This is a genomic window from Streptomyces phaeolivaceus (assembly GCF_009184865.1).
GTDB classification, from domain to species: domain Bacteria; phylum Actinomycetota; class Actinomycetes; order Streptomycetales; family Streptomycetaceae; genus Streptomyces; species Streptomyces phaeolivaceus.
Genome location: NZ_CP045096.1, coordinates 3,499,715 through 3,557,385, shown reverse-complemented (window position 1 = coordinate 3,557,385; position 57,671 = coordinate 3,499,715). Strand labels below are relative to the sequence as shown.

Annotated in this window: 48 protein-coding genes and 1 pseudogene (2 of these 49 running past the window's edge); 30 read left to right on the top strand and 19 right to left on the bottom strand. The window is 72.0% G+C overall.

Annotated features, from left to right (window positions below; all coding sequences use genetic code 11):
* Nucleotides 1-38, bottom strand: the 5' end (the start) of a protein-coding gene (tgmB, locus tag F9278_RS16670) for an ATP-grasp ribosomal peptide maturase (RefSeq protein ID WP_152169059.1). It extends 928 nt beyond the left edge of the window; the window shows 38 of its 966 coding nt (coding positions 1-38); it begins with the start codon at nt 36-38; its stop codon lies off the left edge, out of view.
* Complete coding sequence (gene tgmA, locus F9278_RS16665) at nt 38-301, bottom strand: putative ATP-grasp-modified RiPP (protein WP_152169058.1); 264 nt, start codon at nt 299-301, stop codon at nt 38-40. The genes tgmB and tgmA overlap by 1 nt, the downstream gene beginning before the upstream one ends.
* Nucleotides 302-483: 182 nt before the next feature.
* Between tgmA and F9278_RS16660 the strand changes: the two genes are divergently transcribed.
* The 4 genes from F9278_RS16660 to F9278_RS16645 all read left to right on the top strand — a co-directional run bounded on the left by F9278_RS16660 (nt 484) and on the right by F9278_RS16645 (nt 4,571).
* A complete protein-coding gene (locus tag F9278_RS16660; protein ID WP_152169057.1) occupies nt 484-1,749 on the top strand; it encodes a helix-turn-helix domain-containing protein in 1,266 nt (421 codons plus the stop codon).
* On the top strand, nt 1,746-2,267 hold the full coding sequence (locus F9278_RS16655; protein WP_152169056.1) for an NUDIX domain-containing protein: 522 nt from the start codon (nt 1,746-1,748) through the stop codon (nt 2,265-2,267). The genes F9278_RS16660 and F9278_RS16655 overlap by 4 nt, the downstream gene beginning before the upstream one ends.
* Nucleotides 2,268-2,459: 192 nt before the next feature.
* On the top strand, nt 2,460-3,617 hold the full coding sequence (locus tag F9278_RS16650) for an acyl-CoA dehydrogenase family protein (protein ID WP_152169055.1): 1,158 nt from the start codon (nt 2,460-2,462) through the stop codon (nt 3,615-3,617).
* A 72-nt stretch (nt 3,618-3,689) separates the two neighbouring features.
* Nucleotides 3,690-4,571, top strand: a complete 882-nt coding sequence (locus tag F9278_RS16645; protein ID WP_152169054.1) for an acyl-CoA thioesterase — start codon at nt 3,690-3,692, stop codon at nt 4,569-4,571.
* 12 nt (nt 4,572-4,583) lie between these two features.
* Here F9278_RS16645 and F9278_RS16640 read toward each other — a convergent pair whose 3' ends face one another.
* Together F9278_RS16640 and F9278_RS16635 are read right to left on the bottom strand one after the other, a co-directional pair.
* Complete coding sequence (locus F9278_RS16640) at nt 4,584-5,378, bottom strand: phosphatase (RefSeq protein WP_152169053.1); 795 nt, start codon at nt 5,376-5,378, stop codon at nt 4,584-4,586.
* Nucleotides 5,379-5,487: 109 nt separating this feature from the next.
* Nucleotides 5,488-7,083: a PucR family transcriptional regulator gene (locus F9278_RS16635; protein WP_152169052.1), complete on the bottom strand. Its 1,596-nt coding sequence runs from the start codon at nt 7,081-7,083 to the stop codon at nt 5,488-5,490.
* 108 nt (nt 7,084-7,191) lie between these two features.
* Between F9278_RS16635 and F9278_RS16630 the strand changes: the two genes are divergently transcribed.
* Genes F9278_RS16630 through F9278_RS16620 form a run of 3 tightly spaced genes read left to right on the top strand, consistent with a single transcriptional unit; the run spans nt 7,192 to nt 11,468 of the window.
* The gene (locus tag F9278_RS16630; RefSeq protein ID WP_152169051.1) at nt 7,192-8,655 is read left to right on the top strand and encodes a sodium:solute symporter; all 1,464 of its coding nucleotides are present in this window, start codon (nt 7,192-7,194) and stop codon (nt 8,653-8,655) included.
* 54 nt (nt 8,656-8,709) lie between these two features.
* Nucleotides 8,710-9,762 carry an agmatinase gene (gene speB, locus F9278_RS16625; RefSeq protein ID WP_152169050.1) on the top strand — a complete coding sequence of 351 codons (1,053 nt, stop codon included), beginning with the start codon at nt 8,710-8,712 and terminating at the stop codon, nt 9,760-9,762.
* Nucleotides 9,759-11,468 carry a thiamine pyrophosphate-binding protein gene (locus F9278_RS16620; RefSeq protein ID WP_152169049.1) on the top strand — a complete coding sequence of 570 codons (1,710 nt, stop codon included), beginning with the start codon at nt 9,759-9,761 and terminating at the stop codon, nt 11,466-11,468. Before speB ends, F9278_RS16620 begins: the two co-directional genes overlap by 4 nt.
* Nucleotides 11,469-11,480: 12 nt before the next feature.
* Here the strand turns inward: F9278_RS16620 and F9278_RS16615 are convergent, their stop codons facing one another.
* A complete protein-coding gene (locus tag F9278_RS16615; RefSeq protein WP_152169048.1) occupies nt 11,481-12,095 on the bottom strand; it encodes a TetR/AcrR family transcriptional regulator in 615 nt (204 codons plus the stop codon).
* A gap of 107 nt (nt 12,096-12,202) precedes the next feature.
* Here F9278_RS16615 and F9278_RS16610 point away from each other — a divergent pair, with 107 nt between their 5' ends.
* From F9278_RS16610 to F9278_RS16590, 5 genes are all read left to right on the top strand, one after another.
* Nucleotides 12,203-13,129, top strand: coding sequence for an alpha/beta fold hydrolase (locus F9278_RS16610; protein WP_319023109.1), 927 nt, complete (start codon nt 12,203-12,205; stop codon nt 13,127-13,129).
* Between the two features lie 185 nt (nt 13,130-13,314).
* Complete coding sequence (locus tag F9278_RS48185; protein ID WP_152169046.1) at nt 13,315-14,742, top strand: hypothetical protein; 1,428 nt, start codon at nt 13,315-13,317, stop codon at nt 14,740-14,742.
* Entirely contained in the window at nt 14,739-16,217 is a 1,479-nt protein-coding gene (locus F9278_RS16600) for a radical SAM/SPASM domain-containing protein (protein WP_152169045.1), read from the top strand. Before F9278_RS48185 ends, F9278_RS16600 begins: the two co-directional genes overlap by 4 nt.
* Nucleotides 16,218-16,227: 10 nt before the next feature.
* Entirely contained in the window at nt 16,228-18,147 is a 1,920-nt protein-coding gene (locus F9278_RS16595) for a ferritin-like domain-containing protein (protein WP_152169044.1), read from the top strand.
* Nucleotides 18,144-19,214 (top strand): hypothetical protein, encoded by a 1,071-nt coding sequence (locus tag F9278_RS16590; RefSeq protein ID WP_152169043.1) that lies wholly within the window; start codon nt 18,144-18,146, stop codon nt 19,212-19,214. The genes F9278_RS16595 and F9278_RS16590 overlap by 4 nt, the downstream gene beginning before the upstream one ends.
* Here F9278_RS16590 and F9278_RS16585 read toward each other — a convergent pair.
* The gene (locus tag F9278_RS16585; protein ID WP_193241524.1) at nt 19,166-20,065 is read right to left on the bottom strand and encodes a YncE family protein; all 900 of its coding nucleotides are present in this window, start codon (nt 20,063-20,065) and stop codon (nt 19,166-19,168) included. The genes F9278_RS16590 and F9278_RS16585 overlap by 49 nt on opposite strands.
* Nucleotides 20,066-20,423: 358 nt before the next feature.
* Here F9278_RS16585 and F9278_RS16580 point away from each other — a divergent pair, with 358 nt between their 5' ends.
* From F9278_RS16580 to F9278_RS16570, 3 genes are all read left to right on the top strand, one after another.
* Nucleotides 20,424-23,516 carry a LodA/GoxA family CTQ-dependent oxidase gene (locus F9278_RS16580; RefSeq protein WP_152169041.1) on the top strand — a complete coding sequence of 1,031 codons (3,093 nt, stop codon included), beginning with the start codon at nt 20,424-20,426 and terminating at the stop codon, nt 23,514-23,516.
* 32 nt (nt 23,517-23,548) lie between these two features.
* Complete coding sequence (locus tag F9278_RS16575; protein WP_152169040.1) at nt 23,549-24,709, top strand: tryptophan 7-halogenase; 1,161 nt, start codon at nt 23,549-23,551, stop codon at nt 24,707-24,709.
* An 83-nt stretch (nt 24,710-24,792) separates the two neighbouring features.
* Nucleotides 24,793-26,817, top strand: a complete 2,025-nt coding sequence (locus F9278_RS16570) for a hypothetical protein (RefSeq protein ID WP_152169039.1) — start codon at nt 24,793-24,795, stop codon at nt 26,815-26,817.
* Between the two features lie 128 nt (nt 26,818-26,945).
* Here F9278_RS16570 and F9278_RS16565 read toward each other — a convergent pair whose 3' ends face one another.
* The 4 genes and pseudogenes from F9278_RS16565 to F9278_RS16555 form a co-directional block, all read right to left on the bottom strand.
* Nucleotides 26,946-28,457 (bottom strand): FG-GAP-like repeat-containing protein, encoded by a 1,512-nt coding sequence (locus F9278_RS16565; RefSeq protein ID WP_193241523.1) that lies wholly within the window; start codon nt 28,455-28,457, stop codon nt 26,946-26,948.
* 168 nt (nt 28,458-28,625) lie between these two features.
* Nucleotides 28,626-28,772: a hypothetical protein gene (locus tag F9278_RS46225; RefSeq protein WP_193241522.1), complete on the bottom strand. Its 147-nt coding sequence runs from the start codon at nt 28,770-28,772 to the stop codon at nt 28,626-28,628.
* A 65-nt stretch (nt 28,773-28,837) separates the two neighbouring features.
* A pseudogene (locus F9278_RS16560) lies at nt 28,838-29,155 on the bottom strand (hypothetical protein); the annotation flags it as partial.
* 178 nt (nt 29,156-29,333) lie between these two features.
* Nucleotides 29,334-30,137 (bottom strand): endonuclease I family protein, encoded by an 804-nt coding sequence (locus tag F9278_RS16555; protein WP_152169038.1) that lies wholly within the window; start codon nt 30,135-30,137, stop codon nt 29,334-29,336.
* A gap of 517 nt (nt 30,138-30,654) precedes the next feature.
* Here F9278_RS16555 and F9278_RS16550 point away from each other — a divergent pair.
* Nucleotides 30,655-32,043, top strand: a complete 1,389-nt coding sequence (locus F9278_RS16550; protein ID WP_152173904.1) for a phosphatase PAP2 family protein — start codon at nt 30,655-30,657, stop codon at nt 32,041-32,043.
* Here F9278_RS16550 and F9278_RS16545 read toward each other — a convergent pair.
* Nucleotides 31,948-32,313 carry a DUF4180 domain-containing protein gene (locus F9278_RS16545; protein ID WP_152169037.1) on the bottom strand — a complete coding sequence of 122 codons (366 nt, stop codon included), beginning with the start codon at nt 32,311-32,313 and terminating at the stop codon, nt 31,948-31,950. The genes F9278_RS16550 and F9278_RS16545 overlap by 96 nt on opposite strands.
* A gap of 233 nt (nt 32,314-32,546) precedes the next feature.
* Here F9278_RS16545 and F9278_RS16540 point away from each other — a divergent pair, with 233 nt between their 5' ends.
* From F9278_RS16540 to F9278_RS16520, 5 genes are all read left to right on the top strand, one after another.
* On the top strand, nt 32,547-33,440 hold the full coding sequence (locus tag F9278_RS16540) for a serine hydrolase (RefSeq protein WP_226967296.1): 894 nt from the start codon (nt 32,547-32,549) through the stop codon (nt 33,438-33,440).
* 72 nt (nt 33,441-33,512) lie between these two features.
* On the top strand, nt 33,513-34,601 hold the full coding sequence (locus F9278_RS16535) for an esterase-like activity of phytase family protein (protein ID WP_152169035.1): 1,089 nt from the start codon (nt 33,513-33,515) through the stop codon (nt 34,599-34,601).
* Between the two features lie 333 nt (nt 34,602-34,934).
* On the top strand, nt 34,935-38,693 hold the full coding sequence (locus tag F9278_RS16530) for an ABC transporter ATP-binding protein (RefSeq protein WP_152169034.1): 3,759 nt from the start codon (nt 34,935-34,937) through the stop codon (nt 38,691-38,693).
* A 111-nt stretch (nt 38,694-38,804) separates the two neighbouring features.
* Nucleotides 38,805-39,032 carry a hypothetical protein gene (locus F9278_RS16525; RefSeq protein WP_152169033.1) on the top strand — a complete coding sequence of 76 codons (228 nt, stop codon included), beginning with the start codon at nt 38,805-38,807 and terminating at the stop codon, nt 39,030-39,032.
* A 230-nt stretch (nt 39,033-39,262) separates the two neighbouring features.
* Nucleotides 39,263-40,717 carry a S28 family serine protease gene (locus F9278_RS16520; RefSeq protein ID WP_152169032.1) on the top strand — a complete coding sequence of 485 codons (1,455 nt, stop codon included), beginning with the start codon at nt 39,263-39,265 and terminating at the stop codon, nt 40,715-40,717.
* 66 nt (nt 40,718-40,783) lie between these two features.
* Here the strand turns inward: F9278_RS16520 and F9278_RS16515 are convergent, their stop codons facing one another.
* Together F9278_RS16515 and F9278_RS16510 are read right to left on the bottom strand one after the other, a co-directional pair.
* Entirely contained in the window at nt 40,784-41,464 is a 681-nt protein-coding gene (locus F9278_RS16515) for a hypothetical protein (RefSeq protein ID WP_404818898.1), read from the bottom strand.
* 135 nt (nt 41,465-41,599) lie between these two features.
* On the bottom strand, nt 41,600-43,435 hold the full coding sequence (locus tag F9278_RS16510; protein WP_152169030.1) for a glycoside hydrolase family 3 protein: 1,836 nt from the start codon (nt 43,433-43,435) through the stop codon (nt 41,600-41,602).
* A 587-nt stretch (nt 43,436-44,022) separates the two neighbouring features.
* On the opposite strand from F9278_RS16510, the gene aroA reads away from it, so the two are divergent.
* A complete protein-coding gene (gene aroA, locus F9278_RS16505; protein ID WP_152169029.1) occupies nt 44,023-45,264 on the top strand; it encodes a 3-phosphoshikimate 1-carboxyvinyltransferase in 1,242 nt (413 codons plus the stop codon).
* Entirely contained in the window at nt 45,261-46,007 is a 747-nt protein-coding gene (locus F9278_RS16500; RefSeq protein WP_152169028.1) for a Type 1 glutamine amidotransferase-like domain-containing protein, read from the top strand. Before aroA ends, F9278_RS16500 begins: the two co-directional genes overlap by 4 nt.
* A 192-nt stretch (nt 46,008-46,199) precedes the next feature.
* Here F9278_RS16500 and F9278_RS16490 read toward each other — a convergent pair whose 3' ends face one another.
* From F9278_RS16490 to F9278_RS16470, 5 genes are all read right to left on the bottom strand, one after another.
* Nucleotides 46,200-47,150, bottom strand: a complete 951-nt coding sequence (locus F9278_RS16490) for an MHYT domain-containing protein (RefSeq protein ID WP_152169026.1) — start codon at nt 47,148-47,150, stop codon at nt 46,200-46,202.
* Nucleotides 47,151-47,373: 223 nt separating this feature from the next.
* Nucleotides 47,374-48,180 (bottom strand): sugar phosphate isomerase/epimerase family protein, encoded by an 807-nt coding sequence (locus tag F9278_RS16485; RefSeq protein WP_152169025.1) that lies wholly within the window; start codon nt 48,178-48,180, stop codon nt 47,374-47,376.
* A 25-nt stretch (nt 48,181-48,205) separates the two neighbouring features.
* A complete protein-coding gene (locus F9278_RS16480; RefSeq protein WP_152169024.1) occupies nt 48,206-49,180 on the bottom strand; it encodes a bifunctional helix-turn-helix transcriptional regulator/GNAT family N-acetyltransferase in 975 nt (324 codons plus the stop codon).
* A 164-nt stretch (nt 49,181-49,344) separates the two neighbouring features.
* Nucleotides 49,345-49,542: a CsbD family protein gene (locus F9278_RS16475; RefSeq protein ID WP_152169023.1), complete on the bottom strand. Its 198-nt coding sequence runs from the start codon at nt 49,540-49,542 to the stop codon at nt 49,345-49,347.
* A gap of 145 nt (nt 49,543-49,687) precedes the next feature.
* The gene (locus F9278_RS16470; protein WP_152169022.1) at nt 49,688-50,731 is read right to left on the bottom strand and encodes a LacI family DNA-binding transcriptional regulator; all 1,044 of its coding nucleotides are present in this window, start codon (nt 50,729-50,731) and stop codon (nt 49,688-49,690) included.
* Between the two features lie 272 nt (nt 50,732-51,003).
* Here F9278_RS16470 and F9278_RS16465 point away from each other — a divergent pair, with 272 nt between their 5' ends.
* The 7 genes from F9278_RS16465 to F9278_RS16435 all read left to right on the top strand — a co-directional run bounded on the left by F9278_RS16465 (nt 51,004) and on the right by F9278_RS16435 (nt 57,049).
* Entirely contained in the window at nt 51,004-52,161 is a 1,158-nt protein-coding gene (locus tag F9278_RS16465) for a Gfo/Idh/MocA family protein (RefSeq protein ID WP_152169021.1), read from the top strand.
* Nucleotides 52,158-53,327 (top strand): dihydrodipicolinate synthase family protein, encoded by a 1,170-nt coding sequence (locus tag F9278_RS16460; RefSeq protein ID WP_226966772.1) that lies wholly within the window; start codon nt 52,158-52,160, stop codon nt 53,325-53,327. The genes F9278_RS16465 and F9278_RS16460 overlap by 4 nt, the downstream gene beginning before the upstream one ends.
* A 38-nt stretch (nt 53,328-53,365) precedes the next feature.
* Nucleotides 53,366-54,163: a sugar phosphate isomerase/epimerase family protein gene (locus tag F9278_RS16455; protein ID WP_193242000.1), complete on the top strand. Its 798-nt coding sequence runs from the start codon at nt 53,366-53,368 to the stop codon at nt 54,161-54,163.
* Nucleotides 54,164-54,268: 105 nt separating this feature from the next.
* Entirely contained in the window at nt 54,269-54,550 is a 282-nt protein-coding gene (locus F9278_RS16450; protein ID WP_152169019.1) for an Arc family DNA-binding protein, read from the top strand.
* Nucleotides 54,547-54,939, top strand: coding sequence for a PIN domain-containing protein (locus F9278_RS16445; protein WP_152169018.1), 393 nt, complete (start codon nt 54,547-54,549; stop codon nt 54,937-54,939). Before F9278_RS16450 ends, F9278_RS16445 begins: the two co-directional genes overlap by 4 nt.
* 367 nt (nt 54,940-55,306) lie before the next feature.
* Nucleotides 55,307-56,431 (top strand): S1 family peptidase, encoded by a 1,125-nt coding sequence (locus F9278_RS16440; protein ID WP_193241520.1) that lies wholly within the window; start codon nt 55,307-55,309, stop codon nt 56,429-56,431.
* Nucleotides 56,432-56,512: 81 nt separating this feature from the next.
* Entirely contained in the window at nt 56,513-57,049 is a 537-nt protein-coding gene (locus tag F9278_RS16435; protein ID WP_152169016.1) for an RICIN domain-containing protein, read from the top strand.
* A 21-nt stretch (nt 57,050-57,070) separates the two neighbouring features.
* Here F9278_RS16435 and F9278_RS16430 read toward each other — a convergent pair whose 3' ends face one another.
* Nucleotides 57,071-57,671 carry the 3' portion of a helix-turn-helix domain-containing protein gene (locus tag F9278_RS16430; protein WP_152169015.1) on the bottom strand. Its footprint extends 395 nt past the window's final position, so 601 of the gene's 996 nt are visible here — the last part of the coding sequence; its start codon lies beyond the right edge, outside the window; its stop codon occupies nt 57,071-57,073.

The window sequence follows — 57,671 nt, the reverse complement described above, 5'->3', positions numbered from 1 at the left end:
CGCGTGACGACGAGGACAGGAGGCCCACCTGTGGCCATCAGTCGCTGTCTCCCTGCTGATCGCTGCCCTGGTCCGAAGCGCCGTCGAGACTGGTCTTCGTCGTTGTCTCCTTCGACGTCTCCGACCGCTTGTGCTTGTCCAGTGTCGGCAACAGTGTGCCGCCGGGGTCCACCCACGCTGCGGTCTGCGTCTCGGCGTCGAGGACCGCGCGCGCAGCGGGCAGAACTTCAGCGGGAGGAAACGGGTTCATACGGCTGACTCCCCAGGGGGTGACCTGGTCGTCGGACGCTGTGGCCTGCATGGGTCTCCTCGGCTCTCGGTACCGCTGATGGGGAGGCATTCACGGATACGCCTCCCTCGTGGTCGACAGCCAGTCAACGACGCTGAGTCCGGATGGGGAGACTCCAGAAGGGGACTCCAACACGGAGTCACCGCAAGGTCGTTGGACGTAGCATCAGGTCACCGTTGCTCGGGGAGTCGCAGATGAGCCGTCATTCGCCGGACCCGCGTGTGATCGTTTCCGGGCTGCTCGGGGATGAGCGCCTGCTGCGCGCGCTGGCCGAGCGGGACATGGGCACCGTGTTCCGCATGCTCAACCACCGAGGTGTGAGTACGCGGAGGCTCGCCGCTGCGGTCGACATCACGCAGGGGCGGCTCTACGACTACATGAACGGCAAGAGCCGTGTGGAGAAGCTGGCCCTGTTCGAGCAGATCGCCGACGCCTTCCACATCCCGGGGCACTTACTGGGTCTGGCCCGCCGAGCATGGGAGCCCACCGCAGGCGTGCCGGAGCATCAGCGGGCGGACCGTTCGCCGCCGGACGGTGACGACCTCGTGGCGATGGACCACTTCCGCGACGCGGACCGCCAGACCGGCGGCGGCCGTCTGTACGGGGCCGTGGTGCGGCATCTGTCGGACCGCGTGGCACCCCGGCTCGTCGACATGGCGAGCGGGCCGCAGATGTTCGCCGCGGCGGCGGCCCTGACGGAGATGGCCGGCTGGATGGCCCACGACTCCGGACAGGACGACCTCGCCGAACGGCACTTCGCTCGGGCTCTGCCTCTGGCCCGCGCATCCGGTGACCTCCCATTGGCCGCCCATGTCGCCGCGAGCAGCAGCCATCTCGTGCTTCAGACGGGTGACCCCGCGGCGGCCGTGGAGTGGGCTCGAACCGGGCTTGAACTCGCTGCCCAGGGGCCACGGATTCCGGCGTTGATCGCCCGGTTGCGCACGATGCGGGCACGCGCCCTGGCCGCCGCCGAGCAGTACACTCCGGCCGCTCACGCACTCGAAGCGGCACGGCGGGATCTGGACAGCGGCGTGGACGCCGAGCACCCGTGGCTCAGCCCGTTCGACGCTGCCGCCCTGGCCAGCGAATCCGCTCTGATCCTCCGCGACCTGAAACGGCTCGGTGAGGCCTTGCACCATGCCGAACAGGCCGTCGCCCTGCGAGAGACCGGACGGGCGCGGTCACTGGCGCTGAGTCGGATCAGCCTTGTGGACATCCAAGTGCGCCGCAGAGAGCTGGACGCTGCTGTGCACGCGGCACACGCGCTTCTGAGTACGACCCCGACCCTGGGCTCTGTCCGCGTCGTACAGCAACTCGACGCGCTGCGCGGGCTACTGGAGCAGCACAAGGCGTACCGGCCGGTGAGTGAGTACCTGGTGCGCTTCGACGACGCGCGCAGGGCCAGAATGCTTCTTCTGGCCGATCTGATCCCTCCGTCACCGGGAGGCACCCCCGCATGAGGCGCACCTCACCCGACCCCGCCGACACGGCAGCCTGGAACGCCTACTTGGCCGAAGGCAACGCCAAACAGGCCCGCAAGCGCGTTGCGGCTGATGTGCTGTTGCGTGATCTCGCGGGGCGCGTACTCCTGGTGAACCCCACCTACAAACCGGGCTGGGACCTGCCGGGGGGCATGGCGGAGGCGAACGAGCCGCCCGAGGAGACGGTGGTCCGCGAACTCCTCGAAGAGCTTGGATTGAAGATCACGCTCTGCGGGCTGCTGGTGGTGGACTGGGTGGCCCCGCACGGCCCATGGGATGACCAGATCGCGTTCGTGTTCGACGGCGGCACGTTGTCCCAGGACCAGACGGACCGGCTGCGCCCACGGGACGAAGAGCTTGCCGAGGCCGTGTTCGTCGAGCCGGACGAGGCCTGTGCCCTGCTCGGCGAGCGCATCCGGCGCCGCTACACGGCTGCGATGACCGCCCTCACCAACGGACGGCCGCTCTACCTCCGCGACGGCGTGCCGACGCCTTGACCTGATCGCCGTCAATGGCGCGGGGCCTTCGGGGCCGCTGCCGCGAAGGAGTGACGAGCGTTACGCAGGGGTGGGTCTGGACGGGCTTGTCTACTCGCCGGTACGGTTGCCTGAGCAAGCGCTTAGCCTGGGTCGGGTCGGTCCGGTGGGGCGCTGGGCACATCCGAAGGTACTCAGGTGGAGGTGGCGGCGGTGCGCCGTACGGTGTTCAACGAGGATCACGAGGCGTTCCGGGAGACCCTGCGTGCCTTCATCGAGGCCGAGGTCGTGCCCGTGTACGACGAGTGGTTCGCCGCCGGCCAGGCGCCGCGCGAGTTCTACTACAAGCTCGCCGAGCTGGGTGTCTTCGGCATCCGCGTGGACGAGGAGTACGGCGGCGCCGGTATCGACTCGTACAAGTTCGAGGCCGTCCTGTACGAGGAGACCGCCCGCGCGGGCGTCACCTTCGGCGGCTCCGGTGTGCATGTGCTGCTCGGTCTGCCCTACATCAAGATGCTCGCCGACGACGAGCAGAAGAAGCGCTTCCTGCCGAAGTTCGTCTCCGGCGAGGAGATGTGGGCGATCGCGATGACCGAGCCGGGCACCGGCTCCGACCTCGCGGGCATGAAGACCACCGCCAAGCTCAGCGAGGACGGCACGCACTACGTCCTCAACGGCTCCAAGACCTTCATCACCGGCGGTGTCCACGCCGACCGCATGATCGTCTGCGCCCGCACCGACGCGCCCTCCGCCGAGGACCGCCGCCACGGCATCTCCCTCTTCGTCGTGGACACCAAGGCCGAGGGCTACTCGGTCGGGCGGAAGCTCGACAAGCTCGGGCTCAAGACCTCCGACACCGCCGAGCTGGCGTTCGTCGACGTCAAGGTGCCCGTCGAGGACCTCCTCGGCGAGGAGAACAAGGGCTTCTCCTACCTCGGCCACAACCTCGCCTCCGAGCGCTGGGGCATCGCCTACGGCGCCTACGCGCAGGCCAAGGCCGCCGTCCGGTTCGCCAAGCAGTACGTGCAGGACCGGGTCGTCTTCGGCAAGCCCGTCGCGCACTTCCAGAACACCAAGTTCGAACTGGCCGCCTGCCAGGCCGAGGTGGACGCCGCCGAGGCCGTCGCCGACCGCGCCACCGAGGCCCTGGACGCCGGTGAGCTGACGCCCGCCGAGGCCGCCAGCGCCAAGCTGTTCTGCACCGAGGTCGCCCACCGCGTCATCGACCGCTGCCTCCAGCTGCACGGCGGCTACGGCTTCATGAACGAGTACCCGATCGCCCGCCTGTACGCGGACAACCGCGTCAACCGCATCTACGGCGGCACCAGCGAGATCATGAAGTCGATCATCGCCAAGGACATGGGGCTGTGACACCCGTCGCGGCGGGGACTGTGACACGGGGCCGCAAGGTTCCGGAAATTACTGTCCAGTACAACTGAACCCATGAGTCAGGTTCCACTTCAGTCGCTCCTCGATCTGCTCGACCTCGAGCAGATCGAGGAGAACATCTTCCGCGGCCAGTCCCGGCCCGCCATCGTCCCCCGGGTCTTCGGCGGGCAGGTCGCGGCCCAGGCGCTCGTCGCCGCCGGGCGCACGGTCCCCGCGGACCGGCTGCCGCACTCGCTGCACGCGTACTTCCTGCGCATCGGCGACGCCGGCGCCCCCATCGTCTACACCGTGGAGCGGATGAACGACGGCCGCTCCTTCACCGCGCGCCGCGTCGTCGCCGTCCAGCACGGCCAGCCGATCTTCGCGCTCTCCGCCTCCTTCCAGCGGTACGAGGACGGCCTCGACCACCAGGCCCCGATGCCCGCCGCGCCGGACCCGGAGTCCCTGCCCACCGCCGAGCAGCGGCTCCCGGCGTACGGCCTCGACCCGGCCGTCGTGGAGAAGATGCGCGAAGCGCGGGCCGCCGTCGATCTACGGTACGTCGACGACCCGCCGTACGGCCGCTACGGCGAGCCCCGCGAACCGCACTCCCAGGTCTGGTTCCGCGCCAACGGCAAGCTCGACGACGACCCGCTGCTGCACGTCGTCCTCGCCACGTATGTCTCCGACATGACGCTCCTCGACTCCATCCTGCTCGCGCACGGGCGCGGCGGCTGGGCCGTCGGGGATGTCGTCGGGGCCTCGCTGGACCACGCCATGTGGTTCCACCGGCCGTTCCGCGCCGACGAGTGGCTGCTGTACGACCAGGAGTCGCCGTCCGCGTCGGCCGGCCGGGGCCTCGGCCAGGGCCGGATCTACACCCAGGACGGCCGGCTCGCGATCTCCGTGATCCAGGAGGGCGTCGTCCGGGTGCCGAGGCCGACGAAGACTGCCTGAGGTCCGGCCCGGTCAGTCGTCCTCCAGTCCTGCCTGCGCCAGCAGATACGCCGACATCGGGTCGTAGTGGCGCGGGCTGACCACATGGTCGTCGAGCGGCACCACGGCCTGGAGGGTGCCCTCGGACTCGCCGAGGAAGAGGGCGGGGTCGTTGGAGTCCGCGTAACCGACGGAGTCCACACCGAGCTGGCCCGCGCAGCCCGCCCAGCCGTGGTCGGCGACGACCAGGTCGGGCAGCGGGCGGCCGGCGCCCTCCAGACCCCGCAGGATCGCCCGCATCGGCTCGGGGGAGTGGGTGTGCCAGAGCGTGGCGCCGTGTTCGAGGACGGCCACGTCCGCGAACTGCATCACATACCCCTCCTCCGTCTGGAGGCCGTCCGGGATGACGACGATCTCGCAGCCGGCCGCGCGCAGCGCCCGCGCGGTCTCGTTGTGCACCTGGAGCAGCCCGCCGGGGTGCCCGGTGGCGAACAGGACCCGCTGCCCGCCGTCGGCCGCCTTGCGCAGCCGGGCCGCCATGCGCTCCAGCGCGTCGACCGTCAGATCCGGGTCGATGGTGTCCTGGCCGTAGCGGTGCCCCGGGTCGTCGTTCACGCCGACGCGCTCCGCCATCACGGCCAGCACGTCCTGCTCGTCGGTCCAGCGGTCCCCGAGCTCCAGGCCGAGCCAGTAGTGGCGGTTGCCGTTGGCCAGTTCGCGGTAGTGGGAGAGGTTGTTCTCGCGCGGTGTGGCGACATCGCCCGCGATACGCGTCTTCACGAGGTGTTCGACGAGCTCGGCGCGGCTGGGGGTCCCGGGTATCGGCATGCGTCCATTGTGAGGCAGAGGAGTGTGGGCGTCGCGGGCGTACCGTCCGCTGCGACCTGCGTCACTCCGCGAGGGGTCCGCTCCTGCCCGTCGGTTCCCGGCCGCCCGTTCAGTCCCGCCGCAGCGCGAACCACAACTCCATCCGTACGTCCGGGTCGTCGAGGTCCGCGCCGAGCAACGCGGCGCAGCGGCCGATCCGTTGGCGGACCGTGTTGCGGTGCACGGCCAGCGCGACCGCCGTACGGTCCCAACTGCCGTGCAGGGACAGCCAGGTGCGCAGGGTCTCGGTGAGCGCGGCGGCGCCGGGGGCGGTGGTCAGCGGGGCCAGCAGGGCGTGCGCGTGGGCGGTCGCGTCGTCCTCCGGCACCAACTGGGCGAGTGTCGTACGGGACCCGTGCCGGACCAGTGCGGTACGGGTCGCCCTGGCCCGTGCCAGCGCGCGGGCGGCCTGGACGTCGGCGGCGGGCCAGGCGTGCGGTTCGGCGGGGGCGCTCACGCCGCAGGTCCAGCCGGGCTGCTCGGTGACCTCGCGGTCGGCGGGGAGGAGGACGCGGACGGTTTCGCCGCAGGCGTCCACCAGGGTTGAGCCCAAGGCGGTTCCGAGGGCGGCGATGGTCAACGAGCCGGGGTGAGGGTCGCCGTCGGAGGGCCGGGCGTGGACGACCCGCCAGTGGGTGGCCCTGCCCAGGAGAGAAGCGACCTCCTGCGGCTCCGCGCCGAGTAGGAGCTGCACCAACGCCGATGCGCGGGCCGCGCCCGTGCCGCTCTGGCGTTCGTCGGTGAGGAGGGAGAGGAGGACGGCGGCTACGGAGGTGATCGTGTGGTCACCGGGGGTGCGGTGGGGGGTGGCTACGCCGAGGGTGAAGCCGTGGGAGGTGCCCAGTGTGTAGGCGGCGAGGTGGGTGCCGTTGACTGTGTCGGTCGCGGAGGTGGGGGTGGGGGTGCGCGGGGAGGGGGTGGGGGGTTTCGGTGCGTTGGCGGGTGCGGGTTCGTCGGGGCCGTTCGCGCAGTTCCCCGCGCCCCTTGAAGGGCGGACCCTGGTTGCAAGGGCCGCCAATGCTTGTGTGACCGTTGTTGCCGTCTCCCGGCCCGCCGATGCCAGTTCCGTGCCCTCCGGGCCGTACAGGACCGCTCGGCCCCTCACCCGCTGGGCGAGCCGGCGGAGGACCGCGCGGGCCGGGTCCGGGCGGGAGGCGGCTGCGGCGAGGGCCTGCTGGGCCTCGGTGACGCGGCGGAGTTCGGCGTGGCGGGCGCGGGCCATCAGCTGCCAGACCGCGCGGGCGACGCCCGAGAACGTGGTGCGGGGCGGGACCTCGATCAGGGGCAGGCCGTAGGAGTCGCAGGACGCGACCAGGGCCCTCGGGACACTGTCGTGGACGGGGGCGACGCCGAAGCCGAGGGCCGCGCCGCCCGCCGCGACGATCCGGGAGACGTAGTCGTCGAAGTAGGTGCCCGAACCGGCCGCCTCCGGGATGTGGACGCCGGCCGTCAGCAGCAGCTCGCCGCCGAGCAGATACGGATACGGGTCCGACATCTCCGAGGTGTGCGCCCAGTGGACCGCCGTCCCCGCGTCCTCGGGCCCGGCGATCTGCCGCAGGCCGAGGCCGTCCACGGCCAGCAGTGCCGAGAGGAGGACGGGTGGGGTGGGAGGGACCGCCGGGGCGGGTGGAGCGGCCGGGTCCGGCATGGTGTGCGTTCCTTCCATCCGGCGCGGCTCGAATGGATGAAACGTACACTTCGCAGTCGCTTTCCGGCCACCTAGTGTCAGTGCCCATCACCCGCCACCGAGTGTGCGCGAAGGAGGCCTTTCACCATGGCCGTCGACTACACCGTCATCGTCGTCTATCTGGCCGCAATGCTGGCCATGGGCTGGTGGGGCATGCGCCGCGCCAGGTCGAAGAGCGAGTTCCTGGTCGCCGGGCGCCGCCTCGGCCCGACGATGTACTCCGGCACCATGGCGGCCATCGTCCTCGGCGGCGCCTCGACCATCGGCGGGGTGGGGCTCGGCTACCGGTACGGCCTCTCCGGCGCCTGGATGGTCTTCACCATCGGCCTGGGCCTGCTCGCCCTCTCCGTGTTCTTCTCCGCCCGCATCGCCCGGCTGAAGGTCTACACCGTCTCCGAGATGCTCGACCTGCGCTACGGCGGCCGGTCGGGCGTCATCTCCGGCGTCGTCATGTGGGCGTACACGCTGATGCTCGCGGTCACCTCGACCATCGCCTACGCCACGATCTTCGACGTCCTGTTCGACATGAACCGCACGCTCGCGATCGTCCTCGGCGGCTCCATCGTCGTCGCGTACTCCACGCTCGGCGGCATGTGGTCGATCACGCTGACGGACATGGTCCAGTTCGTGGTGAAGACCATCGGCGTGCTGCTTCTGCTCCTGCCGATCGCCGTCGTCAAGGCCGGCGGGTTCAGTGAGATGAGGGACGAACTCCCCACCTCGTACTTCGATCCGCTGGGCATCGGCGGCGAGACGATCTTCACCTATGTGCTGATCTACACCTTCGGCATGCTCATCGGGCAGGACATCTGGCAGCGCGTCTTCACCGCCCGCGGCGACCGCACGGCCAAGTGGGGCGGCACGGTCGCGGGCACCTACTGCCTCGCCTACGCCCTCGCCGGCGCCGTCATCGGTACGGCGGCCAAGGTGCTCTTCCCGAACCTGGCCAACGCCGACGACGCCTTCGCGACCATCGTGAAGGAGGAACTCCCCATCGGCGTAAGGGGGTTGGTGCTCGCCGCCGCCCTGGCCGCCGTGATGTCGACCTCCTCGGGCGCGCTCATCGCCTGCGCGACCGTCGCCAACAACGACATCTGGTCCCGGCTGCGGGGAGCGGTCGGCCGGTCCGCCGGTGACGACCACGACGAGGTCCGGGGCAACCGGATCCTCATCCTGGTCATGGGGGTCGCGGTGATCTGTACGGCGATCGCGCTCGACAACGTCGTCGAGGCGCTGACCGTCGCGTACAACCTCCTCGTCGGCGGCCTCCTCGTGCCCATCCTCGGCGGACTGCTGTGGAAGCGGGGCACCGCGCAGGGCGCGCTCGCCGGCGTCGCGGTCGGCGGCCTCGCGGTGATCGTCCTGATGGCCACGCACGGGATCCTCGCCAACGAGCCCGTCTACTACGGCCTGCTGCTGTCGCTCGCCGCGTATCTGATCGTCTCCCTCGCCACCCCGCCCACCGACGCGGCCGTCCTCGCCGCCTGGCGGGAGCGGCTGGCCGGGCGGTCACCCGAACCCGTGTCCGAGCCGGCGCCGGCGCACCAGTAGAGTCGTACCGAGTGGTACATACGCGACGAAGCGTAGGAAAGAAGGCAGAACATCATGAGCGGCACCGAGACGCCCCGAGGCCCCGTCGACTCTCCCCGCGGCCCGGTCGATTCGCCCCGTGGCCCCGTCGACTCCTCCCGGATCCCGCGCTACGCCGGTCCCGCGACCTACGCCCGGCTGCCGCGTCTCGACGAGGTGGGCCGCGCGGACATCGCGGTCGTGGGTGTGCCGTTCGACTCGGGTGTCTCCTACCGGCCGGGCGCCCGCTTCGGCGGCAACGCGATCCGTGAGGCGTCCCGGCTGCTGCGCCCCTACAACCCGGCCCAGGACGCCTCCCCGTTCGCCCTCGCCCAGGTCGCGGACGCCGGTGACATCGCCGCCAACCCGTTCGACATCCACGAGGCGGTGGAGACGGTCGAGGCGGCGGCGGACGAGCTGCTCGGCACGGGCGCCCGGCTGATGACCCTCGGCGGCGACCACACCATCGCGCTGCCGCTGCTGCGCTCGGTCGCCAAGAAGCACGGCCCGGTCGCCCTCCTCCACTTCGACGCCCATCTCGACACCTGGGACACGTACTTCGGCGCCGAGTACACGCACGGCACCCCGTTCCGGCGGGCCGTGGAGGAAGGCATCCTGGACACGGAGGCGCTGTCCCACGTGGGCACGCGCGGGCCCCTGTACGGCAAGCAGGACCTCACCGACGACGAGAAGATGGGCTTCGGCATCGTCACCTCCGCCGACATCTACCGGCGGGGCGCGGACGAGGTCGCCGACCAGCTGCGCCAGCGCATCGGCGACCGCCCGCTGTACATCTCCATCGACATCGACTGCCTCGACCCGGCCCACGCGCCGGGCACGGGGACGCCGGAGGCCGGTGGTATGACCTCCCGCGAACTGCTGGAGATCCTGCGCGGCCTCGCCTCCCGCAACCTGGTCTCCGCCGACGTCGTCGAGGTGGCGCCCGCGTACGATCACGCCGAGATCACCGCCGTGGCCGCCTCGCACACGGCGTACGAACTGACCACGATCATGTCCCGCCAGATCGCGCAGGAAAAGATCACGCAGGCAGAGATCACGCAGGCGGAGAAGGACAAGGCAGCGCAGTGACCCACGACCACGACCTGGTACTCCGCCCGACGGCCGCCCAGACGGAGGCGGCGCTGAACCCTCCCCCCGGCCGCAACGGCGGAGACCTGGTCGTCGAGACCCTGGCCGGGCTCGGCGCGACGACCGTCTTCGGGCTCCCCGGCCAGCACGCGCTGGGCATGTTCGACGCGCTGCGCCGCTCCGACCTGCGGTACATCGGGCTCCGGGTGGAGAACAACGCGGGGTTCGCGGCGGACGCGTACGGCCGGATCACGGGCGAGGCGGCCCCGCTGCTGCTCTCCACCGGCCCGGGGGCGCTGACCTCCCTGGCCGCGCTCCAGGAGGCGGCGGCGGCCTCGGCCCCCGTCCTCGCCATCAGCAGCCAGATCCCGACGGCGGGCCTCGGCGGGGGCCGGCACGGCTACCTCCATGAACTCCCGGACCAGGCGGCCTCGTTCCGGGGTGTCGTGAAGTCCGTCCACACCGTCCGTACGCAGTCCCAGATCCCGTCCGCGATCGAGGCGGCCTGGAAGTCGGCGCTGTCGGCCCCGCACGGCCCCGTGTGGGTGGAGATCCCGCAGGACGTGCTGCTCGCCGAGACCCTGATCCCGGTGGTGACCGGCGGCGACGCCTTCCCCGAGGAACTGCCCCCGCGCCCCGAACTGACGGCGCTGGCCGCCCACTTGCTGTCCGGCGCCGCGCGCCCGGCGATCATCGCGGGCGGGGGAGTCGTCCGCGCGGACGCGTCCCGGAAGCTGCGGCAGCTGGCGGAGACGCTCCGGGCGCCGGTGGTCACCACGCCCGGCGGCAAGGGCGCGTTCCCCTGGACGCACCCGCTGTCGCTCCAGTCCTGGATCGAGGACCGGCACACCACGGACTTCCTGGAGGACGCGGACGTCCTGCTGGTCGTCGGCTCCGGACTCGGTGAACTCTCCTCGAACTACCACACGTTCAAGCCGCGCGGCCGGGTGATCCAGATCGAGGCGGACCTCGGCAAACTGGAGTCCAACCACCCGGCGCTCGGCATCCACGCGGACGCCCGGCTCGCTCTCCAGGCGCTGCTGGAGACGGTGTCGGAGCGCCCGGACACCGGGGCCGCCGAGCGCGTCCGCGAGGTCCTGGCGAAGGTCGCCGACCGGATCGCCGCCCAGGAACTCACCCTGGAACAGGAGCTGTTGGCGTCCATCCGCAAGGCCCTGCCCGCCGACTCCCCGTCCTTCTGGGACATGACGATCCTCGCCTACTGGGCCTGGTCGGCCTTCGACGCCAAGGGCCCCAACCACATGCACTCCGCCCAGGGCGCCGGCGGCCTCGGCTACGGCTTCCCCGCGGCCCTCGGCGCCGCGGCGGCCGACCCCACCCGCCCGGTCCTGGCGGTCTCCGGCGACGGCGGCGCGCTCTACTCCATCGCCGAACTCGCCACGGCCCGCCAGTACGACCTGAACGTCACCTGGCTCATCGTCGACGACGGCGGCTACGGCATCCTCCGCGAGTACATGACCGACGCGTTCGGCGAGGCGACCGCCACGGAACTGACCCGGCCGGACTATGTGGCCCTGGCGGAGTCGTTCGGCGTCCCGGGCACCCGCACCACCCCCGAGACCCTCGCCGAGGACCTCACCAGGTCCCTTGCCACGCCCGGCCCTTCGGTGCTCGTGCTGCCGGCGGTGCTGCGGATGTTCGCTGCGACGCATCTGGAGGGCCAGGGCCCTTCCGATGGATCCTAGGCCCGGCGTGGGTCACGGGCGGAGTCGGGCGGTCAGGCCCTCGAAGTAGCCGCGGCACACGGCGGTCAGGTCCACCTCTTCGGGGTCCAGGAGCCAGATGAGGTGCGCGCCTTCGAGGAAGGCGGTCACCTCGGCGGCCAGGAGGCCCGGTCTCAGGTCCGGGCGGATCGAGCCGTCGGCCGCGGCGCGGGTGAAGAGAGCGGTCAGATGGGCCCGCAGGGTCCGGCCCCGGTCGCGGAACCAGGTGTGCAGGGCGGTGCCCGGTTCGAGGTTCTCGGCCGTCAACGTGGCGTGCAGGGCGGTCAGTTCGCGTTCGTCGGCGGCCGTGTGCTCAACGTCCTTCAGCAGCCACGCGAAGGCCTGGTCGAGGGTGGGTCCCGAATCCGGGGTCGCGGACAGCCGGGCCGGCGCGCGGCGGTCGGCCTCCTCCAGGACCGCCTGGACCAGGCCGTCCTTGCTGCCGAAGTGGTGGATGAGGGCGGAGGGGGTCACACCGGCCCGCTCCGCGATCGCGGCGACGCCGGTTCCCCGTACCCCCTGCTGCGAGAAGAGCGTGATCGCCGCGTCCACCATCGCGCGTCGGCGCTCCACGCCCCGCTTCTGCACCTGCCCCTTGACTCCGGCCATGGGGCCAGGGTGCAGCGTGCGGCGGCGAGGCGTCCACTTCACGGGAGAACGAGTGCGGGATCCGCGCCGAGTCATTATCTTGAACGACCATGCAGGAAAATGGAGTCGTGAACGAAGACCTGGTGAGCCGTGAGCGGATCGTCGCCGTGGACGGCGTCGAGCTGTGGGCCGAGGAGTTCGGCGGCCCCGGGCATCCGGTCGTGCTGCTGGTGATGGGTGCGCGGGCGCAGGGCGTGCAGTGGAACGACGGGATCGTGCGGCGGCTGGTCGAGGGCGGGCGGCGGGTGATCCGTTACGACCACCGGGACACCGGGCGGTCCTCCGTCGTCGACTTCGCCGTACGTCCGTACACCGTCGCCGACCTGGCCTCGGACGCGCTGGCCGTGCTGGACGCGTTCGGGGTGGAGCGGGCGCATCTCGTGGGCGCGTCGCTGGGCGGGATCATCGCGCAGCGCGTCGCCGTCACCGATCCGCTACGGGTGCTGACCCTGACGAGCCTGTCGTCCCAGCCGCTGGGCACGGACACGGCGGCGCTGGTGCGGCGGGCGCTGGAGGGGGCGCCCCCGGGGCCGGGTGAACTGCCGCCGCCCAGCGCCGAGTTGCTGGCCGCGCTCGCCGCCACCCTCCCCGATCCCGGGGCCGGGCTGGAGGGCCACCTCGCGCTCCGGCTGCCGCTGTGGCGGGTGCTGCACGGCTCGGTGCTGCCGTTCGACGAGGAGGAGTACCGGGCCATGGAGCGCCGGGTGTACGAGCGGGCGCGCGACCTGACCGCCGGGTTCAACCACACACTCGCCGGGGCGGCCGGCGGGGACGACACGGCGGCCCTGGCCTCCGTCACCGCGCCGACGCTGGTGCTGCACGGGACCGAGGACCCGATGTTCCCGCCCGCACACGGAGAGGCCACCGCCGCCAGGATCCCCGGAGCCCGGCTCGTCATGATCGAAGGGCTGGGCCACACCCTGCCGACGGCGCTGGACGCCCGCTTGGCCGAGGAGATCCTGCGGCACACGGGCGACCGGGAGGACGCTGTTTGACCCGGGCGGGGGTGGGGGGCGGGGAGGCGCGTGGCCTCGATTCCTGAAGTGCGCCCGGGTGGTTTTCCCCAGCCTGAATCACACAGAGTGATATTTCTTGTACATTCTGTCATCGCGTGATGTCGTGCCACATGTCGTGCCGCACAGGGCATCCCCTCTGTCCTCCCCACCCCAAGGAGCAGCCGGTGATCGAACGGCTCTGGCTTCAACCACCCCTGGCCTTCGCCCGGTTGGGCCCCTCCACGGTGCCCTGTGACAACTACCGCTGGGGGCCCAGCGATCTCACCCCCCGTGGCACGGGCAGGACCACCGTCGTGCCCGACCTCACTCTGGACCTCGACGCCGACGGCAGGCTGAGCGCCCGTATGCCGGAGCGCGTGCGGTTCAAGGACGAGGCGGGCTGGCGGCCGGTCTGCCCCTACTTCGAGGTGCACGGATCCTGGACCGTCGACGGCAGGTCCGGCGAGGGGCCGCTGACGGAACAGATCCTGGCGGACTCGGGGTTGAGCCTGGCGGACGTCCGCTGGGAGGTCTCGGTCGCCAACCTCAAGGCGCACCACCTCACCCAGCGGGCCGGCGACCGGATCGAGGCCCGGGTCGAGCTGACCGGCGACGACAACCAGGCGCGCGTCCTGGCCGGAGTCTCCCCGCAGGACGAGGAGGCGCCCCTGGTCCCCTCCGGCGCCGGCCTGCCGCTGGGCGCCGTGCAACTGCCCGTGCCCAACGAGGAACTCCCCGGGCTGCGGCTGCGGTTCACCCCGGGGACGGGCGCCGTCTACGGGCCCACGAACCTGCGGGACCCCCGGTCGGAGGCCGACTACGACATCCCGGCCGCGCGGCGCATCCTCAACCCGGCGTCGCGCTGGGTCGGCTTCACCCTGGGGGACGACGACCGGACGGCTCCGGGCAACCTGTTCGCGGGCGCGGAGTTCCGCCGCGGCCTCGGCCTCGTCGACGACGTGTGCGACGGCACGGTCACCGTCCGGCTGCCCGGCGGCCTGGCGGCCACCGCGCGGATCGTGGCCGCGCCGCCCGACTTCGCTCCCGACCGCAGGCCCTTCGTCTCCCTCGCCGACGGCCTGGCCGACCGGCTCAAACGGGAGGAGGTCCACACGCCCGGCTTCGTGGCGGACGAGCAGACCGCGCTCGAAATCCGCGACCTGTTCGAACGCGTGCTGGAGACCATGGTCGCGGTCAACGTGGATGTGCAGAACGAGCGGTCGGGCAACGAGAACGCCCGTATCGCCCCTGCTCTGAACGTGTCCCCGGCCGACGCGCGCGCCCTGGCCTTCGAGTCTCCGCAGCCGCTGCTCGGACTGCTGCTCGCCCTCACCGAGCGCGGCCGGCGCCGGCACCGCCGGTTCGTGGCCCTGGAGGTGCTGGAGGACATGATCCGGGAACGGCGCGACCTGATCCCGACCTGGGTCCGCCCGCCCGCCGAGCCGGCCGCCGACGGGGGCGCCTCGCTCCGCTCCTCGCGGTTCTACACCTGGCAGATGCCCAGCGGAATGCGCGGCTCCGACAACTACCCCCTGCACCTGACCCGCCGCCAGTACGACCTGCTGGTCGGCTGGGCCGCCCAGCTGGCCGAGGACGCGGAGCCGAACTCATGACCGTACTGCTCCAGATCGGGCGCCGCCCCCCGGACGGCCCGCTCCCACCGTCGGACGGTCCGCCACCCCCGTCGGCCGGAGCCGGTCAGCCACCCGGCGGTCCGGTCCGGCCGCCCGACGGGGCCGCCGAGTTCAAGGTCTTCCGCAGTGCGCTCGGCGCGCATCTGCTCGTCTCGGACGGCAGCCGGATCTACGACCTGCCCGCACCGCTCGCCGCCCGGCTGGAGCGGTGGGCGGCGGAGCCCGACGGCACCCCGGCGGACCTCGCCGACCGGCTCGGGCTCCCGCTGTGGGACCGGCCGCGAAGGATCGACGGCACCCCCCTCGAACCGCCCCCGCTCTCCTCCCTCTCCCTCAACGTGATGCAGGCCTGCAACCTCAGCTGTGGCCACTGCTACGCGGACGAGGGACGCTTCGGCGGCGCCGCCCGTGCGATGCCCCGGCACACGGCGTACGCCGCCGTGGACCGGCTGCTGGCCGAGGCCGCGCCGGGGGCGGACGTGGTGGTCGGCTTCATGGGCGGCGAACCGCTGCTCGCCCGGCACCTGATCCACGACGTGGTCGCCCACGCCACGCGGGCGGGCCGGGAGACGGGACACACCGTCCGCTTCTCCCTCACCACCAACCTCACCACCGTACGGCCCGAGGACGCCCGGCTCTTCGCCGAGCACCCCTTCACCGTCACCGTCAGCCTGGACGGCGACCGGGCCGGTCACGACGCGCTGCGGCACGCCCCGGGCGGGGCCAGCGCCTACGACCGGCTGCGGGCCGGTCTGGACGTGCTCGCCCGGCACGGCCGCCCGCGTCATCTCGCGGCCCGGGTCAGCGTCACCCCGAGGACCGCGCGCCTGCTCGACGTACTGGAGCACGGCATCGGGCTCGGTTTCGACGACGTCGGCTTCGCGGCCGTGGTCAGCGCCCCCGACCCGGCGTACGAGATCGACACGGCCGCCTTCGCCGGGTTCCTGGAGCGGATGGTGGAGTGCGGCGAGCGGGCCCTGAGCGAGCTGTCGGCGGGCCGGAGCTACCCCTTCGGGAACCTGCTGACCGCCCTCGAACAGCTGCACCGAGGCACCCACCGCCCCTACCCCTGCGGCGCGGGCGCCGGTTATCTCAGCGCCTCCGCCGAGGGCGGGCTGTACGCCTGTCACCGCCTGGTCGACGACCCCGCCCACGCCATGGGCTCCGTCGCCGACGGGCCCGACACCGAAGCCCGCCGCCGCCATCTGAGGGCCGGTCACGTCGACCGGGCCGAGCCGTGCCGCTCCTGCTGGGCCCGGTATCTGTGCGGGGGCGGCTGCTACCACGAGGTGAGCAGACGCGGACGGCCCGGCTGCGACTACATCCGCGGCTGGCTGGCCTTCTGCCTGCGCGCCTATGTGGAACTCACGCAGGCCGACCCCGAGTTCTTCCGCCGGCCGCCGGTGCCGGACGCCCACCCCGCAGCAGACGCCGGCGCCGCCGGCCTCGTCTGAAGGAGCCCCCATGCCCGACCTTCCGGCCCCCGACGGGAAGTTCTTTCCGCGCAACCTCACCGCCCGCGCGGACTACCGCGTGCCCGGCAACCCCGTCGGCACCCGCCCCGAGAGCGGCGTCGACAACAGCTTCCCCGGCCTGGAGTTCGACCAGCGCAACCTGGACACCGGCTTCTTCCCCGGGCTCAGGGTCGACTTCCACCGCGGCGAGGGGGCACGTGTCCTCGCCTTCACCGGTGAGCCCGCCCGGTCACAGGGGCTGACCGACGCCGACCTGTCCGACGCCCGCCCCCTGTACGTACGCGCCCTGTGCGGGCGCACCACCGTGGACCAGAGCGAGCGGCGGGTCCCCACCGTCGACTGCGCGGGACTGCTGGGCCTGGACGTCTGGCGGCACGTCCACGACCTGCTGGCCGGCGCCGTCACCGTGCTCCTCGAACCGCTCGGACCGCCCGGCACACCGCCCCCGGCCGTGCCCGACCTCAACGGCACGCGGCTCAACGGCAGCAGCTCCGTGCAGCTGGACCCGGAAGGCCGGATCGAGTCCGTCGTACTGACCGCCCCACGGGCCCGCTATCTCGACGCGGACGGCGTCATCGACCCGGACGTGTACCGGCCGGGCGAACTGACCCGCAGTCTGTGCGCGCCCTGGCAGTACGACTTCCGGGACTGCGGCTGCTTCTACTGGGCCGCCTCCAAACCCGATGTCACCAGCAGCACGGACGGCAGTGTGCCCGAGGTCAACTTCCTGCGCGCCGACCGGAGCACCCCGCCCGCCGCCGACCTCGCCAGCGACGAGGGAGGCCGGCGCACCGCGCTGGAGTTCACCTACCCGCGGCTGATCAGCGACTGGAACGTCCTGCCCGTGGTCCTCGACGACCGTGAGCAGGCGGAGCCGGTGAGTCCCCCGCCGGCCGCGCGCGCCGTGGCCGCCGCGCGCCGCGACCTGATGAGCCCGGAGGACGTGGCCAAGGAACTGATCAGGCTGGCCGGGGTGGAACACGCGCTGTGCGTGGAGTACCTGTACGCCCACTACTCGCTGAACGCGCCGCTGTCCCTGCCCCGGAGCGCGGACGAACTCACCCGCCGGGCGCACGCGGCCGGGCAGGAGGTGTTCGCCGTGGCGGTCGACGAGATGCGCCATCTGCGCTGGGTCAACGAGGCGCTCGCCATGTTCGGCCGGCAGCCCGTGCTCGACCGGGCCGAGGTCATCGACCGGGAGGTCGACCACCAGTTCGGGCTGGAACGGCTCACCGCCGAACGGCTGCAGTGGTTCGTCGACGTGGAGGCGCCCAGTCGGCACACGGCCGACGATCCGGACGACCCCGACGGCCTGGACGGCATGTACGTCGCGCTGCACGCGTCCGTGGTCGGACAGCCGGACCTCTTCCCGCAGAGCGACCGGCTCGCCCACCTCATCAAGCTCATCATCGACGAGGGCGGCGACCACCACCGCCGCTTCCTCGCGGTGCAGGGGCATCTGGCCGGGCTTGAGGAGGAGCGGTACCTGCGCCGGTTCGGCGCCCCCCGCGACGCTACGGAGACCGGGCTGCTCGATGTCTGCGACCAGTACTACGTGCTGCTGCTCGGGACGCTGCGCGCGTCGCTGGAGCGGTTCGACGGCGCCGGCGGCGCGCTGATGGCCCAGACCCGTCTGGTGATGACCAACATGCACGATCTGCATCATGTGCTCGCGGACCGGGGTGTCGGCCCGCGCTTCACCATGCCGGACCTGCCCGACCAGGACGGCGGCACCGCCGCCGAGCTGAGCGCCGCCTACCGGCGGCTCACCCGGGACGCGGCCGCGACCGTCACCGAGAGGCTGCGGGTCCTCGTCCAGGGAGACCGGCGACTGCTGCGGCTGGCGCGGCGCCACACGGCCGACGTCGAGGCCGTCCTCGCGGCACTCACCGCCCTGGACGGCGGGTGACCCTGGTCGCGATCGCCGGCTCGGGGCTGGCGGAACTGACCTGCGCGCGGCTGCTGCTCGCCCGTGGCCACCGGGTCCGGCCCGCCCCGCCGCCGGCCGGCCCGGCGTTCCGCCCGCTGCTGCTGACCGGACCGGCGCTGGACCTGCTCGGCTCGCTCTGGGGCGACGAACTCCCGCGCGGCGGCTGGTGGCTGACCCACCGACAGGTGCGGTGGGGGGCAGGGGAGCGCTCACCCCGGTTCCCGCAGCGGGCGTACGCGGTCGACGGCGCCGCCCTGGCCGCCCGGATGCGGGAGCTGCTCGACCTCGGCGACGGGAGGGCCGAACCGCCCGGGAGCGGCGAACCGCCCGAGTGGACCGTCACCGCGGACGCCGCCTCGGGCGCCGTTCCGGGTGGGTCCGTGCTCCGGCAGTGCGGGCGGCGGACGCTGCTGGCCGGTACCGCCCCGCTGCGGCGGGGCGGCGACCGGACCACGGCCCGCCTGGACTGCACCGAGCTGGGCTGGCTCCAGCTCACCCCGCTGGGCGGCGACCACTGTCTGGTCCAGGCGATGGTCCCGGGCCCCGCCGCCGACCCGGCCGGGCTGCTCGCCCGTGTCCTCGCCGAGTCCCCGCTCGCCGCCCTGCTGAGCCGCCCGCCGCGTACGGCCGTGGCACCGGCGGCGGCGCCCAGGGTGCATCTGGCCCCGGCCGTCCCGCCCGGGGCGCCCCGGGCGGGCGGGGGCCGGCTGGTCGTCGGCGCGGGCGCCCTGCGGCAGGACCCGCTCAGCGGCACGGGCACCGCACAGGCCCTGCGGACGGCGATCCTGGCCGCCGCCGTGATCGACGCCGCCGCCCGGGGTGTCCCGGTGGACGCCCTGTGCGCCCACTACACGACCCGGCTGCGCGTGGCCCACCACGACCATCTGCGCACCTGCCTGCGCCTCTACGAGAGCGCCTTCACGGCGGACGTCTGGCAGGACGAGATCGACACCACCCGCTCGACACTGCGCGGACGGGGCGGCGTCGTGCCGCCCCGCTACGGCCTGAGCACCGACACCGTTCCGGCGAAGAAGTCGGTGACGTAGAGGCGGGAGCCGTCGGGGCTCACCGCCACGCCGCGTGAACCGTCCGCGACGGCGATCGTGTCGGTCACCTCGCCGCGCGCGGTGTCGATCACCGAGACGGTGCCGTAGGGGAAGTGGGCCACGTACAGGCGGCTTCCGTCGCGGGTCACCGTCACGCCGTAGGGGCCGTTCGAGACGGGGATCGTGGAGATGACGGAGGTGCGGCCGAGGTCGACGACGGACACCCGGCCGGCGAAGTAGTGCGTCACGTAGAGGTACTTCTCGTCGGGGCTCACCGCCACGCCGACCGGGAAGTCGAGGCCGGGGACGGACGCGAAGTCGCCCATGGCGAACTGGTCGGTGACCCACACCCGGTCCTCCAGCGCCAGCGCCAGATAGACGCGCTGCCCGTCGGGGCCGGCCGCCACGCCGTAGGGCGCGTGGCCGAAGTGGCTGCCGGAGACGTCGTCCGGGAACTCGATCTTCAGCAGGAGTTCCGTGTCGGGGACCGCGACGTGCAGCCGGGTGCCGTCCGGGCTCGCCGCCACGCCGTAGGGCCCGTCGTCGACCGCGACGGTGTCCACGACCTCCTCGCGGGGGAGGTCGACCACCACCACGGAGTCCGCCTTGAAGTCGCTCACGTACAGCCGGGTGCCGTCGGGGCTGACCGCCAGGCTGTGCGGGCTCTCACCGACCCGGATCGTCGAGAGCGGGCGTGGTGCGGCCGGGGCGGAGGGGGCGGGCGGTGCGGTCGGGTCCGGCGGCCGGACCATCTCGTGGCCTCTGGCGCGGGCCGTGTCGAGGAGACGTACCAACGGCGTGTCGGCGCGTTCGGCCGCCAGCCGGTCCCGCCTGTCGTGTTCGGTGGCCATGACGGCACCTCCCGACTCCCGTTCGCGCGTGAGGCGTGAACGGTTGGGGTGGACGGTTGGGGGTGGGGACGTTGGGTGCGGGGACGTTGGGGCGCCGGTCGCGCGGCGCGCGGTGGGCGCGTTCGGCGGCGTGGGCCCGCTGTCCAGTCTGGTGGTGTTCCGGGGGACGTGCGACTCGGCGCCGCCGGGCCCGGACGGCGGCGGCCCGTGCGGGACGGAGCGGCCCGTCCCTCGGTCGCGCGTCGCACGCTTGTTTGTCAGCATGGGGAGCTGTACGGACGGTGCGCGCCTGTACAGCGCTCCATGAGCCTGTGCGTCCGGTGCGGCCCCGGTAGCGCCAATCGCGGGAGATCGAGCCATGGCCGTCATTTCCGCTTCCTCCTCCGGACCCGCCGAGCCCACCGGCCCCGCCGGATCCTCTGAACCCACCGGCCCCGCCGAGAACGACGGACCCGCCGGCCCCGCCGAGAACGACGGACCCGCCGAGCCGGACTGCGCGTCGGATCCGGGGGCCGCGCTGAAGGAGATGTTCGTCGACCGGTCCCAGGGCGGGCGTATCGCACGCGGGCAGGATCCCGTGGAGCGGCCGGTGTTCCTCAAACCGCACGGCACCGCCCGTGGCACGCTCACCGTCCGCGCGGACCTTCCCGAGGAACTGCGCGTCGGATTCCTGGAGTTGGCCCGGCAGCGGCCCGAGGGGCTGACCGCCTGGGTGCGGTTCTCCAGCGACACCGTGCCCAGCCGCCCGGACCTGCTGACCACGGTCGGCGTCGGCGTCAAGCTCTTCGGGGTGCCCGGCGCCAAGCTGCTCGCCGGGGAGGGCGACGCCGACACCCAGGACCTGCTGCTGCAGAACCACGACGTGTTCTTCGTCGACACGGCCCGCGACATGTGCGAGTTCACCCGGGCCGGTGTCGTCCACAACGACTACGAGTCCTATCTGCGCGACCACCCGGTGACCCGGCGGATCCTCGACGACATGGCGAAGCCCGAGGAGAGCGCGCTGACGGCCACCTACTGGGGTGTGCTGCCGTACTCCTTCGGCGCGGACCGGTTCGTCAAGTACAAGCTGGTGCCCGCCGGTTGCGCCCCCGCCGACCCCGCCGCCACCCCGCCCGAGGAGAACCCCGGCCATCTGGCGGCCGACCTCGCGCACCGGCTCGCCGCCGGGGAGGCGGCCTTCGACCTGCTCGTGCAGTTCCGCACGGACGCGGAGGCCATGCCGCTGGACCGGGCGACCGTGCGCTGGGAGGAGTCCGCGAGCGCCCCCGTGCCCGTGGCTCGGCTGACCCTGGCCCGGCAGGACGTCCGGGGCCGGGGCCAGGCGGCGTACGGCGCCAACCTGGCGTTCAACCCCTGGCACAGCCTCGCCGAGCACAAGCCCGCCGGCAGCATCGCCGAGGCCCGCGCGACGGTCTACCAGGCCTCGGCCGGTCGGCGCCGCGACGCCAACGGCGTCCCGGCCGCCGAACCCGGCCCCGCCCGGCCCCCGTCCACCGAGCCCCCGGCCCGCGACACCCGGATCGTGAGGGCCGCCATCCACCCCGCGATCGGTGTCGCCCGCGTCGGCGACAGCGCCGAGGAGTTCTTCCTCGCCCCCGAGACCGAGGACGAACCGCCGCTGCCCACCGGCTCGTACAAGGACGCCACCGGCGCCCTGAAGCGGCAGGCGGCCCGGTTCCGTATCTACGGCTACAACGCGGCCGGGGAACCGGTGGCCGAACTCACCGCCGACAACGCCGAGATCCGCTGGACCGCGCACGTCGCCAACAAGAAGCCCGCCTGGTACCAGTTCCAGCTGGCCCTGGACATCCCCGAGGCCGCGCGGACCGAGGAGAGCCGGCTGCGCAACCCGCGGGTCGGGGGCGCGGACCGGGACGGGCTGGCCATCGACCCCGGCCCCCGCTCCGTACGCGGCCGGGACCGGTCCGGCGGCCCCGAACTGCGCTTCGACACCGGCCGGTTCCTCCACATCCCGGTCTACCTCGGCGAGCTGCGCACCGACGACGCCGGGCGGCTGATCTTCCTCGGCGGCCGGGGCGTCGCCGAGTCCGCCGACGGCAAGGAGGCCGACACCTTCGCCAACAACGACGGCTGGTACGACGACATCTCCGACGGCCCCGTCACCGCCGAGGTCCGCGTCGAGGGCCGTGCCCTGCCGGTCGAACCGGCCTGGGTGGTGGTCGGCCCGCCCAACTACGCCCCCGAGCTGAAGTCCGTACGCACGCTGTACGACCTGCTGCGCGACGCGTTCGTCACGGCCGGAGCGCTCCCCGAGCCGGAGCCGGTGTCCTTCACCCACGACATCCTGCCGATCCTGCGCCGCCTGTGCGATCTGCAATGGGTCAACCAGGGCCTGGCCACCCTCTTCGGACACGGCGGACGCGAACACTTCCTCGACCCCGGGCTGCTGGCCGCCCTCGCCGACCCCGGCCCACGCCATACGGAGCTGCGCCGACAGATCTCGAAGACCATGCGCGACCCCGACCGGGACGGCACCTCCCCGATCCCCTGGCCGCCCGTCTACGGCGACGCGATGAGCCTGCCCGCCGTCTCCGCCCGCCAGCACCTGGCCCTCTCCCCCCTCCAGACACGGCAGTTGGCGCTCTGGGCCGCCGGGGACTTCGTCTCCGACCTCGTCCCCGGCGCCGCCCCCGCACCCCGGCCGCTGGACCGGCTGCCGCTCGCCGCCCGGCCCGCCGCCCTGGACCGCGCCGCCCTGTCCTTCTGTATCGCCGACGCCTTCCACCCCGGCTGCGAGATCACCTGGCCGCTGCGCCACACCACGATGTACAGCGCGCCGTTCCGTATCCGCCACCGGTCGAAGGACAACCCCGAGCGTCCCTACGGCAGGGTGCTCACCCCGCAGGCCGCCCTGGCGTACGACGGGCCGCTGTACGCCCAGGGCCCCGGCGACCTGACCCGCTGGATGGCGGTGCCCTGGCAGACGGACACCGCGAGCTGCCGCTCCGGGTACGAGAAGCGCCACGACCCGTATCTGCCGACCTTCTGGCCCGCCCGGGTGCCCAACCACGTCCTCGCCGAGGAGGACTATCTGATCGCCGTCGACACCACGCGCCCGCGCGAGGAACGGCTCGCCGCGTTCGCCCGGCGGGCCAACTGGGACCGCTGGCTGCCCACGCCCTACCTGGCCACCATCAACGCGATGGTGAAGGACTTCGGGCGGCTCGGCCTGGTCGAACGCCGGCCGGGGGCCACCGACGACCCCCTGCTGCCCGCCGAGATGCTCGTGGAGTCCGAGGTCTCCTTCCCCGCCGAGCCCGCCCCGCCGTTCGGCCGCAACCTGCTGAGCCTGCATGTGCCGCTCGCCGCCGACGAACGGCTGCGCGACGCCGTCCTCGCCACCGCCGTCTCCCTCGCCGAGGAACCCGACGAGGAGCTGTCGGCGGGCTTCATCGAGAAGGTCGCCCGCTTCCCGGGCAACCGATGAGCGCCCCTCCCGGGTCCACGACGACGTGCAAGATGTACGACGCCGTCGTCGCCGGCGCGGGACCGGCCGGTGCGGTGGCCGCCCTCGTGCTGGCGCGGGCCGGGCGGCGCGTGGCCCTGGTGGACGACCCACCGGAGCCCGCGCCGGGCGCCCACAAGGTCGGCGAGAGCCTGCCGTCGGCCGCCGCGCTCCTCCTGCGCGACCTGGCCCTGTGGCCCGCCGCCACCGCCGCGCCGCATCTGCGCTCCACCGGGATGTACGTCTCCTGGGGCTCACCCGCGCTGCACGAACGCGGCCCCGTGCAGGACCCGTACGGCGCGGGATGGCAGCTGGACCGCCTCCGCTTCGACGCGTTCCTGCGGGACGCGGCCCACGCGGCGGGCGCCGAACCGCTCCCCGGGCGGGCCGTGGACCTCGTGGACGACGGCCCCGGCCTGCGCCTCCTCGTACGCCGGGGGCGCGGTATCCGGGAGGTGCGCTGCTCCTGGGCCGTCGACGCGACGGGACGGCACGCCGCCCTCACCCGGGGCCGGGCCGTCCGCCGCCGCCAGGACCGGCTGGTGGCCACCCATGCCCTGATGCACCGTCATGAACGCTTGCCCGAAGGGGAGTCGGACCGGGAGGCCAGGACCGTCGTGGAGGCGGTGCCCGGCGGCTGGTGGTACACGACGCTGACGCCCGTGGGTCGCATCGTCGCCCATCTCACCGACCCCGACCTCGCCGACCCCCGGCTGCGCACCCCCGACGGGTTCCTGCGCGCGGCCCTGCGCACCCGGCACATCGGCGCCCGTCTCACCGCCGGGGACCGCGCCGACCCGCCCGTCCCGCGCTGGAGCGCCGCCCACGGGCTGCGCCTCACGCCGTACGGCGGCCGGGGCTGGATCGCCGCCGGGGACGCGGCGCTCGCCCTCGACCCGCTCTCCTCGCAGGGCATCCTCACCGCCCTGCACAGCGGAGCCCGCGCCGGTCTCGCCGCCGCCCTGTGCCTCGCGGGCGCGCCGCACGGACCGGTCCTGGCCTCGTACACGGACTTCCTCGACGGAGTCGCCGCCGCCTACGCCCACCACCACACGCTGGCCTACGCGGCGGAGACCCGCTGGCCGGAACTGCCGTTCTGGCAACGGCGGGGAGCCGACCACGGACCTGACCACCGGCCCGTCCGCCGACGCGCGGCCCAGGAACCCCGCCACTAGAGTGAACAGGGAGAGGGGCAACCCATCTGTTCGAAAACCACCTGTTCGGGGGGACCCACACCACCCGCTCTGGGGGTTCGGCCATGGCTTCGCAGTCGCATTGCGTCCTGGACGCGTCGGAAATCACCCAAGCCGTACAGGATCTCAACCACTCGGTGACCTTGATCGCGGGAAAGACGACCGTCGTCCGCCTCTATGTCAAGGCCACCTCCGGCCCGTCGGTCACGGTGCGGGGCGTGATCGCCGCCCGCCGCTCCCCGGCGGAACCGGCCCTCACGATCGCCTCCGTCAACACGGTGACCCTCGATCCCACCCGGCCCCACTCCCTCGCCGCCTGCCGGGGGGACGCCGGGCTCAGCCTCAACTTCGTGCTGCCCAGCTGGCTGACGGCCGAGGGCCCGCTCAGCGTGACGGCGGTGAACGTCGTCGACGCGGTCAGCGGGATCCCGCTGCCGCTCACCGGCCCCGCCGGACCCACCGTCTGGTTCAAGGCCGGGCCCCCGCTGCGCCTGCGCGTCCTGGGCGTGCGCTACCGGTACGGCAGCCCGGCCACCGTCCGCACCCCACGGGAGAAGGACTACCAGGCGCTGGAGTCCTGGCTCCGGCGGGCCTACCCGGTGGCCGAGGTCATCAGCACCCGAGGTGTCGTCGACGCGCTCGTCCCGCCGGACTTCGAGGCCGTGCACGTCAACGCCCAGCTCGCCGCGCTCCGCGCGCTCGACATGAGCGCCGGCGGCGACCAGCGCACCCACTACTACGGGATGGTCGCCGACAGCGGCTTCTTCCTGCGCGGCGCCGCCTCCGGCGTACCGCGCCTGCCCGATCCCACCACCGTGGCGTCGGGACCGTGCGGCTCCCGTGACTTCGGCTGGGACTTCGACGGCGCGTTCGGCGACTGGTACGGCGCCCACGAACTGGGCCACACCCTGGGCCGCAGACACCCCGGCTTCTGTACGGAGAGCCACGACGATCTGCTGAACTACCCCTTCAAGAACGGGCAACTCGGCGACGAGACCCACGCGTTCGTCGGCTTCGACGTCGGGGACGCGGCCCTCGGTCTGCCCATGACGGCGCTGCCGGGGGAGCGGTGGCACGACGTCATGACCTACTGCGACTGCCAGTGGCTCAGCTCCTACACCTACGAAGGCATCCGGCGCCGTCTGCTCGCCGAGGACGCCCTCGTGTCCGGCACGGGCCCCGGCACCACCGGCATCGGCACCGGCCCCGACCACGAGTACGGCTACGGCTACGGCTACGGCTCCGAGCCGACTCCCATGGTTCCGTCGGCCCCGCCGCTGACCGCCGCCGTCATGGCGGGCTACGGCGGCAGCGGCGGGCGGCCCGACAACCGGCGCCCCACCCGCGTCGCGACCCGGGTGACCTCGACCGGTCCCGGCCGACGGGCGATGGCGGGCCCAGGCCCGGAGGGCGCGCCCGAGCAGCAACTCGTCAGTGTCGTCGGCACGGTGAACCTGACCCGGGGTGAGGGCAGCATCCGGTTCGTCAACCCGGTGGAACGTCCGGCCGTGCTCCCGGGGCCGCCGGCCGGGCAGCCCGCGCCGTACGACGCGGCGGACGGCGTGGCGGGCGATGCGGCGAACGGCGCGGCGGGCGGCGAACAGGAGCCGACGGCCGTGCTGCGGATCCTCCAGGGCGGCGGGACCCCGCCGCGGGAGATCCAGGTGCCGGTCAAACTGAGTTCGGAACCGGAGCCCGGCGCCGACCGGACCGGTCTGATCGACGTGGTGACGCCCGCCGGACCGGCCCCGGAGGCCGTCGAACTGGTCGTGGACGGCCGGGTGTTGGACACCTTCCGGCCGGGCGGCAGCCCGCCCGCGCTACGGGCCGCGCGGCTCGCGGGCGTCGAGGAGGGCATGCTCGGCATGGACCTGGAGTTCGACCGGGAGCCCGAGCCCGACCTCTCCTACTCCGCGCAGGTCAGCGCGGACGGCGGTCGCACCTGGCAGACCCTGGGCGTCGGGCTCAAGGAGCCCACGGTCCAGCTCGACCGGGGCCAGTTCCGGCCCGGGGACGACGTCCGGCTGCGCATCACGACGACCAACGGATTCAGCAGTACGGCGGCGGAGACGGCGCTGTTCTCGGACTGAGACGGAGGACTGAGACGGAGGACTGAGACGGAGGACCGAGGCGGAGGACCGAGGCGGAGCAATGTGACGGAGGCCGGTCGGGCGGGGCCGCGGGGACGCGGTCCCGCCCGACCGGCGGCGGGCGGCACTCAGCGCAGGGCCGCCCCGAAGGTCGCGTCCGTCGTCGGGCCTGCCACGTCGCCGGGGCCGAAGGCCTGGGCCGACTTGGTGGTGAGGCCCGTGGCGGTGCCCGGGAGAACCCAGACGGCGCCGTTGTCGCTGTTCTCGGCGGGGGCGCCGGTGGCGAGGTCGGGGTGGCCGTTGCCGTCGAGGTCGAGGAGGGCCGTGGTGGTGCCGAACCGGTCGCCCGCCTCGGCCACTCCGGGGACCCCGGCGGTGTTCTGGTGGAACACCTTCGTGCCCGCGCCCGTGACGCCGGAGGCGCTGCCGGGGACCAGGGCGACCGAGCCCGTGTCGGTGATGTCCGTGACGTCCTCGTACGCGATGCCGAGGGCGATGTCGGCGTAGCCGTCGCCGGTGACATCGGCGACCGAGACCGCCGAGCCGACCAGGTCACCGTCCTCCTGGGCGCCGGGGAAGCCCGGGAGGTCCTGGTCGAAGGTCTCGGTGTTCGCCTCGGAGAGACCGGCGGCGGAGCCGTACGCCACCCGGACCTGGTCGGACCAGCCCTCCGCGCCCACGACCACGTCGTCGTAGCCGTCCCCGTTCACATCGCCGATGCCCGTGCCCGCCGGGTCGCGGCTCGTGTCGTCGCCGGGCGCCCAACCCCGGGTGAAGCCCGAACTCCCGCCCAGGAGCAGGCGGTTGCCCCAGGTGCCGTCGCCCGTGTAGTGCCACTGGACCAGGTCGTCGCGGCCGTCGCCGTTGACGTCGCCGACCTGGCCGGAGACCACCGGGCCGGTGATGGAGGAGGGCCCGTTCTCGCAGCCGTGGCCGGTCGCGCAGGAGGCGTCGTCCTCGTACCAGCCCCACCACAGGGACTTGTCGAGGAGGTTGAGCACGGCCGCGGGCTTGCCCGCGCGGGACACCGGGCCCTTCCACAGGGCCGCCGGGGCGCCCTCGGGGTCGTCACCGCCGACCGACTGCGCGGAGAACAGCGCCAGGTCGGTCTTGCCGTCGCCGTCGAAGTCGCCCGCCTGCGGGGCCGCCCCGTACTTGGCGAGGCTCGTACCGCCGGTCAGCCCGGACGCCGAGCCCCAGACGATCACCGAGCCCGCCGTACCGCCCGCGATCACCAGATCACCGTAGCCGTCCCGGTCCAGGTCGCCCTTGGTGAACGTCGAGCCGAAGCGCTGGTTCGCGGTGGCGGAGCCGGGGACACCGCTCGTCGAGCGGCTGATCAGCTTCCTCTTCGTGGACTTCGAGGGGGAGACGCCGCTCTTCGAGCCGTACAGGACGGTCACATAGCCCGCCTTGGCCTTCCCGGACACCTTGCCGTTCGGGGCGCCCACCACCAGGTCGGCGTATCCGTCACCGTTGAAGTCGTCCGCCGCGCCCACCTTCGCGGGGGCCGCCGCGGCCGGGCCGAGCGACAGGGCGGTCAGGCCTCCGGCCAGCAGCACCACCGCTGCCAAGGGGGCGCTCACGCGTGCCGCGCGGGTGCGGGTGCTGCGTACTGCTCCTGCTCGTGCTGGTGACATGCACGTGCCTTTCGGGTCGGTGGGGTCCGGCGTGGCGGGGGCGCCGCGTCCAAGTAGTCCGACTCGACTGGGGGTTCACCGGTTGTACGCCCGAATGTCATGGATGGGTAACTGCCGAGAGCCCCCGGACGCGCGTGCGTCCGGGGGCTCCCGTGGGGAGGGGTGCGTCTACTTCACGTCCGACGCGTCCAGGCGGTACACGCTCGCCGACTGGCTGGTGCTGTCACCGGCGCTGTCACCGGTGCTGTCACTGTCCGACGACGTGTCGCTGCCGCCGTACTCGCTCGCCTTCACCGCCGTGCCGTTCTCCTGCACCCAGGCGGTCACCTCGGAGCTGAGGGAGGAGTTGCCGCCGGGTCCGCGGCCCTCCCCCACGCTCCCATCAGCACGAACGGCGGCTTGTCGGTGGTGAGGAGGTTCCCCGCGTCCGGCGAGCCGAAGAACCACGCCTTCCAGCTCTCCGTGCCGCTCAGCACGGCCGCGCTGTAGAAGCTGTTCAGACCGGAGGAGGACAGGTTCCAGGAGTACAGCACCCCGGCCAGGACCATGATCCCGATCAGCGCGGGGAGCGACCAGCGCGGTGCGGCCTCCGGCGGCCGTACGGGAGTGGCGGGCGCGGCCGGCGGTGATGGTGGCTCGGCGCCGGTGGCCTCGGTGGTGTGCGGGGCGTGGGGGCGTGGATCGGTGGCAGATGTCACCACCGCACCGTGCGGCGACGGCATGGGCGCGCACTGTGGCGTGGCTGGCAGCCGCCTGTGAATTCACACAGGGGCGGGTAAAGGGGCCGTGGTGAACGCGGTGAACGCGGTGAACGCGGCGAACCCCCGGCCGCCGGACCAGGGGTTCGATGCGCGTGGCTGTTGCCGGACGGTGCTGCTACCAGATCGCCTCGACCCACTCGGGGTGGTCGATGAACGGGTTCCGGTTGCCCTGGTAGTTGCTGTAGATCAGCTCGTTGCGGCGCTCCTCGAAGGAGTCCGGCGGGTCCTCGTCGTTCCAGCTCTTGAGGACGGAGAGGCGGCCGTGGTAGCGGGTGCCGCCGTTGTTGACGGAGTCGTTGGGCTCCAGGTTGGGCCAGCCGTCGTCGCCCTCGTAGCGGACGGCCATGTACAGGATCATGCGGGCCACATCGCCCTTGACCGCGTCGCGGGGCTCGAAGGAGTTCGAGTCGACGAGGCTGCCGCCGCTGTTGGTGAAGCTGCTGCCGCCGTTGTCGAAGTCGAGGTTGCCGCGCCTGGCGTTGACCGCCACGTCCTCGGGGCGGAGGTGGTGCAGATCGGTGCCGGGGCCGGCGGAGGTGCCGAAGTCGCCGTGCGACTGGGCCCACACGTGCTCGCGGTTCCAGTTGCCGGAGTTGCCGCCGTTGAGCGACTTGCTGCGGGAGATGCCGCTGTACAGCAGCTTGACGTTGCTGCTGTTGTTCGGGTCCTGGTCGGTGACCTTCAGCGCGTTCCAGACCGCCGAGTACGAGATCGTCGTCTGGTCGCTGATGATCGTGTGGAGGGAGGACTTCAGGGCCGTACCGGTCTTGCCGATCGCGTTCGCGTAGTACGTGTCGTCGTACGCGGTCGTCGTCGCCGAGGCGGGGGTGGCGGTGGCCGCCGGGAGGACGATACCGACGAGCACGGCCGACGTCGCGAGAGCGACCGACTTCCAACTGCGTATCCGCGCAGAGGGCATGAGAGGTGTCCCTTCCCAGAGGGCCGCGCAGCGCGAGGAGTTGGTTCGGGGAGCCTCGTTCTACGCGGGTTGACTGTGTGGGTAACCGAGAGATTGGCATGGACGGGTCAGTCCATGTGTTACGAAGGGAAGGCGATTCGGTGACGTTATGGAGAACGGGGCAACCCCCGTGACCCAACTCCCCTCCCGGTGCCCCGAGTCGAGGGGAGACCCTCATTGACGTGGGGATTCGGGCGTGCTGGGACCGTGATCCGTCGCACAGAATTGACTGGTTCCGAGCAACCCTGACAGGCGATTGACAGTCTTCAATAGAGCGATCACGTCCGTCGTGGTCCGGTTCACCCTCCCGTCACTCACCCGTGACCCGCCCACTCACCGGGAAGTCATGCTGCCCACTGAGAAGAGACCTGGCCGACCGAACAAGGCATCGGTCGGCTAGGTGATACCCATAGCCTCGCGGGCCGTCCCGCGCATACGCAGTGCTTTCGCGTCCACCACATGGCGCCGGCCGAGAGTGATTCTGTGGGCCGCGGTGACCGTCGCGGCCGTCGGATTCGTTCTCGCGCTGGAGATCGCCGCACGGGGATACGGCCTTCCCGGGCCGATCACCAACCAGGCACGAGAAGTGGTATTCGCCCCGAAATCGGGGCCTTTGCTGTACGCCAGCATGGCGCTGATGATGGTCGTGCTCACCTGGCGGCAGCGGTTCGTCGCCCTCGGGATCGCGCTCGGCGTCGACCTCGTCTTCTTCCTGGTGCGCTGGGCCTTCGACGCCGAGACGATGTTCGGCAACGGCGCGCTGTGGGTGCTGCTCGGCTGCGCGGTCCTCGCCGTCACCCGCCGCACCGGCCGCGAACGGACGCTGCTGCTCAAGGGCGTGGGCCTCGGTCTGCTGCTGGTGGCCGGCCGCAAGACCGGTGACGCCTGGCTGCTGATCACCTCCAAGACCCGCCCGACCGTGCTGGACCCGTATCTGGCGACCGCCGACCACGCGCTCGGCAACCCGTCCTGGGTGGTGGGCCGCGTGCTCCGGGCCACCGGCCCGGTCGGCTCCACCCTCCTCGACTGGGTCTACGTCCAACTCGCCGTGGCCGCGGTCGTCGTCGCGCTCTACCAACTGCGGCACGTGGGCGTCGAACGCCGCTTCCCGCGCCACCACCTGGTGCGCACCTTCCTGCTGATAGGCCTCCTCGGACCGGGCATCTACATGATCTTCCCCGTGGTCGGGCCCGTCTTCGCCTACGGCTCGGGCGCCTTCGGCACCGGCGGCGGACACTGGGCGCTGGCCGACCTGTGGCCCGACATATCCCCGCCGATCGGCACCCCGCACCCCATGCCGTACGACGACATCACGCCACGCAACTGCATGCCCAGCCTGCACACGGCCTGGGCCACCGCGATCTTCATCCACTCCCGCCGGGGCCCGCGCGCGCTGCGCCACGCCGGCACGTTCTGGCTGGTCGCCACCCTCACCGCGACGCTGGGATTCGGCTACCACTACGGCGTGGACCTCATCGCCGGTGTCGTCTTCACCCTCACCATCGAGACGGCCCTGCGCACGATCGACCGCGGCTGGGACCGCTCGGGCATACGGCTGGTCGCCCACGGCGCGGCGGTCTTCGTCGCGCTCCTGGTCGCCTACCGCTATCTGCCGGTGGAAATGGCCCGACACCCCTGGGTGTACGGACCACTCCTCCTCCTGACGACGGCCTCGGTGGTGTACGGCTACTTCCGGCTCGACCGGCGCTGGACGGCGGAGGCGGTGCCGGTGCCGATACAGGCCCCGGTGCGGGCCCCGGCGCCGGGTGCCTCAGCCCCTGAGCCGCTCCCGCAGCTCGTCGACGTCCCCCACGAACCACGTCTGCCGGTTGCGGTTGCACTCACGGACGAAGTCCGTCAGCGCTGAACTGGCCGCCGTGTGACGGGAGATGTCACCGACGACGGCGAGGCCCACCCGGTACTGCGCGAACTTCTGTATGACATCGCCCGCGAGGCGGGTGCTCAGCTCGAAGAACCGCTCGTCGAAACGCTCGACGGGCACGACGACCCAGGCGGCGCCCTGGTACCCGGCATCACCGATCAGATCCAGGGCGTCGCCCTCCTCGGCGATCACATCGCCTTCGCGGGCGCACATCAGAACGGGAACGTCGTGGATCGTCTGCAAGCCGATGGTCATGGGACCCGAGGCTACGGGGTCGGCCCGCCCCCGAACTCATCCGATGGGAACTGACGTACAACTATCGGCCACTCTTGCGAGTCGACTGTGGTGAATCCGCCAGAGGCGGGTTCCAGTCACTCAACGGGATGGGAAGCGTTTTTATGACTCACCGGATATCGGGGGTATCCCGGGTGTCACGGACGTCCAGACGGACGCGTGTGCTTGCGGCGGGGATCGGCGCGGGGATGGCCATGACGTCGGCGGCGGTGGCGTTCGCGCCGGCCGCGTCCGCCGCGCCCGCCGTCACCTGTACGTCGAAACAGGCCGGCCTGGCCGACAAGCTGAAGAAGGACATCACGGCGGCGCTGGCGAAGCGGAAGGGGACGGTGGCGGTCGGCCTGTACGACCGCGCGACCGACACCACCTGCACGCTGCGCGGCGACACCGCCTTCGACTCGGCCAGCGTCGTCAAGGTCACCGTGCTCGCCGCGCTGCTCTTCGACGCGAAGAAGACGAACCGGTACCTCACCGACCGCGAGACCAAGCTCGCGACCGCCATGATCACCAAGTCGGACAACGCCTCCACGAGCACCCTGTGGAAGCAGCTCGGCGTGAAGAAGATCCAGGCGTTCCTCACGGCCGCCAAGATGACGCAGACCAAGCCGGGGGCGAACAACTACTGGGGCCTCACCCGGATCACCGTCCGGGACGAGCAGCGGCTGCTCGCGCTGCTCACCGCGAAGAACACCGTGCTGAGCGACAACGCGCGGGCGTACACCCTCAAGCTCATGAACCAGGTCGTCGCCTCGCAGCGCTGGGGCACCCCGGCGGGGGCGCCGTCCACGGTGAAGGCGCACGTCAAGAACGGGTGGCTGTCCCGCGCCACGCACGGGTGGCGGGTGCACAGCGTGGGCACGTTCGTGGGCGGCGGACGGGACTACACGATCACCGTCCTGACCCACGGCAACCCGGACATGCGGTACGGCGTCAACACGATCCAGGCCGTCTCCAAGGCCATCCACAAGGACCTGGTGCCCGCGAAGAAGACGGCGTCCGGGGCGACGGTGAGTGTGGAGCGGTACGTGCCCACGGACCGGCCGCAGGAGGCGACCGTGCCGGTGCCGGAGGCCGGGGGCGCCCAGTAGCGGGGCGGATGACATCCGGACGTTCACGGTGAGGCCATCTCCGTATCACCGGTGTCGTCCTACCGTGACGGGATGCCTCTGAGAACGCTCCTCGCCACCCTCACCGCCGGCCTGGCGGCGGCCACGACCACCCTCGCCGCCGCCGGGCCGGTGCACGCCGACTCGCCTCGGGAGCAGGCCTGTTCGCCGTCCGTGGCGATCACGGGCTACTCCGACGCGCTCGACAAGACGACGTACGAGAACACGTTCGTCGGGAACCTGTCCGGCCTCGCCGTCGACCGCGACGGTTCGCTGCTCGCCGTCTCCGACCGGTCCTCCCTCTTCACCCTCGACCGCCGCACGCTCCGGCCGAAGGGCGTCGTCCCGCTCGCCACGGAGACCGGGGCCGCGCTCGACTCCGAGGCGGTGGTCGTCGACCGGGACGGCACCCGGCTCATCACCTCCGAGACGGAGCCGACCGTACGGCGCTACGACCGGCTCGGGCGGATCCTCGGCAGCCTGCCCGTGCCCGACGCGCTGAAGGTCGCCCCGGCCGGGCGGGCCGTCACCAACCAGACCTTCGAGGGGCTCACCCTGCTGCCCGGCGGGCGCACGCTGCTGGCCTCGATGGAGGGCGCGCTCTCCGGTGACGCCGCCGGGGTCGTCCGCCTCCAGACCTGGCAGCGGCACGGTGGCGGGGGGCGGGACCTCCGGCTCTCGACGCAGTACGGCTACCGGGCCGACACGGGTCTCGGGGTCGTCGAGGTGGTGGGGTTGACGGGCGGGCGGTTGCTCGTGCTGGAGCGGGGGTTCACGGCGGGGGTCGGCAACACGGTTCGGCTGTACGTGGCTGATGTGCGGCGGGCGAGCGATACGCGTGCGGTGGCTGTGCTGACCGGGGAGGGGGACGGTGTGCGGCTCGTCCGGAAGACCCTGCTCGCCGATCTCGTGGACTGCCCCGACCTGGGCGCCACGGCGAAGCAGCCGCAGCCGAATCCTCTGCTCGACAACATCGAGGGGATGACTGTCACGGGTGCGGGTGCGGGTGCGGGTGCGGGTGCTGGCGTTGGCGTTGGTCGGGGGGTCGGCTCGGGGCGGCTGAGTGTGCTTCTGGTCAGCGACGACAACCAGAACGCCGTTCAGACGACCCGGTTCATCTCGCTCCGGGTCCGGGTGGGCTGAGACGGGCGCGTGACAGCTCGGGCGGCGCGGGTACGTCGACGACCGCGGGCCCGGTGGGGCTTCTCGCGCAGTTCCCCGCGCCCCTGGAAAGCAGGGGCTACGCCCCCTGCTTTCCAGGGGCGCGGCCCCGCCACCTTCCAGGCCCGCGGGGGCCTGGTTCTTCCGGGGCGCGGGGAACTGCGCGACCAGCCCCCACGCACCCGCACCCGCCGACGAACCCGCACCCCCACCCCTCCAGGCGCCCCCAAATATTGCGGGGGGATGAAATCCCACTTCAGCCGTGTTGGTGTCTTGCGGAGACCAGGACCACCCCGACGAACGGAGGGCACCGGCGTGGCAGCGCAGCAGGGGGGCGACCGAGGTTGGGCGCGGAGGCTGGCCGGATACGCGTGGCGGTACCCGAAGGGCGTCGTGCTCGCCCTCGGCGCGTCACTGGCCGGCATGGCCGTGATGGCGCTGGTCCCCCTGATCACCAAGGTGATCATCGATGACGTGATCGGGGACAACACCAGGGACATGGCCCCCTGGGCGGCGGCCCTGATCGTCGCCGCCCTCCTCGTGTACGTCTCCACCTATGTCCGCCGCTACTACGGCGGACGCCTCGCCCTCGACGTCCAGCACGACCTGCGCACCGAGATGTACGGCACGATCACCGCGCTCGACGGCCGCCGGCAGGACGAGCTGTCCACCGGCCAGGTCGTCGGCCGGGCGACCAGCGACCTCCAGCTGATCCAAGGTCTCCTCTTCATGCTGCCGATGACCATCGGCAACGTCCTGCTGTTCCTGATCTCCCTCGGGATCATGGCGTGGCTCTCCCTCCCGCTCACCCTGGTCGCGATCGCCGTCGCCCCCGCCCTGTGGTGGATCGCCCGCCGCAGCCGCGCCAAGCTGCACCCGGCCACCTGGTACGCCCAGGCCCAGGCCGCCGCCGTGGCCGGTGTGGTCGACGGCGCCGTCAGCGGCGTACGCGTGGTGAAGGGGTTCGGGCAGGAGGAGCAGGAGACCGGGAAGCTGCGGGAGGTGGGGCGCAGGCTCTTCGCCGGCCGCCTGCGCACCATCCGGTTCAATTCCCGGTACACCCCCGCCCTCCAGGCCGTCCCCGCCCTCGGCCAGGTCGCGATGCTGGCGCTGGGCGGCTGGCTGGCCGTGCGCGGCCATATCACGCTCGGTACCTTCGTCGCCTTCTCCACCTACCTCGCCCAGCTCGTCGGCCCGGTCCGGATGCTCGCGCTCGTCCTCACCGTCGGCCAGCAGGCCCGCGCCGGTACCGAACGCGTCCTGGAGCTGATCGACACCGAGCCGAGCCTCAGCGACGGCACCAAGACCCTCCCGGCCGACGCGCCCGCGACCGTCGAGTTCGACGACGTGTCCTTCGGGTACGAGGGCGCCCCCGGCAGGACCAGGCCGGTTCTCGACGGGCTCAGCTTCGAGATCCGGTCCGGCGAGACCCTCGCCGTCGTCGGTTCCTCCGGCTCCGGGAAGTCCACCGTCTCCCTCCTCCTCCCGCGCTTCTACGACGTGACCCGGGGCGCCGTCCTCATCGGCGGGCACGATGTGCGCGAACTGACCCTCGACTCGCTGCGGGCCGCGATCGGGCTCGTCCCCGAGGACTCCTTCCTCTTCTCCGACACCGTCCGCGCCAACATCGCGTACGGCCGCCCGGACGCCACCGACGAGCAGATCGAGGCCGCCGCCCGCACCGCCCAGGCGGACCGTTTCATCGCCGAGCTGCCCGAGGGCTACGCCACCAAGGTCGGCGAGCACGGCCTCACCCTCTCCGGCGGCCAGCGGCAGCGCGTCGCCCTGGCCCGCGCGATCCTCACCGACCCCCGCCTCCTCGTCCTCGACGACGCGACCTCGGCGGTGGACGCCCGCGTCGAACACGAGATCCACGAGGCGCTCCAGCACGTCATGGCGGGCCGTACGACCCTGCTGATCGCCCACCGCCGCTCCACCCTCAACCTCGCCGACCGCATCGCCGTCCTCGACGAGGGCCGCCTCGCCGACATCGGCACCCATGAGGAGCTGGAGCGCCGCTCCGCGCTCTACCGCCGTCTGCTCACCGACCCCGACGAACTGGGCGGCGTCTCGCCCGGACACGTCCGGTCCGTGTCCTCCCCGCCCTCCGCCCAGGACACCCCCGTACGCGACTCGATACGGGACGAGCTGGACGCCGAGTTCGACGCCGAGCGCGGGATCACGCCCCGGCTGTGGACGGGGGACCGGGAGCCCCGGGACACCGCCTTCGACGGCACCCCCGCCACCCCCGAACTCCTCGCCCAGGTCGAGGCGTTGCCCCCGGCGACCGACAGCCCCGCCGTCGACGAGGCCCGCGCGGTCGCGCCGGAGGAGTCGTACGGTCTGAAACGGCTGCTGCGCGGCTTCGGGACGCCGCTCGCGCTGAGCCTGGCCCTGGTCGCCGTGGACGCGGGCATGGGGCTGCTGCTGCCCGTGCTGATCCGGCACGGCATCGACGACGGCGTCTCGCAGGCGGCCCTCGGCGCGGTCTGGGCCGCGGCCCTGCTGGGGCTGCTCGCGGTGGTCGTGCAGTGGGCGGCGCAGATCGGCGAGACGCGGATGACCGGCCGTACCGGCGAACGCGTCCTCTACTCGCTCCGGCTGAAGATCTTCGCCCAGCTCCAGCGCCTCGGACTCGACTACTACGAGCGGGAGTTGACCGGCCGGATCATGACGAGGATGACGACGGACGTCGACGCCCTCTCGACCTTCCTGCAGACCGGACTGGTCACGGCCTTCGTCTCCGTCGTCACCTTCTTCGGCATCATGGGTGCCCTGCTGGTGCTCGACGTACAGCTCGCCCTCGTGGTCTTCGCCACGCTCCCGCCGCTGATCGTCTGCACGGTCTACTTCCGCAGGGCGAGCGTGAAGGCGTACGAACTGGCCCGGGAGCGGGTGTCCGTGGTGAACGCGGACCTCCAGGAGTCGGTGGCGGGGCTGCGGATCGTGCAGGCGTTCCGGCGCGAGCGCGACGGCGGCGAGCGGTTCGCGGCCGGCAGCGACAGCTACCGACAGGCCCGTGTCCACGGCCAGTGGCTGATCTCGATCTACTTCCCGTTCGTGCAGTTCCTGTCCTCGGCGGCGGCGGCGGCCGTCCTGATCGTCGGCGCCCACCGCGTCGACGCGGGCACCCTCACCACCGGCGCGCTGGTCGCGTACCTCCTCTACATCGACCTGTTCTTCGCCCCCGTCCAGCAGCTCTCCCAGGTCTTCGACGGCTACCAGCAGGCCACCGTCTCCCTGGGCCGCATCCAGGAACTCCTCCGGGAGCCCACGTCCACGAAGGCGGCCTCCGCACCCCTGGAGGTGCTCTCCCTGCGTGGTGACATCGCCTTCGAGGACGTCGACTTCGCGTACGGCGCCACCCTCGACGGGGAAGCGGCGCTCAGCGGGGTGCGGTTGGTGATCCCGGCCGGGCAGACCGTCGCCTTCGTCGGGGAGACCGGAGCCGGGAAGTCGACGCTCGTCAAGCTCGTCGCCCGCTTCTACGACCCCACCGGCGGCCGGGTCACCGTCGACGGCACCGATCTGCGCGACCTCGACATCACCTCGTACCGTCACCGCCTCGGTGTCGTCCCGCAGGAGGCGTACCTCTTCCAGGGGACGGTCCGCGACGCCATCGCCTACGGCCGTCCCGAGGCCACGGACGCCGAGGTGGAGGCCGCCGCCCGTGCCGTCGGCGCCCACGACATGATCGCCACGCTCGACGGCGGCTACCTCCACGAGGTCGCCGAGCGGGGCCGCAACCTCTCCGCCGGACAGCGCCAGCTGATCGCGCTGGCCCGCGCGGAGCTGGTGAACCCCGACATCCTGCTCCTCGACGAGGCGACGGCCGCCCTGGACCTGGCCACCGAGGCCCAGGTCAACCACGCCACCGACCGCATCGCCGGCCGCCGCACCACGCTCGTGGTCGCCCACCGGCTCACCACCGCCGCCCGCGCCGACCGTGTCGTCCTCATGGCCGACGGCCGGGTGGCGGAGGACGGTACGCACGACGAGCTGCTCCGACTCGACGGCCTGTACGCGCGGTTGTGGCGGACGTTCGTGGGGGACCAGGTCAGGGCGCGGAGTTGAGGCCGGGAGCCTTTCGCGTGTGCCGGTGACATCTGTCCCTATGCGGTCGGACCCCTGCCTTGGGATGATCGCTTGTCAAGACTTTGACAGGCAAATGGGAGCAGGAGTCCGATGCGTAGAAAACTGTCGGTCGTCGCCGCCACGGGCCTGGCGGCCGTCGTGGTGGGGCTCACCGCGGCACCCGCCAGCGCGGATTACAGGTACTTCAACACTCTTGACGAGTGCGTGAGTTATGTCACGGCCGCGTCCGATGACGGCGTGTGCAGGCAGATTCCGGTGAAGAACGCCGACGGCAAGGTCATCGGCTATGTCTGGCAGGGTGTTTACACCCCGAACTAGGCAGCGCCGAGGTCGTACGAGACTCCCCGGTGCCCGGACGGTGGAACCCCGCCACGGCCACCGCGGTCACCGGGGAGGTCCCTCGAAGCCACGGCCGCAAGAGCGCCCTCCGCTTACAGGGTTTTCCCTAATCTTCCCGGCTGAATGGCCGGTTGGCGCTCTGTCCCCTGGTGTGCGCCCGGCTCGCTCCACTAGGTTCCGGCGCACAGCTGATTCCCAGGGGAGAGTCCATGCGCAAGGCGCTCAGGTGGTTTCTGGCGTTCGTGGTGCTCATCGGTACGGTGGGCACGGCCGGGACGGCCGCCGCCGCCCAGCCTGACGCCACCCAGGCCGACACCGCCAAGACCACCGACATCAAGGACCGACTGCTCGCGATACCGGGCGTGAGTCTGATCGAGGAGAAGCCCTACCCGGGCTACCGCTTCTTCGTCCTCGCCTTCACCCAGCCGGTGGACCACAGGAACCCGCGGAAGGGCACGTTCCAGCAGCGGGTCACCCTGCTGCACAAGGACACCGCCCGTCCGACGGTCTTCTACACCGGCGGCTACAACGTCTCCACCAACCCCGGCCGCCGTGAGCCCACGCAGATCGTGGACGGCAACCAGGTCTCCATGGAGTACCGCTTCTTCAACCCGTCGCGCCCCGATCCGGCCGACTGGTCCAAGCTGGACATCTGGCAGGCGGCCAGCGACCAGCACCGGATCTTCAAGGCGCTGAAGAAGATCTACGGCAAGAAGTGGATCTCGACCGGTGGCTCGAAGGGCGGCATGACCGCCACCTACTACGAGCGCTTCTACCCGAAGGACATGGACGGCGTCGTCGCGTACGTCGCCCCCAACGACGTCGTCAACAAGGAGGACTCGGCGTACGACCGGTTCTTCGCCGAGGTCGGCACCGAGGAGTGCCGCGACCGGCTGAACGCCGTGCAGCGCGAGGCGCTGGTCCGCCGTGAGCCGCTGGAGAAGAAGTACGCCGAGATCGCCGCCGCCGAGGGCTTCACCTTCGACACCGTCGGCAGCCTCGACAAGGCGTACGAGGCGGTCGTCCTCGACTACGTGTGGGGCTTCTGGCAGTACAGCCTGCTCGCCGACTGCGACAGCGACGTCATCCCGAAGGACGCCAAGTCCGCCACGGACGACGAGATCTGGACGTCCATCGACACGATCTCCGGCTTCTCCTTCTACACCGACCAGGGCCTGGAGCCGTACACGCCGTACTACTACCAGGCGGGCACCCAGCTGGGCGCGCCCACGATCAAGTTCCCGCACATCGAGAAGAAGTACATCCGCTACGGCTACCAGCCGCCCCGGAACTTCGTCCCCCGCGACATCAAGATGAAGTTCCAGCCGCGGGCGATGCGGGACGTCGACACCTGGGTCCGCGACAACGCCGAGCAGATGCTCTTCGTCTACGGGCAGAACGACCCGTGGGGCGCCGAGCCGTTCCACCTGGGCAAGAAGGCCCGTGACTCGTACGTCTTCACGGCCCCCAGCGCCAACCACGGTGCCAATGTCGCCGGTCTCGTCGAGGCGCAGAAGGACCTGGCCACGGCCCGGATCCTGAAGTGGGCGGGTGTCGCCCCGGCCGCCGTCCAGGCCGACCCGAGCAAGGCGAAGCCGCTGGCGAAGTTCGACTCCAAGCTCGACAAGCGGGACGTCGAGCGGGAGCCGGCGCTGAGGCCGTAACCGGTCTGCTGTTCAGCCGGGTCGGGCCCCGGTGCCGCCTGCAGGGTGGCACCGGGGCCCGGTCGTTCACAGCGGCACCGCGCACCCCACCGGCCGGCTGCCGCCCAGCCGCACATACAGATCGGTGGCGGCCGGGCACCGCGCCTTCGCGTCGACGGCCGTGGTCACCTCGTACTCCGGGTCGTGCCTGCCGTTGCCGTCGCAGGCCGTCTCACGGACCTCGCCCCGCCCGGCGCCGTAGACACAGTCGCCGACGATGGTGCGGGGGCCGCCCCCGCCGCCGGGATCGCCCGGGTGCGGCGGCTGCAGCTTGCGCATACAGGCGTAGCCCTGCGGCACGGAACCGTCGCCGTCCTCGTCCTCGACGGCCCCGCCGTCCTCGTCGTGGCCGCCCTGTTCGTCGGTGGACTCGCTGATGTGCAGGACGAAGTCGGTGGTCGGCGGGCACAGCGGCCCCTGCCCCACCCGGCCGTCGTGCCGGGCCACGACCCGGGCGGCGGCCCGCTCGCCCGCGCAGGGCACCTCGGTGAAACTGGTCGTCCCGAACGAACTGCACTCGTCGACCCCGAGGAACACCGTCCCGTACCCGGTCGGCCGGGTCGGCGCGCTCGTGGTCACCGGCTCATCGGGCTCCTCACCCACCCCACCCGACCAGGCCTGACACCCCGAGAGCGCGGCGACGGCCAGGACGACGGCAGCCACCAGCACCCCGGTACGCGTCCTTCGAACACGACACACCCCTCGCATGCCCCACCCCCCGACGAACCCCCGTCCAGCGTGACCCTGTGGAGAGGGCCACGCCAGACATACCGTGCGCTTTGCGACAGTTGGGGGTGGTGCGCGAGGTGTGCGACGTAGGTCCCGTACGTCAGGCTCTGTACGTCAGTCTCTGTATGTCAGTCCGTGGCCGATCGGGTACAGCACCTTCGCCGGTCGGTCGGCCCTCCGCACCGGCACCGGCAGCTTCCCGCGCGGCGCGACCCGTCCGGCCAGTACCCGCGCCGCCGCCCGCACCTCGACGTCCGTCCAGGAGTACGTGGCCAAGTAGCCCTTCACTCGCGGTAGTTGGGCCACGTCGTACGGGTTGCGGACCGCGACGGCCACCACCGGCACCCCGGTGGCGATCAGCCGCTCGACCAGGGTCTTCTGCGTACTGTCCGCCGTCACGTTGTACGTCGCCACGACCACCGCGTCCTTGCCCCCGGCCGCCGCCACGGCCTGGTCGATGAGGGCGGCCGTGGGGGCCGTACCGGTCGACAGGCTGGTGGTGGTGAAGCCGAGGGAGGCGAGTTCGGCGGCGAGGACGGCCGTCGGCGGTCCCGTGGTGCCCGACGGGGACGCCGGGTCGGCACCGACCACCAGCACGCCGCGGTGCGTACGCCGGGACAGCGGCAGCAGCCGGCCCTCGTTGACCAGAAGGGTCGTGGTCCGCTCGGCGATCCGGTCGGCGGCGTCGAGATGCCGCCGGATGCCCACGACGCGGTCCACGCCCTCCTCGTCCACATACGGCCGCTCGAACAGCCCGAGCCTCGCCTTGAGCCGCAGGACCCGCAGGACCGACTCGTCGAGCCGCGCCTCGGTCAGCTCACCGGCGCGTACGGCGGCGAGGACGGCGTTCCACGCCACGTCGAGCGAGGGCGGGTTGAGGAGCTGGTCCACCCCGGCCCGCAGCGCCAGCACCGGCACCTGGTCGTCGCCGTACTTCTCCCGTACGCCCTGCATGCCGAGCGAGTCGGTGACCACGACCCCGTCGTAGCCCAGCTCGCCGCGCAGGATGCCGGTGAGGATCGGGCGGGACAGGGTGGCCGGATCGCCGGAGGGGTCCAGGGCGGGGACCATGATGTGCGCGGTCATGATCGAGTCGATGCCGGCCCGGACCGCGGCGCGGAACGGCGGGGCGTCGAGGGTCGTCCACTGCTCCCGGGTGTGCTCGATGACGGGGAAGCCGTAGTGGCTGTCGACGGCGGTGTCCCCGTGCCCCGGGAAGTGCTTGGCGGTGGCCGCCACCCCGGCGCCCTGATACCCCTTCACCTGCGCGGCGACCAGCCCCGCGACAGCCTCGGGGTCGGCGCCGAAGGAGCGTACGCCGATGACCGGGTTGGCCGGGTTGACGTTCACGTCGGCGACCGGCGCGTAGTCCTGCCGCACGCCGAGCGCGCGCAACTCGGCGCCGCTGATCCGCCCGGCCGCGCGGGCGTCGGCGACCGAACCCCCCGCCCCCAGGGCCATCGCCCCCGGCAGCAGCGTGGCGGGCTCGCCGACCCGGGCCACGGCCCCGTGCTCCTGGTCGGTGGAGATGAGCACGGGCAGACCGCGGGGGAGGGCGAGGGAGGCGCGCTGGATGCCGTTGGAGAGGGCGGCGATCTGGTGCGGGTCGCGGGTGTTGTGCGCCCAGGAGAAGTAGATGATCCCGCCGACCCGGTACTTCGCGAGCAGCTCGGCGGCGGTCCGGACGCCGATCTCCTGGAGGTTGGCATCGATGTCGGCCTGGTCCGGCGCGGTCGCGGAGTGCCCGTGGACCCGCATCACGAAGAGCTGGCCGACCTTCTCTTCGAGGGACATACGGGAGACGAGCCGGCGCAGTGCGGCGTCGTCGGGGGCGCTGCCCGCGCCTCCGACGACGCTTCCGGCTCTTGTTCCGGCCTGTGCGTCGGTGCCGAGGGCCAGGGCCGTGGTGACGCCGGCCGTGGCGGCGAGGACGGTACGTCTGGAGGGCACGGGCGTCGCTCCTTTGACGGAAACTTCCAAGGAGTCACGATTATCTGGAAAGTTTCTTCCGGTCAAGGGAGCGACGCACGGCGATACGGAGGGGCCGTCACCGGCGCAGAGGAGGGGGCGCGCCGGTGACGGCGTGCGGCCGGCCGCAGGCGGTTGGAGAGGGTTGGTCAGCGATCGCAGCCAGCAGCGAGGCCGACACCGCGTTGCGGGACTCATCCGGCGGCATGGGGGTTGGACGGGGTGGGGTGGGTTCGGGTTCCCCGGGAATGGCTGATTTTCGGAAGTCGGTGCGGGTGGGGTGGGGGTGCCCAGGGGGGTGGGGGGTGCCTGTTCGTCGGCGGTGCGGGTCCGGCGGGGCTTCTCGCGCGGTTCCCCGCGCCCCTGAAAAGCCGGGGCTGCGCCCCGTGCTTCTCAGGCCCGCAGGGCCTGTGTCTTCAAGGGGCGCGGGGAACCGCGCGACCAGCCCCCACGGACCCGCACCCGCCGACGCACCCGCACCCCCCACCCTCCTGGGCACCCCCAACACCCCGGGGTCCACAGGTCGGACAACCCGGCGCCCGGACCCGGCCGGGGTCCAGCATGTCGGCATGGCCCTCGCCCACATCCCCGGTTCCAAGTCCATCACCGCCCGCGCCCTCTTCCTCGCGGCGGCGGCCGACGGCGTCACCACCCTCGTACGCCCCCTGAGGTCCGACGACACGGAAGGCTTCGCGGAGGGCCTGACCCGGCTCGGCTACCGCGTCGGCCGCACCCCGGACACCTGGCAGATCGACGGCCGCCCACAGGGCCCCGCCGTCACGGAGGCGGACGTGTACTGCAGGGACGGCGCCACCACGGCCCGCTTCCTGCCGACCCTCACCGCCGCCGCCCACGGCGGAACCTACCGCTTCGACGCCTCGCCCCAGATGCGCCGCCGCCCCCTCGCCCCGCTCACCCGCGCCCTGCGCGACCTCGGCGTGGACCTGCGGCACGAGGAGGCGGAGGGCCACCACCCGCTGACCGTCGTCGCGCACGGAGTGCACGGCGGCGAAGTGACGCTGGACGCCGGGCAGTCCTCCCAGTACCTCACCGCCCTGCTCCTCCTCGGCCCCCTCACCCGCGACGGCCTGCGCGTCCGGGTCACCGACCTGGTCTCCGAGCCGTACGTCGACATCACGACGGCGATGATGCGGTCCTTCGGCGCGGAGGTCGGCCGCGAGGGCGACACCTACACCGTGGCGCCCGGCGGCTACCGGGCCACGACGTACGCGGTCGAACCCGACGCCTCCACCGCGAGCTACTTCTTCGCCGCGGCGGCCCTCACCGGCACCGAGGTCACCGTCCCCGGCCTCGGCACGGGCGCGCTCCAGGGCGACCTGCGCTTCGTGGACGTACTGCGCCGGATGGGCGCGCGGGTGGACGTACGCGCGGACCGTACGACCGTGTCCGGCACCGGTGAACTCCGGGGGCTGACCGTCAACATGCGTGACATCTCCGACACGATGCCCACCCTCGCCGCGATCGCCCCGTTCGCCTCCGGTCCGGTCCGTATCGAGGACGTGGCGAACACCCGGGTCAAGGAGTGCGACCGGCTGGACGCCTGCGCGGAGAACCTCCGGCGGCTGGGGGTGGCGGTCACCACGGGCCCCGACTGGATCGAGATCGAGCCGGGCACACCGGCCCCGGGGGTGGACATCAAGACATACGGCGACCACCGCGTCGTGATGTCCTTCGCCGTGACGGGCCTGCGCACCCCCGGCATCACCTTCGACGACCCCGGCTGCGTACGGAAGACGTTCCCGGGCTTCCACGAGGCGTTCGCGAAGCTTGCACTACCCTCCCGCCCATGACCGCCTCCACCCCCACCCCCACCATCGTCGCCACCTCGGGCGGCCACCGGCTCGGTGACCGCACCCGGGTCACCTTCCACTCACTCGTGCACCACGCGGTGGAGCTGTCGGGGGTGAACGGGCGGCGGCCGAAGGTCATGTACATCGGTACGGCGGTCGGGGACGCCGAGCACATGACGGCGCGCATGAGCGAGGCGGCGCGGGTGGCCGGCTTCGATCTGACGCCGCTCGCGCTGTTCCCGATGCCGAACATCGAGGACATCGAGGCCGCCGTCCTCGAACAGGACGTGGTGTGGGTGATGGGCGGCTCGGTCGCCAACCTGCTGGCCGTCTGGCGCGTCCACGGCCTCGACGCGATCCTCCGCCGCGCCTGGCGGTCCGGTGTCGTCCTCAGCGGTGTCAGCGCGGGCTCCATCTGCTGGTTCCGGGGCGGCACGACGGACTCTTTCGGCCCACAACTCCGCCCGGTCACCGACGCGTTGGGGTTCCTCCCGTACGGCAACGGCGTCCACTACGACAGCGACGCGGGGCGGCGGCCCCTGGTGCACCGTCTCGTCGCCGACGGCACGCTTCCCGAGACCCACTGCACGGACGACGGCGTCGGCCTCGTCTACCACGGGACGCGCCTGGTGGAGGCTGTCGCCGAACTGCCGGGGAAGGGGGCGTACGTCGTGCGGCGGGAGGGCGAGGTGGCGGTGGAGGAACGCGTGCAGCCGCGGCTGCTGCGGGAGCCGGGCGCCTGATCGCCCGGGGGTGCGGGGTGCGTCGGCGGGTGCGGGTCCGGTGGGGCTTCTCGCGCGGTTCCCCGCGCCCCTGAAAAAGCAGGGGCTGCGCCCCGTGCTTTTTCGGCCCGAAAGGGCCGTAGGCCCTCAAGGGGCGCGGGGAACCGCGCGACCAGCCCTCACCGGACCCGCACTCGAACCCCGAAGCGCAACTCACCACCGCTGAATACGGCGCCCCGTGTTCTGGGCCTGCTGCGGCGCCCGCCGGGCCTGTGGGTCGAAGAGGGAGCCGGAGGAGGAGCCAGGGGAGGAGCCGGGGAAGTCGTGGTCCGGGTGTTGGAGGGGGACGTCGGGGCGGTCGGCCCGCCAGGGGCCGCGTGGGGCCTCTCGCCGCTCCCCGCCGCGCGTCGCCGCCCGGTCCCAGTCGCCCTCGCCCAGGACGAGCATCGGGTCGAACATCACGACCACGCCCGCGAGCAGTAGGAAGATGGCGGGCCCGATCAGCATGGGCAGCAGGATCGACGTGGGCGATTCACCGGTGAACGTCCCCCCGGTGGTGCCGTGCAGATGCACCCCCACCGCCGCCATCCCGGTGTAGTGCATCCCGGACACGGCGACCCCCATCACCAGGCTGGCCCCGAGGCTGGTGAGGAAGCCCCGGATCGACACGGCCGCCCAGAGCGCGGCGGTCGCGGCGGCGATGGCGATGCCGATGGAGAGGGCGACGACGGCCATGTCGTACCGGATGTAGCCGTTCAACTGGATGGCCGCCATGCCCAGATAGTGCATCGCGGCCACCCCGAGGCCCGTGACGCATCCCGCCGAGCACAGCGTGGAGGTGCTGACGCCCCGGTAGCCCACGGCGAAGACCCCGATGCCGACGACGGTGATGGCGACGGCCAGGCTGAGCACCGTCAGCCCGACGTCGTAGTGGATCGGGCTCTCCTTCACCCGGAAGCCGACCATGGCGATGAAGTGCATGGTCCAGATGCCGCAGCCGATGCACGCGGCGCCCAGCGCCAGCCAACCGGGCTTCCAGGACTGTTCGTTGTAGACCGACCTGACCACGCAGCGCAGTCCGAGCGCCGCGCCCAGGCAGGCCATGACATAGGCGGCCACCGGAGTGACCGCACCGTAGCTGAAACCGTCGACCGTGCCTTGCATATGCCAGATCCCCCCGGTGCATGGCTGGTTGCGGGAGGCAAGTCTGCTCCAGGGGCGTACCGCAGCGCTCCGTTTTGCAAGAGTTACTGTCGGTACTTGCTCGGCGGGCGATCGACTTCAGGCGGTTTGTGCCCTGTCGTCGCCACTGTCGCCACTGTCGGCGCTGCCGTCGCTCTCGCCGCCGGTCCTACGCCGGTCCTACGCCGGTCCTACGCCGCCGGTCCTACGCCGCGTCGTTGAGCAGCCGCCCGAGGTGTTCCCGGCCCGCCGCGAGCAGTTCCGGCAGCGGCGCGGCCTCCTCGTACCACCGCTTCTCGTACTCCCAGCAGAGCCAGCCGTCCCAGTCCTTGCGGGAGAGGAGTTCGACGCACTCGCCGAGCGGGAGGGCGCCCGCGCCCAGGGCGAGCGGGGTGGTGTCCTCGGGGGAGGCGATGTCCTTGACCTGGACGTAGCCGAGGAAGGGGGAGAGCGCGGCGTAGGACTCGGCGGGCTGTTCGCCGCCGAGCCAGGTGTGCATCACGTCCCAGAGCGAGCCGACGCTGCCGTGGCCGACCGGGCCGAGGACACGGATCGCGTCGGCGCCGGTGCGGTGCGAGTCATGGGTCTCCAGCAGGACCCGTACGCCCCGGTCGGCCGCGTCCTCCGCCGCCGAGCCGAGCCGCCGGGCCGCGATCGCGTCGGCCTCCTCCCGGCTCTGGCCGCCGGCCAGGTCCGCGCCGGGGAAGACCCGGACGAAGGGCGCCCCCAGGTCCCGCGCGAGGTCGAGCAGCCCCCGGATCTCGTCGAGCACGGGGCCGTCCTCGCCCGGCGCGGCGACCCGCGCGTATCCGGCGAGGCCCAGGATCTCGACGCCCGCCGCCTTGAACTCGGCGGCCACGGCGGCCCGTTCGTCCGCCCCGATGCCCGGATGCACCGGCTCCTCGGGATGGGCGCGCAGCTCTACGCCGTGATAGCCGTGCGTGACGGCGAGCCGCAGGACGTCGGTGAGGGGGAGGGCGGGGACACCGAGGGTGGAGAACGCGAGTTTCATGTCTTCGGACCGTACACGTCACACGTCAGCGGGTCATGTGCTGCCCGGACACGGCCCCGCGCTCCCGACGGGCGGCGTCGTCCAGCTCCAGGCGCCAGTCCTGGCCCACCAGGTCCACGCCGAAGGAGTGGTGGGGCTCCTCGCGGACGAGGGTGAAGCCGTGGCGCTGGTACACGCGGCGGGCGGCGGCGAGGCAGTCGTTGGTCCACAGGACGACCTCGCGGTAGCCGCTCTCGCGGGCGAAGTCGACGACGGCCCCGACGAGACGGTCACCGATGCGCAGCCCCCGCGCCTCCGGCTCGACGAGCAGCAGCCGCAGCCGCGCGGCCCCGGGCGCCTCGTCCCGTACGCACATCACGCACCCCACCGGCCGCCCGTCCACCTCGGCGATCCACAGCCGCTCCCGCTCCGGGTCCCGGTCCCGGGCGTAGTCGGCGACGATCCGGGCCACCAGCGCCTCGTAGTCTCCGTCGAACCCGTACTCCGCCGCGTAGAGCGCCGCGTTGCGCTGCACGATCCAGCCGAGGTCGCCGGGGAGCGGCTCGCGCAGCGTGACGTCGTCGGGGCGCGGGGCGCGGCGGCGGTCGCCGAGGATCGCGCGGATGTCGTCCATCGCCTCGGTCAGCCGGGGACGGTCGGCGGGCGGCACGGTCGACAGCAGCGATCCCACCGCCTCGTCGGACCGCTCGCCGAGCAGCGCGGCCGTCTCCCGTCCGCGCGCGGTGAGCGTCACCCGCTGCCGCCGGGGATCGCGCGCCGAGCGCTCCCGCTCGACCAGCCCGTCCTTCTCGAACCTCGCCAGCAGCCGGCTCAGATACCCCGAGTCCAACGACAGCTCCGCCCGCAGCTCGGCCGCCTCCGCCCGCGCGGTGTGCGCCAGCTCCCACAGCACGCGCGCCTCGGTGAGCGTGTAGGGGGCGTACACCTGACGGCCGTAGTCCAGCGCGCCGATCACGTTCGTGTAGAAGCGGTTGAACGCCCGAATGTCATGCACGGTCATCGCCGATCGCCCCCTCGTCGCCGCAGCACTATCTCTGACTGAGTCAAGAGAATAGCTGACTGGGTCAGAGATGCCGCCGGGTGGGTGGGAGAGGGGGTGATGTCGGTGGCCGCACATGCCGAAGGGGGCTCCCGCTCACGGGAGCCCCCTTCTGGCGCGCGACGTCACATACCGTCGCGCCGCACCGGGCGCTGTGTCTCCTGGACGCGCTCCTGCGCCTTGCCCTTCATCTGCTTGGCCTCGCCGCGCGCCTGCTGCATCTTGCCCTCGGCCTGCTGCCCACGGTCGCCGGTGACCTTGCCGGTCATCTCCTTGGCCTTGCCCTTGATCTTGTCCATGCTGCCCTTGTCCTTGGCGGCCATGGTTACTCCTTGCTGGGGGGTGTGGTGCCTTGCCCGCCCAACGTAAGACGGGACGGTCACACCCGCGCGCCGAACGATCACACTCCGTGAGCACCCCTGCCCTTCGGGGGCCGTCCCTCAGGGACCGTCCCTCGGGGACCGCCCCTCAAGACTCCCGAGGCGCCCCGCTCGACCCCCGCACCATCAACTCCCCCCGCACCGTGGCGATCCCGCCCGGCGGCGGCTCCTCGCGGCCCATCGCGATCCGGCCGGCACGGGCCCCCGCCTCCGACAGCGGCAGCCGTACGGTCGTCAGCGCGGGCACCGCGTCGATGCTGAAGGGGAGGTCGTCGAAACCGGCCACGGAGACGTCGTCCGGAATCCGCAGCCCGGAGTCGCGGAGCGCCGCGCACGCCCCCAGCGCCACCGTGTCGTTGGCGGCGACCACGGCGGTCAGCGACGGGTCCCGCCGCAGCAGCTCCAGCGTCGCCTCGTACCCGGAGAGCCGGTCGTAGCGTCCGGACACCGTCCAGCGGGGGTCGTCCTCGATGCCCGCCTCCGCCAGCGCCGCGCGGTGCCCCTCCAGCCGGTGCCGGGTCGTCGTCCGCTCCTGTGGCCCGGCGATATAGCCGAGCCGCCGGTGCCCCAGCCCGATCAGATGCTCGGTGAGCAGCTGTCCGCCACCCCGGTTGTCGAAGGTGATCGCGATGGCCTCCGGTGTGGGCGGGCGCCCGCACAGCACCACGCGCGTCCCGGCCTCCGCCAGCTTGCGCAGTTTGTTGCCGACGGCCGCCAGATGGGCAGGATCCTCGATGGCCCCACCGGTCAGCACGACGGCGGCGGCCCGCTGCCGCTGCAACAGCGTGAGATAGGTCAGTTCGCGTTCCGGGGAGCCGCCCGTGTTGCACACCACACCCAGCCGCTCCCCGCCCGCGCGCCCGCCCGGACCGCCGATCTCGGACTGGATGGCCGCGGCCATGATCCCGAAGAAGGGGTCGGCGATGTCGTTCACCAGGATGCCGACCAGGTCGGAAGTGGCGGCGGCGAGCGCGCTGGCGGGACCGTTGAGGACGTAGTCCAGCTCGTCCACGGCCTTCAGCACCCGCTCGCGCGTGGAGGCGGCCACCGGGTAGTTGCCGTTGAGCACCCGGGAGACGGTCGCGGGCGACACCTGCGCACGGGCCGCCACGTCCGCCAGGGTCACAGTCATCGTTTTCTCGTCCTCCGGGTGCGCGTCTCGTTCGGGCTGTCGGGGAACCATACGGCCGCGACCACTGTTCGCCCCCTCGAACAGCCCGCCGTTCGCCCCCTCGAACAACTCGACCCCCTCACGGTCTTGTCCAGACCGCTGCTCAGAGGCTAGCTTCTCATCAGATAGAAAGCGCTTGCTGGGACGCTCACCTTTCGTCGGGCGTACGCGGCGCCGGACGCGTACGCGAAAACGAACGCACCCCGAACGCATACCAACGAAAGGAAACGGCCGTGACGCGCAAAACCGTACGGATCGCCATGAACGGCGTGACCGGGCGCATGGGTTACCGCCAGCACCTGGTCCGCTCGATCCTCGCCATCCGCGAGCAGGGCGGTCTCGACCTCGGCGACGGCACCGTGCTGTGGCCGGAGCCGATCCTCGTCGGCCGCCGCGAGCACGCGCTGAAGGCGCTTGCCGAGCAGCACGGTCTGGACCCGGCGAACGTCTCCACCGACGTCGACGCGGTCCTCGCGGACCCGACCGTCGAGATCTACTTCGACGCCCAGGTCACCTCGGCCCGCGAGGAGGCGATCAAGAAGGCGATCGCGGCGGGCAAGCACATCTACACCGAGAAGCCGACCGCGACGGGCCTCGACGGCGCCCTGGAGCTGGCCAGGCTGGCTGCCGCCGCCGGCATCAAGCACGGCGTCGTCCAGGACAAGCTGTTCCTCCCCGGCCTGCTGAAGCTGAAGCGCCTCATCGACGGCGGCTTCTTCGGCCGCATCCTCTCCATCCGGGGCGAGTTCGGCTACTGGGTCTTCGAGGGCGACTGGCAGGAGGCCCAGCGCCCCTCCTGGAACTACCGCTCCGAGGACGGCGGCGGCATCGTCGTCGACATGTTCCCGCACTGGGAGTACGTCCTGCACGAGCTGTTCGGCCGCGTGAAGTCCGTCCAGGCCCTCACCGCCACGCACATCCCGCAGCGCTGGGACGAGCGGGACAAGCCCTACGACGCCACCGCCGACGACGCCGCGTACGGCGTCTTCGAGCTGGACGGCGGCGCGATCGCCCAGATCAACTCCTCCTGGGCCGTGCGCGTCAACCGCGACGAGCTGGTGGAGTTCCAGGTCGACGGCACCGAGGGCTCGGCCGTGGCCGGTCTGCGCAACTGCCGTGTCCAGCACCGCTCCGCCACCCCCAAGCCGGTGTGGAACCCCGACATCCCCGCCACCTACTCCTTCCGCGACCAGTGGCAGGAGGTGCCGGACAACGCCGAGTTCGACAACGGCTTCAAGGCGCAGTGGGAGCTGTTCTTCAAGCACGTCTACGCCGACGCGCCCTACCACTGGGACCTGCTGGCCGGCGCCCGTGGCGTCCAGCTCGCCGAGCTGGGCCTGAAGTCCTCCGCCGAGGGTGTCCGTCTCGACGTTCCGGAGATCCAGCTGTGACGAACGGGTTCATCCGACTCCCCGGTGCCGACGGGCGGTTGCGGGCCTACACCCCCCGCACCGAGCCCCTGGCGGTGTCCCCGGGCACCGCCCTCACCTCCCGTACGGTCTTCTCGGCGGCGCACGTCGTCGCGGACTCCTTCGCGGACGTCTCCCCGGACTCGCCCGCCGCCGTCGACTGGGACGCCACCCTCGCCTTCCGCCGCCACCTGTGGTCGCACGGCCTGGGCGTCGCCGAGGCGATGGACACCGCGCAGCGCGGTATGGGCCTGGACTGGGCGGGCGCGGCGGAGCTGATCCGCCGCAGCGCGGCCGAGGCGAAGTCGGTCGGCGGCCTGATCGCCTGCGGTGTCGGCACCGACCAGCTCACCGACCCGGCGAGCGCCTCCCTCGCGGAGATCCGCAAGGCGTACGAGGAGCAGCTGGCGCTCGTCGAGGAGTCGGGCGCCCAGGCGATCCTGATGGCCTCGCGCGCGCTGGCGGCGGCGGCCCGGGGCCCCGAGGACTACCTGGAGATCTACGGCCATCTGCTCCGCCAGGCCACCGAGCCGGTCGTGCTGCACTGGCTCGGCCCGATGTTCGACCCTGCGCTGGACGGCTACTGGGGCTCCTCGGACCTCGACGCGGCCACGGAGACCTTCCTCGCCGTGATCGCCGCCCACCCGGAGAAGGTGGACGGCATCAAGGTGTCCCTCCTGGACGCCCAGCGCGAGATCGACATCCGCCGCCGCCTCCCGCGAGGGGTCCGCTGCTACACGGGCGACGACTTCAACTACCCCGAGCTGATCGCGGGCGACGAGAAGGGCTTCAGCCACGCGCTGCTGGGCATCTTCGACCCGCTGGGGCCCCTGGCGGCGGAGGCGGTCCGGGTCCTGGACACGGGCGATGTGAAGGGCTTCCGGTCCCTCCTGGACCCGACCGTCGCACTCTCCCGCCACCTCTTCCAGACCCCCACCCGCTTCTACAAGACGGGTGTCGTGTTCCTGGCGTGGCTGGCCGGCCACCAGTCGCACTTCACGATGGTCGGCGGCCTCCAGTCGGCCCGCTCCCTCCCGCACTTCGCCCGCGCCTACGAACTGGCCGACGGCCTGGGCCTGTTCCCGGACCCGGCGCTGGCGGAGACGCGTATGAAGAACCTGCTCTCCCTGTACGGGGTGGCCCAGTGAGCGCCGGTACCGGACTTGAGCGTTTCTCCATCAACCAGATGACGGTCAAGCAGCTGTCGATGCCCGAACTGGTCTCGGGTTGCCAGGAGTTGGGCATCACGGGTGTGGGCCTGTGGCGCGAGCCGGTGGCGGAGCACGGCCTGGAGGCAACGGCCAAGCTGGTCCGTGACGCGGGCCTCGCGGTCACGACCCTCTGCCGGGGCGGCTTCTTCACGGCGATCGACCCGGCCGAGCGGGCGGCGGCGCTGGCCGACAACCGCAAGGCGATCGACGAGGCGGCGACCCTGGGCACGGACACGCTGGTCCTGGTCTCCGGGGGCCTGCCGTCCGGCTCGAAGGACCTGTACGGCGCGCGGGAACGCATCGCCGACGCGCTCGCCGAACTGGGCCCGTACGCGGCCTCCCACGGCGTACGCCTGGCCATCGAACCCCTCCACCCCATGTTCGCCTCGGACCGCTGCGTGGTGTCGACGCTCTCCCAGGCGCTGGACATCGCGGAACGCTTCCCGGCGGACCAGGTGGGCGTGACCGTGGACACCTATCACATCTGGTGGGACGACACGGCCCCGGCGGCGATCGCCCGCGCGGGCGCGACCGGCCGCATCCACACCTTCCAACTCGCCGACTGGATCACCCCGTTGCCCCAGGGCGTCCTGACCGGCCGCGGCCAGATCGGCGACGGCGCGATCGACATGCGCGAGTGGAAGGCGTACGTCGAGGCGGCGGGCTACTCCGGCCCCATCGAGGTGGAACTGTTCAACGACGAGCTGTGGGCGGGCGACGGGCGGGAACTGCTGGAGCAGACCGCGCGGCGGTTCGTGGAGCACGCGGTGTAGTCCTTCGCCGGCGAGCCGGGCGAGCGCTCGGCGCCCGGCTCGCCGCCGATCACCCACCACCGACACTCACCACCGACGGGCGTATACGTCACGTATACTCGCCGCATGTCCGACGTGATGATCCGTGTGCCCGCCGAAGTCCGTGACCAGCTCGCCGCCGTGGCCGAGGCCCGGGGGACGAGCCTTCGTGCTCTCATGCAGGACATAGCCGCTCAGACACTGACACCCGAGCAGATCAGGGAACGCGCCGACCGCACGCGCGCCCTGCTCGCCGAACGCTTCGGGCACGAGGTGTCCGAGGAGGAGTCGGCCGAGATGCGGCGCAAGATGCGGGAGGCCACGGCTGCCCACAGGGTCGCCCTCGCACAGGTGGAGTCGTCGCGTTGAGTCAGATCGAGCACTATGTTCTCGACGCGCCCACGCTGGTGGCGCTGGGCGGTGACAAGCAGGTGTCCGGCCTCATCCACGCTGCGGCGGCGAGCGATGACGTCCGTCTGTGGGTGCCCGTCCTGTGCCTTCTGGAGGCCGAACGCCGTCGTGCGGGCATGGTCGGCCATGTGGGTGTCCTGGTCGATGTGCTGTCGGTCATCGACGACGACTACGCCATGGCCGTGACGGTCGCGGAACTGGGGCGAGCGGGGGTCGCCCAGGACGCCTCGGCCGCCGTTCACGCCGCGAGGCCGAACCAGATGATTCCGACGGGGGCGTTGATCGCCACAGTGGAACCGCGTGCGTACGACGGCCTCGGCGTCGGGGTCATGGACCTGAGACGCTGACCGGCCCTCACCGGCTCACCGCAGCCTGACCTTCAGCTTCTCCACGGGGGGCCCAGCCGGACCAGTTCGTCCTGGCGCCTGAACCATCCGATGAAGCTGACACGCATGAGGGTGAAGTAGATCGCGGCGCCGATGAACAACGGCAGCGCGGTGCGGGGAGTTGTCGTTGTCGCCGAGTTCTGCGGCTGCTTGTCACCGCGTCCACTCCGGTACCGGCACGGTCTGTTGGGCGGGAGTGGACGTAGAGGCAAGACGTCTGTGGACCCTCCACCAACGACATCGCCGTCGCTCACGGCGCATGCTGCTTCCGTGCGCGGTGATCCACCCCACCGCGCTCCCTGTCCACGGAACTCATGGAGACGCGCCCATGCGAAGACTGCCGACGACCCCCCGAACGTCGATGACGGTGGCGATCTGCAGTGTGTTCGCGGTGCTGGCCGCGCCGACCGCGCACGCCGCTCCGTCCCCGGACCCGGCCCCGACGGCCGGACCGGACCGGGCGACAGCGCTGATCGCGTCGATGGGCGCCGACCGTACCGGCGGCACCTTCTACGACGGCGACGGGCGGCTCGTCGTCGCCGTCACGGACGAGGCCGCCGCGCGGACCGTCCGTGCCCAGGGCGGTACCGCCGAGGTCGTCGAGCACAGCACCGACGAGCTGAACTCCGTCCGCACCGCCCTCGACCGGCGGATCGCCGACACCGACCCGATCCCCAACACGGCCTGGGGCGTGGACCCGAGCACGAACCAGGTGACCGTGTCGGTCTTCGACGGTGTCTCCGCCGCCGACCGGAAGCGACTCACCGACGTCGTCGCCGACTACGGCGACAAGGTGCGGGTCGAGGAACTGCCCGGTGGGATCAAGGAGACCGCCTACGAGTCCCTCGGCGGCATCGGCATCGTGGCGCCGTACGGCCCCACCTACTGCACCCTCGGGTTCAACGTCCGTGACTCCTCGGGGAAGAAGTACTTCGTCACTGCCGGGCACTGCGCGAGCCGCGACGAGGAGGAGTTCTGGCACCGGGAGGCCGGCGGCATCTACTTCGGTGAGCGCACGGAATGGTGGGACTTCGGCGAGGTCGAGAAGGACTACGCCGTCATCGAGTACGTCAACGACGACGTCGCCGCCTACGGGGCGGTCCGGGCGGCCGGCGCCACGTACGAGATCACCGACTCCCGGTACCCCGACGACGGTGAGTCCGTCAAGCGCGCCGGCGCCGTCAGCAGCGACCTGGTGGGCCAGGTGATCAACCCGAGCGTGACCTTCACGTTCCCCAGCGGCAAGGTCATGAAGAACATGATCGAGACCTCGCACTGCGCCAAACCCGGAGACAGCGGCGGCCCTCTGTGGGCGGGAACCGACGCGCTCGGCATCGCCTCCGCGACCAACACCCCGGCGGACGCGTCCTGCAACAGCGCGCAGAGCCAGTACCGGACGTTCTTCCAGCCGGTGCACTGGGTGCTGGCCCGCTACGGGCTGAGCGCGTTCTAGCAGACCGGCTCGCCGCCGTGGCCGAGGCCCGGGGTACGAGCCTTCGCTGATCGGACAGGCAACCATGATGGAGGGGAAACAATGCGCAAGCGCGGCATGGCGTTTGTCGGGGTATTGGCGGCGGTAGCGATTCCGCTTTCTGCTACGTCGGCCAACGCCGTAGGGTACGAAGGCAGTTGGGCCATCAAGAACGAGAACAGTCAGAAATGTCTCGCGATTCCGGGTGGTGAGGATGCGCCCTTCGGAGAATCGGCGATCCAGTACACCTGCGACAAGAGAGGTCCCAGCGACTACGACCTCGATCAGTGGTGGTACTGGGAGCTGGTTCCGGGAGCCACGTCGACGTACACCCTGCAGAACTACGCCGGCGGGGGGTGTCTGGCCATCTCCGGAGGGAGCGGCAGCTCCCAGGGTGACGAGGCGATCCAGTGGGGCTGCGACAGCGCCGACACCGACCAGCAGTGGATCTACGACAGCACCTACCGGCTGCGCAACAAGGCGAGCGGGTTCTGCCTCGCGATCCCCGATGGCCGAACGGCGAACTCTGTCGCCGCCATTCAGTGGGAGTGCCGCAACGTGGCCACCAATCCGGAACAGCAGTGGCGCCAGGCATCCTGACAACCACCGCGTTGGCTGTGGCTATTTCGGCTCGCCCGCGGACAGTGCCCGAGCCCGGTACTCCATCGGCGACACCCCGTACGCCCCCCGGAACGCCCGCGTGAAGTCGGAGGCGCGGACCAGGCCCCAGCGGGCGGCGATGGTGTGGATGGGCGTGGCGGCGAGCGCCGGGTCCGCCAGGTCGCGGCGGGCGCCCGCGAGCCGCTGGCTCCGGATCCACGCCGCGACCGTCTCCCCGGGGCTGTCCTCCTGGAACAGCCGGTGCAGATAGCTCAACGAGATGTGATGCGCCGCCGCTATCACCGGCGGCGTCAGCTCCGGGTCGTGCAGGTTCTGCCGGACGAACGCCCGTATCCGCGTCGTCAGCGCCCGCTGCCGCGTCTCCGGCGGCAGCGCGTCCTCCGCCTCCAGCACCTGCGCGAACCAGGCCGCCAGCAGATCCACCAGAACCGTGCCCAGGCGCGGCGCGTCGGACGGCTGAAGGGTGTCGGCCTGCTGCTCCAGCCCGGTCAGGAACCCGGTCAGCAGCGCGCCCACCCCCTCCCTCGCCGCCAGCCGCCGCCCCAGCAACCCCTGGACACGCGCGGGCGGCAGCGGCAGCAGCGCCTTCGGGAAGTCCAGC

Bases quoted from the DNA above. Each gene is read 5' to 3' on its own strand.
- speB (WP_152169050.1), top strand. From the start codon at position 8,710: ATGAGCGGCACCGAGACGCCCCGAGGCCCCGTCGACTCTCCCCGCGGC.
- F9278_RS16440 (WP_193241520.1), top strand. From the start codon at position 55,307: ATGCGAAGACTGCCGACGACCCCCCGAACGTCGATGACGGTGGCGATC.
- tgmA (WP_152169058.1), bottom strand. From the start codon at position 301: ATGCAGGCCACAGCGTCCGACGACCAGGTCACCCCCTGGGGAGTCAGC.
- F9278_RS16600 (WP_152169045.1), top strand. From the start codon at position 14,739: ATGACCGTACTGCTCCAGATCGGGCGCCGCCCCCCGGACGGCCCGCTC.
- F9278_RS16595 (WP_152169044.1), top strand. From the start codon at position 16,228: ATGCCCGACCTTCCGGCCCCCGACGGGAAGTTCTTTCCGCGCAACCTC.
- F9278_RS16475 (WP_152169023.1), bottom strand. From the start codon at position 49,542: ATGGCCGCCAAGGACAAGGGCAGCATGGACAAGATCAAGGGCAAGGCC.
- F9278_RS16540 (WP_226967296.1), top strand. From the start codon at position 32,547: ATGACGTCGGCGGCGGTGGCGTTCGCGCCGGCCGCGTCCGCCGCGCCC.
- F9278_RS16500 (WP_152169028.1), top strand. From the start codon at position 45,261: ATGACCGCCTCCACCCCCACCCCCACCATCGTCGCCACCTCGGGCGGC.
- F9278_RS16470 (WP_152169022.1), bottom strand. From the start codon at position 50,731: ATGACTGTGACCCTGGCGGACGTGGCGGCCCGTGCGCAGGTGTCGCCC.
- F9278_RS16630 (WP_152169051.1), top strand. From the start codon at position 7,192: ATGGCCGTCGACTACACCGTCATCGTCGTCTATCTGGCCGCAATGCTG.
- F9278_RS16535 (WP_152169035.1), top strand. From the start codon at position 33,513: ATGCCTCTGAGAACGCTCCTCGCCACCCTCACCGCCGGCCTGGCGGCG.
- F9278_RS16555 (WP_152169038.1), bottom strand. From the start codon at position 30,137: ATGCCCTCTGCGCGGATACGCAGTTGGAAGTCGGTCGCTCTCGCGACG.
- F9278_RS16435 (WP_152169016.1), top strand. From the start codon at position 56,513: ATGCGCAAGCGCGGCATGGCGTTTGTCGGGGTATTGGCGGCGGTAGCG.
- F9278_RS16520 (WP_152169032.1), top strand. From the start codon at position 39,263: ATGCGCAAGGCGCTCAGGTGGTTTCTGGCGTTCGTGGTGCTCATCGGT.
- F9278_RS16615 (WP_152169048.1), bottom strand. From the start codon at position 12,095: ATGGCCGGAGTCAAGGGGCAGGTGCAGAAGCGGGGCGTGGAGCGCCGA.
- F9278_RS16545 (WP_152169037.1), bottom strand. From the start codon at position 32,313: ATGACCATCGGCTTGCAGACGATCCACGACGTTCCCGTTCTGATGTGC.
- F9278_RS16525 (WP_152169033.1), top strand. From the start codon at position 38,805: ATGCGTAGAAAACTGTCGGTCGTCGCCGCCACGGGCCTGGCGGCCGTC.
- F9278_RS16635 (WP_152169052.1), bottom strand. From the start codon at position 7,083: ATGGAAGGAACGCACACCATGCCGGACCCGGCCGCTCCACCCGCCCCG.
- F9278_RS16655 (WP_152169056.1), top strand. From the start codon at position 1,746: ATGAGGCGCACCTCACCCGACCCCGCCGACACGGCAGCCTGGAACGCC.
- F9278_RS16450 (WP_152169019.1), top strand. From the start codon at position 54,269: ATGTCCGACGTGATGATCCGTGTGCCCGCCGAAGTCCGTGACCAGCTC.
- F9278_RS16455 (WP_193242000.1), top strand. From the start codon at position 53,366: ATGACGGTCAAGCAGCTGTCGATGCCCGAACTGGTCTCGGGTTGCCAG.
- F9278_RS16490 (WP_152169026.1), bottom strand. From the start codon at position 47,150: ATGCAAGGCACGGTCGACGGTTTCAGCTACGGTGCGGTCACTCCGGTG.
- F9278_RS16640 (WP_152169053.1), bottom strand. From the start codon at position 5,378: ATGCCGATACCCGGGACCCCCAGCCGCGCCGAGCTCGTCGAACACCTC.
- F9278_RS16585 (WP_193241524.1), bottom strand. From the start codon at position 20,065: ATGGCCACCGAACACGACAGGCGGGACCGGCTGGCGGCCGAACGCGCC.
- F9278_RS16645 (WP_152169054.1), top strand. From the start codon at position 3,690: ATGAGTCAGGTTCCACTTCAGTCGCTCCTCGATCTGCTCGACCTCGAG.
- F9278_RS16570 (WP_152169039.1), top strand. From the start codon at position 24,793: ATGGCTTCGCAGTCGCATTGCGTCCTGGACGCGTCGGAAATCACCCAA.
- F9278_RS16480 (WP_152169024.1), bottom strand. From the start codon at position 49,180: ATGACCGTGCATGACATTCGGGCGTTCAACCGCTTCTACACGAACGTG.
- F9278_RS16565 (WP_193241523.1), bottom strand. From the start codon at position 28,457: ATGTCACCAGCACGAGCAGGAGCAGTACGCAGCACCCGCACCCGCGCG.
- F9278_RS16575 (WP_152169040.1), top strand. From the start codon at position 23,549: ATGTACGACGCCGTCGTCGCCGGCGCGGGACCGGCCGGTGCGGTGGCC.
- F9278_RS16515 (WP_404818898.1), bottom strand. From the start codon at position 41,464: ATGCGAGGGGTGTGTCGTGTTCGAAGGACGCGTACCGGGGTGCTGGTG.
- F9278_RS16580 (WP_152169041.1), top strand. From the start codon at position 20,424: ATGGCCGTCATTTCCGCTTCCTCCTCCGGACCCGCCGAGCCCACCGGC.
- aroA (WP_152169029.1), top strand. From the start codon at position 44,023: ATGGCCCTCGCCCACATCCCCGGTTCCAAGTCCATCACCGCCCGCGCC.
- F9278_RS16485 (WP_152169025.1), bottom strand. From the start codon at position 48,180: ATGAAACTCGCGTTCTCCACCCTCGGTGTCCCCGCCCTCCCCCTCACC.
- F9278_RS16660 (WP_152169057.1), top strand. From the start codon at position 484: ATGAGCCGTCATTCGCCGGACCCGCGTGTGATCGTTTCCGGGCTGCTC.